Source organism: Streptomyces sp. NPDC001222 (genome assembly GCF_042896945.1).
Lineage (GTDB): Bacteria > Actinomycetota > Actinomycetes > Streptomycetales > Streptomycetaceae > Streptomyces > Streptomyces gibsoniae.
On the sequence record NZ_JBIAXT010000022.1, the window covers coordinates 1 to 57,671 of the forward strand.

Consider the following 57,671-nt stretch of genomic DNA (forward strand, 5'->3'; position numbering starts at 1 on the left):
GCCTAAGCCCCGGCCCCGCCTGACCCCCGGCCCCGCCCGGGCCCCGGCCCCGCCTAAGCCCCGGCCCCGCCCGGGCCCCGCCTCGCCTAAGCCCCGCCTCGCCTAAGCCCCGGCCCCGCCTGACCCCCGGCCCCGCCCGGGCCCCGGCCCCGCCTAAGTCCCGGCCCCGCCCGGGCCCCGCCTCGCCTAAGCCCCGCCTCGCCTAAGCCCCGGCCCCGCCTGACCCCCGGCCCCGCCCGGGCCCCGGCCCCGCCTAAGTCCCGGCCCCGCCCGGGCCCCGCCTCGCCTAAGCCCCCGCCCCCTCGCGCCGCCTGCGTCCTAGGAGCTCCGCCAGGCCGCGGCGCGTAGCGGCCAGGACCACCCGGTCCTCCGGCCGCAGGACATAGGTGGGCGGCAGGTCCCAGACCAGCCCGGAGGGGCGGCCCGGACCGCCGGTCTCGGGGTCCGGCGCCAGGGCCCGTTCGCCGGGTGTCGCGGTGTCCAGGGCGAGCACGCGCCAGGCCCCCGCCCGGAAGGCCTGCGCGACCGTCCGCCCCTCCAGCTGCGGATGCCCGGCCACGTCCACGGCGGCGAACAGCAGCACCCGCCGCTCGACGGGGATCGCCCCCAGGATCTGCCGCCCCAGCATGGCCCCCGCGAACGCGGGCGCGGCCAGGTGCGACACGCTGCGGCTGCGGGTCAGGGCGTGCGGGTGGGCGGCGCGCAGGGTGCGGTAGACGGCGGTCGCGAAGTCGTCGTCGTACAGACGCAGGACGACCCGCAGGTCGGGCCGCACGGAGCGGGCGTAGAGGACGGCTTCCAGGTTGGTGGTGTCGGCGCTGGTGAGCGCGAGCAGCGCATGCGCCCGGTGAATCTTGGCGGCCTCCAGGACGCCTTCCTGTGTCACGTCGCCGAGCACGACCGGCACCCGCAGCCGCCGGGCCGTGGCGAGGCCACGAGCCTCCGGATCGCCCTCGACGCACACCACGGGGATCTTCAGCTCCCGCAGCCGGGTGAGCACCCGCGTGCCGATCTTGCCGACGCCGAGCAGCACCACATGGCCGGACAGTCCGCGCGGTGGCCTGCGCAGCGCGGTCCCGCTGCGGAAGGTGCCGAGCGCCTCCAGGACGGCCGCCACCAGCACGGGCAGCAGCAACAGCCCCACGAGACCGGCCAGCAGTTGCAGGATCTGACGTCCCGCGGGTTCCCCGATGGCCGGATTGTTGATCGCGAACAGATCGAGCAGCGTCAAGTACGTGGCGCGTAGCGGGCGTTCCCCGGTGACCGCCATCGACGCGATGGCCAGCGCCACGACACAGCCGACGAGTCCCGCGAACGACCAGCGCAGCCGTCGTGAGACCAGCGAGCCCAGGGGGACGACACTGCGTCCGGCGGGCAGTGCGGGACCCGCGTAGGAGACGGTCTCCAGGACGACCGTGCCGCGTCCGGTGGCCGCGGCGATCGCCCGTTCGTCGGGCAGGAGTTGCGGCCCCTGCTCGCCGCTGCCCTCGGAGCCGTCGGCGCCGGCAGGGTCGCTCGCCGTCGCCGACAGCAGCGCCAGGGTGCACAGTCCGGGATCGGCGACCTCGCCGGGGCGCGGCGGCGGGCGTTCCACGGCCCGCAGCATCAGCCCGTCGGTCTGCACCACCTTGGTGGTGCCGGCCACGGCCGTCGCCGCCAGGGCGGGCGCCGCGGTGTCGGCGTCGGACAGGACGGTGGTGGACGCGTCGAACGGCTCGGCCTCCCCGTCGGTCCCGCCGGAGGCCAGCGTCGCCGCCTGGTCGAGGAGCGCCTCGATGTGCTGCCCGAGCCGCCGGTTGTAGAGCCGCAGCACGAGCCGGAGGCGCGGGTTGAGACGGCGGGCGGTGAGCGCGGCACGGATGTTGGTCTCGTCGTCGTCATAGACGAGCGCGAGGGCCGTGGCCCGCTCCACCCCGGCCTCGGCGAGCACGGCCTCGGAGGCCTCCGAGGCCTCCAACAGGCGTACGGCGCCGGGCGGCTGGGAGGTACGGACGCCCCCGGCGCCGGCGCCGGCGGCGCGACCGCCCGTGCCGTCGCCGTTGCCGTTGCCCGCCGCACGCGTCACGGCGGCGGAGACCCGGTCGAGCAGCGCGGAGGCGCGGGCACGGCCCACCACCGGCTGCCGGGCGACCCGTGTGGCGGGTGGCACGACGAGGATCACCTGCTCGTCGTACACCCCGCGCAACTCGGCGGCCAGCCGGTGCGCGAGTCCGTCGTCCCCGCACACCACCATGTGCGCGACCGCGTCGCTCGACCCGTTCTGTTGCGGAACGCCTGCCACGAGGAGAAAGACTGCCTTATGAACAGGCCGGTTCCACAGGGGCGGGAGGGCTTCCGAGCAGGATCTCCCCGTGCGACCTGCCGTGGGGAGGCTTTCGGGGAGGGGCGCTCCGAAAGGCTTCGCCGCCTTTCGTGAAAAGGCGGCGGCAGCCCTCGCGATCCGGTGTCATCCGAACGGGTAATCGTGCTGGAAAAGGCAGCGATCCGTGCGTCTTCTGGGTCATACTCGTGGTGTTCCCGCTCTGTGTCGTGCTGTGTTCCGTGCGAGGAATGCGGAGGTCGTCACATCCGAATACGCAGGCCCGGATGGGTGGCATCGGCTCCACGGGCCGGACCGTTCCCTGAGGGGGCTCGTCATGGCCGTGGAAATTCCGCCCCTGGTAAAACCCTCACGGCTCAGGAGCCGAGGGGGCCTTTTCGGTGAATGCCTCGCGGAATTCCTGGGGACATGTGTCCTTGTCTCGTTCGGGTGCGGTGTGGTGGCCATGGCGGTCGCCGCGCTGCCGGGTTCGGGCCGTACGGCGGGGCCCACCACCTTTTTCCTGGGCGCCGGCGACTGGCTCCTCATCTCCTGGGGCTGGGCGCTCGCCGTGACCTTCGGGGTGTACGTCGCCGGCGGCGTCAGCGGCGCGCACCTCAACCCGGCGGTGACGCTGGCCTTCGCGGTGCGCCGCGGGTTCTCCTGGCTCAAGGTGGTGCCGTACATGGCGTCGCAGCTGGCCGGCGCGTTCGTCGGGGCCGCGCTGGTGTACGCCGTCTACCACGACGCGATCAACACCTTCGACCGCACCATGACGGGCCCGAAGACCAATGGGCACACCCTCGCCACCTTCTCCATCTTCGGCACGTTTCCCGCGGCCTACTACCAGGGCGGAATCTGGGGCCCGCTCGTGGACCAGATCGTCGGTACGGCCTTTCTCGTCATGTTCATCGTGGCGGTCGTCGACCGGCGCAACACGGCGGTGCAGGCCAATCTCGGCCCCCTGGTGATCGGCTTCGCGGTCGCCGCCATCGGCATGTCCTACGGTGCGAACGCCGGCTACGCCGTCAACCCGGCCCGGGATTTCGGCCCCCGTCTGTTCACCTGGCTCGCGGGCTGGAGGGACCTCGCTTTGCCCGGCACCCTCGCGGGGTCGTTCAGCGACTACTTCTGGGTCCCCCTCGTCGGACCCCTCGTCGGCGGAGTGACCGGGGTGCTCGTCTACGACCTGTTCATCGGCGACATCCTGCACGCCCGGTCGCAACTGGGCGAACTCCCGGAGGCCGGCCGGACCCGCCCCGAGACGGACTCCGGGGAGAAGTGACCGGGCCCGCCCGTGCCCCCGCCCCTTGCCGCCACCGTAGGTGCCGTCTACCTTGAATCTGACGCTCCGTCAGATTCTGAGGGGGAGAGGCAGTGGGAACGGAAGGCAGCACAAGGGACCTGCCCAAGGTCATCAGCGTGGACGACCATGTGATCGAGCCCGCGCATCTCTTCGAGACCTGGCTCCCGGCCAAGTACCGGGACCGGGGGCCGAAGCCCCTCACCGCCGGCATCGGTGACCTCCGGTACGTCGGCGGCAAGTACCGGTTCACCACCGACCCGGAAGGCCAGATCACCGACTGGTGGCAGTACGAGGGCGAGCTGTTCCCGTACAAGCGGATCATCGCGGCCGTCGGCTTCTCCCGGGACGAGATGACCCTCGACGGCATCACCCGTGAGCAGATGCGGCGCGGCTGCTGGGACCCCAAGGCCCGGCTGGAGGACATGGACCTCAACCATGTCGAGGCATCGCTCTGCTTCCCGACCTTCCCGCGCTTTTGCGGACAGACCTTCGCGGAGGCCGGCGACAAGGAGGTCGCGCTCGCCTGTGTCCGCGCCTACAACGACTGGATGGTCGAGGAGTGGTGCGGCGACAGCGGAGGGCGGCTGGTCCCGCTGTGCCTGATACCGCTCTGGGACATCGACCTGGCCGTCGCGGAGATCCGGCGCAACGCCGCACGCGGCGTCCGGGCCGTGACCTTCAGCGAGATCCCGACCTACCTGGGCCTTCCGTCGATCCACTCCGGCTACTGGGACCCGTTCTTCGCGGCCTGCGAGGAGACCGGGACCGTCGTCAACATGCACATCGGGTCGTCGTCGCAGATGCCCGCCGCGTCCCCCGACGCCCCGCCCGCCGTCCAGGCGTCGCTCAGCTTCAACAACGCGATGGCGTCCATGATGGACTTCCTCTTCTCCGGGGTCCTCGTGAAGTTCCCCCGGCTCAAACTCGCCTACAGCGAGGGGCAGATGGGCTGGATCCCGTACGCCCTGGAGCGCGCCGACGACGTGTGGGAGGAGCACCGGGCCTGGGGTGGGGTCAGGGACCTGATCCCGGAGCCGCCGTCGTCGTACTACTACCGGCAGATCTTCTGCTGTTTCTTCCGCGACAGGCACGGCATCGAGGCGATCGAGACCGTCGGTGTGGACAACGCGACTTTCGAGACCGACTACCCGCACGTCGACTCGACCTGGCCACACACCCGGCAGGTGGCGGCGGAGCATGTGGCCGGACTGCCCGACGACGTGACGTACAAGCTGCTGCGCGGCAACGCCATCAGGATGCTGGACCTGCCCTTCGACCGATGAGCCGGCCACCCGGCTCACCACCTCTCCAGGGGCGTGGTGAAGACCAGCTCCGTGCGGTCGCCGGGCAGCGTGACATCACAGACGTCCACCACGCGGCCGTCGATGTCGTACGACGTCTTCCGGAGGAGGATCACCGGCGTGCCCGGCGGCAGCTCCAGCTCCTCGGCCTCCTGCGGAGTGGGCGGGCGCGCGGTGATCCGTTCCTCGACGCGGTCCACCTCGATGCCCACCGTGAACAGCTGGTTCTGGGTGCTGCCGGGCCAGGGCTCGTTGCGCTCGTCCAGGAGATCCGGGTTCGCGGCGACCAGTTCGCGGACCAGATACGACGTCACCAGGCCGAACGGGGCGGACCCCGCCACAGACCGCGTCCGGTAGGTCCGTTCGACGAGCGCGGTGCCCTCGGGCACCCCGAACGCCTCCGCCAGCTCCCGGGGCGCCTCGATCTCGCGGTATCGGGCCCGGATCGTGAGGTCCTGGCGCCTCAGGCCGGTGTCGTGTTCCGTGGCGCCGGTCCGGGCGCGCTCGGCCAGGGGCTCGCGCGCACGGTTCTTCTCCCACTGATGGCGCCCGTTGTCGCGAACGACCGCGATGCGCGGGCGGCGCCGGAGATCGTCCGCGATCCCCTCGTTCGGCTTGGGCACGGGTGCTCCCCGATCCGGGGTCTGGGGCCTGGCGCGGCGGCGGGCGGGGCCGGCCGACGGCCGGAGATCAGCGTACGACTGCTCAAGGAACCCGCCGGTGGAGCGCGCCGGTCGCCGGGAACCACGTCCCGAACCGCGTCCGAACCGCGTCCCGGAAAGCGCCCGCACCCGGACATGGCAGCGCCCGCGCCCAGGCATGGAAAGGCCCGACCGCTGGCGACGGGGGATGCACCAGCGATCGGGCTGTGCTCCAGCGTAACAACGCCGCTCGGGCGGCGGGAGCCGACTGCTCGGCCGTAGCGGTGAGTTGTGAGCGGGATCACGTGGAAACCGCCCGTGGGCCGCCCGGCTCCCTCACCCGCCGCAGGGCGGTTTGTACGAGAGCCGGGGCAGATACTCGTGCCACCGCTGCGGGGTCAGCACGCCTCGGGTGACCGAGCAGATGTGCTGGATCGCCTCGTCGGAGTCCAGGCGCCACAGACGGATCGTGTCCGAGCCGCTCGACACCCCGAGCACATGGCTGTTGGGGCTGAAGGACAGGAAGTTGCCCGTCTTGGCGTTGGGACTCATCGACTGGCCGATGGGGGTGGCCGACTGCGGCCGGTCGACGTCCCAGAGCCGTACGGTGTTGTCGTTGCCGCCGCTGGCCAGGGTCTGGCCGGACCTGCTGAACGTCAGCGACGTGACCGCCTCGGTGTGGCCGGTGAGCGGGGGACCCAGCTCGCTCGCCGCGGGCGGGTCGGTGACGTTCCAGAGCCGTACGGTGTCGTCGTCGCTGCCGCTGGCGAGCGTATGGCCGTCGGGGCTGTAGGCGAGCGCGTTGATCGGCCCGGAGTGCTCGGTGAGCGGCCCGCCGAGCGGTGCCACGTGAGCGGGGTCGGTCACGTCCCACAGCCGTACGGTGCTGTCCGCGCTGCCGCTGGCGAGCGTATGCCCGTCCGGGCTGAAGGCGAGGGCGTTGATGAAGCCCCGGTGCCCGGTGAGCGGCTTGCCGAGCGCGACGGCGCGGGAGAGGTCGCTGACGTCCCACAGCTGGATGGTGCGTTGGTCGTAGGCGGTGGCCAGGATCCGTCCGTCAGGGCTGTACGCCAGTGCGTACGACCCCATGAACCGGGTCCGCAGGGGCAGGCGCGGCCCGGTGGCGACCGGGTGGGTCGGATCGGTGACGTTCCACAGGTACACCGACTCCTTGTCGGTCAGCACCACGAGCGTACGGCCGTCGGGGGAGAACACCAGCGACCGCTGGCCGCCGTCGGCGGGCATGAAGGGCTTGCTCATGAGCTGGGGGCGGCCGGGGACCGCCACGTTCCACAGCCGGATCCTGCCGTCGTTCGCGACGGTGGCGAGCAGTTCGCCGTCCGGGCGGAACACCCCGTTGCGGCCGGCCATGTCCGAGGTCGGGGTCGACCACAGACGGACCTTGCTGTCACCACTGCCGGTGGCGAGCGTCCGGCCGTCCGGACTGAACCCCAGGGCGTACATCTCGCCGCTGCCGCCCGCGAGCGGCTCCCCGACCTGCGAGGGCCAGTTCGGATCACTGACGTTCCACAGACTCGCCGTGCTGTCCGCGCTCGCTGCGGCGAGCCGCCCCCCGTCGGGGCTGAAGGCCACGGACCAGATGGCCCCCGTGTGGCCGGTGAGCGGCGAGCCGATCGATTCCGCGTGCTTGGGGTCGGAGACGTTCCACAGCCGGATGGTGTCGTCGGCGCTGCCGCTGGCGAGCGTCTGCCCGTCGGGGCTGAAGGCCACCGAGTGCACCAGGTCCGTGTGGCCGGTGAGCGTCCGCAGCCGCCCGGGCCGGCGTGGATCGGCCATGTTCCACAGCTGGATGGTGTCGTCGTCGCCCCCCGCCGCGAGTGTGCGCCCGTCGGGGCTGAACGCCACGCAGCGCACGGCGGCCGTGTGACCGCCCAGTGAGGCGAGCGGCTTCGGTTTGCGCGGGTCGGCCACGTTCCACAGGCGTACGCTGCGGTCCTCGCCGGCGGAGGCCAGCGTGTGCCCGTCCGGACTGAAGGCGATCAGATAGATCGTGCCCTGATGGCCCGGCAGGGGGTCGCCGAGCGACGCGGGACGGGCGGGATCGGTCACGTCCCACAGCCGGATCGTTCCGTCGTCCCCGGCGCTGGCCAGGGTGTGCCCGTCCGGGCTGAAGACGGCACTGCTCACCCAGCTCGTGTGACCCGTGAGGGGCTTGCCCAGCGGCTCGGGGCGGCTGCGGTCGGCCACGTTCCACAGGCGGACGGTCCGGTCGTAGCTGGCCGTGGCCAGGAGCTTGCCGTCGGGGCTGAACGAGGTGAGGTACACCGCGCCGTGGTGACCGGGTAGGGGAGTGGCCAGGGGCGCGTTCACGATCGAGATCAGTCTGCTGTACGTGCCCTTGTCGTCCGGCCGCAGGTCGTGTGCGACCAGGTCGAGCTGGGCGGCCAGCGACGGATCCGTGTGCTGGACCCGGTCCGCCTCCGCGAGCACCTGTTCGAACACGGCGTCGTCCCGCTGCCGCCACGCGACCACTGCGGAACCGGCCGCGAGCACCGCGAGCACGACCAGCGCGGCCACGGCGGCACGGCTGATCAGGACCGTACGCCGACGCAGCCTGACCGAGGCGGCCAGGAACTGCACGGCGCTGCGGGTCAGATAGGTGTCCCCGGCGGACTCCGCCCAGCCGCGGGCCTGTTCGAGCCGGGAGCCGCGGTAGAGCAGCGAGTTGTCCCGGTCCGAGACCTCCCAGGCCCTGCCGTCCTCCTCCAGCCGCTGCCGCAGCAGATTGCCGTTCCGGTCCTCGTCGATCCAGTCCCGCAGCCGGGGCCAGGCGTGGAGCAGCGCCTCATGGGTGATCTCCACGGTGTCCGCGTCGAGGGTCACCAGCCGGGCCTGCACCAGCGCTTCGAGGGACTCCTCCGTCTTGCCGGGGTCCGTCGACTCCTGTGACAACTGGCGCCGGGTGCCCCGGCGACGGGTGGCCTGGGTGTCCTCCCCGAGCCGCACCAGCCTGAGCAGGAGCAGCCGTGCGGCCGTGCGCGCCGCCGGGTCCAGACTGGACCAGGCCCGCTCGGCGGTCGCCGCCACCGCGCCCTGGATCCCGCCCGCCGCGCGGTAACCGGCCAGCGTCAGCCGTACCCCCTTGCGGCGCTGCCAGGTGGCGAGCAGAGCATGGGACAGCAGTGGCAGAACCCCCGCGTTGTGGGTGCCGCGCGGGCCGTCCGCACCCACCTCACGGAGGATCAGCTCGGCCAGTCCCGGCTCCAGTTCGAGTCCCACGGCCTTGGCCGGACCCGTCACCGCATCGCGCAGCTCCGCGGTGGTCAGCGGGCCGAGCAGCATATGGCGGTGCTGCAGAGCGTCGGCCAGTTCGGGGTGGCTGAGGCACTGCTCGTAGAAGTCGGCACGGATGCCGAGGAGTATCTGCACCGGGGCCCGCTCGCCGGGCCCGGCCGGTGAGCAGGCGGCATGGAGCAGCTGGATGAAGATGCCCCTGTCCACCTCGTCGGCGCAGAGGGTGAACGTCTCCTCGAACTGGTCCACGATGAGCACCGGGCGGGCGGACGGGGACGCCTCACGCCCCGCCCAGGCCGCGACGGCCTCCCGCACGGCGTGCGGGAAGTGCGGAGCGCCGGCGTCCTTGAGGGCGGGGCCCGTGGCCGCGGGGTCCCTGGCCACGGGTTCCCTGGAGGCCGCGTCTCGCGCCGGCGTTTCCCGCGCGCCCTCTCGCGGCGTCTCTCGTAGTGCTTCTCGCAGCGCTTCTCGTGGCGCTTCGCGCGGCGTGGAATCCCGCGCGGCGGCGTCCCGTGTGACGACGGACGACGCGACGGTCGCCTTCGCGGCGGCGACCACGGGCGCAAGTCCCGGAATCTGCCGAACCAGTTCCCCGAGGGGGTCGCTTCCCGGTACGAGCTGCAGGACCTCCCGCGCCCGGCTGCCCTCGTCGCTCAGCACGCGGTTCTGCAACGCGGGCACCAGACCGGCGTTCAGCAGGGACGATTTTCCGGCTCCCGAGGCGCCCACGAGCATGACCAGCCCGCCGGACTCCTCCGCCGCGCCGAGCTGGGCGACGAGCGCCTGAGTGCACCGCTCCCGGCCGAAGAACCACCCGGCGTCCTGCCGCCGGTACGCGGCCAGACCTCGGTACGGGCACACTCCGGTGACGTCCGGGGCCTCGACCGGAGGCCGTTCCTCCTCTTCGGCGTCCGTATCGGGCCGTTCGCCCGCCGGATCGGCCACCGCCCGCTCCCACAGACGCTGCCACTGGGCCACGTCGTACAGGCCCTTGGACACCGCAGCGGGCCGTGCGCGCCGCGCCTGGGGTATCAGGATGTGCAGCACCGCGGCGAGCGCGGCGAACTGGGCCGGCACGTTCTTGGCCCGCCGCCAGTCGCTGATGCGCTGCGCCGAGACACGTACGGGTCGCCCCCGTTCGTCGACCCGCTGCAGTCGGTCGACCGCTTCGGCCACGCGCTTGAGAGGAGGGTTGCCGGCCTCCTTGTACAACAACGCGAGACGTTCCGCGAAGGCTGTGCGTGCCCCTGAGTCGGAGCTCAAGGCCTTCTCTCCTTACTTCCCCCGCAGTTGGACATCCGGACCGGAAAACTCACTTTATATGGCTGACCTGCGATGAAGCCGCCGGTTTGACATCGAAGCCTCCTCGGGGGGACCTGCCAACTGGCAGGATCATGACCCAGAGCGCACCAAAGCGCATCGTCAGGAACAAGCCAGTGGCCCGGCGTTCGAGAGTCATCTCACGACGCACGTTCTCGGTCGTTTCCGCCGCAGTGACGGGGTGGAGGCGACGGTCTGGCCGCGGGAGCCGAGGCGATCCGTGGAGCCGGGACCGGGACGCATCCCGGACACCGCTGTCGCGTCGGTCACGGATCCGGCCTCCCGCCGATCCGCGCCGTTCGGTACCGGTCCCCACGAGGGGAGGGACCGGTACCGAGCGCCGCGGTGCACATGGCCCCCGCTTCAACTCACCGCTCACCCCGGCAGCCACCCCACTTCTCCGTCTCCGGAGCGGCCGCGCCGCGGCCGGTCCCTGCGACCGGGCGCCGACCGGAGTCGGCCGCCCACTGAGTGGGGCGCCGACGGGAGCCAGCGGTTGATCGGGCCGGGGGCCTGTCGTCAAACTCGCGTCGCCGCCAGGAGGGCGGCCCTGCGGCGTCAGATGCGTGCATGGCGTCGAGGGGCAGGCGGGAGTTCGCCGACAGGCCCTAGAGGTCGAGCACGACTTCGGTGGTCGGCTCGCTGCAGCAGACGAGGACGGTGCCGGCTTCCGGGAGTTCGAGCGGCGGGGTGGTGTAGGTGATGTCGCCCGACACAAGGTGGGTGATGCAGGTGTGGCAGACGCCCGTACGGCAGGACCAGCGGGTCGGGATGTCACAGGCCTCGGCGAGATCGAGCAGCGAGCCGTGAGCGGGTGCCCAGGGGGTGGTGACGCCGCTGCGGGCGAAGGTGACGAGAGGGCCGGTGCCCGGCGGCCCGGCTGGCAGATGGGGCCGGACCGCGGCAGTGGGCGCCACGCCGGGATTGATGGCGGGGAGCGCGCTGAACCGTTCCGTGTGGATCCGTTCGGGGCGCAGACCGTGATCCCGTAGATGACCGCCGAAGTCGTCCATGAAGGCGGTCGGTCCACAGAGGTAGGCGTCGGCGTCGGTGGGGATGCCCATGGCCGCGAGTGACGAAGGGGCCGGGCGGCCCTGGGTGACGTCGGGCTCGCCGGGACGGAGGGCGGCCTCCGCGGTGTAGTAGATGTGCCGGTGGGCGTGGGGGAGTTGGGCCAGGAGCGCCCGGACCTCGTCCGCGAAGGCGTGATGGGCGCGGTCGTGGGCGATGTGGATCCACCAGAGGGGGCGTGTGTCCCGTGCCGCGGCGAGCTGGTGGAGCATGGCGAGTACGGGAGTGGCGCCGATCCCCGCGGAGACGAGGACGACCGGGCGGGTGCCCCCTTCGAGCACGAACGTCCCGCGTGGGCTGGCGACGTCCACGAGATCCCCGGGGCGCAGCGTGCTGTGGATGAAGCCGCTGACCTTCCCGTGGGGCTCGTGCTTGACGCTGATGCGATAGGTGCCCGCGGTGGGGGTGGAGGACAGGGAGTAGCTGCGCACGGCGGGGGCCGCTTCGCCGACGGCGAGACGGAGGGAGAGGTACTGTCCGGCGCAGGCCTCGGGCAGGGGTGTGCCGTCGGTGGTGTCGAGATAGACCGACGAGACGGCCGGGGTCTCGGGGACGATACGGGCGACGCGCATGGTCTTGAAGCCCGGCCATCCCGGTTCTTCCCTGGGCTGCCGGCAGGCGGTGAGTTCGCCAGGCCAGCCCGGTTCCTGCTGGGGCTGCCGCGTGGCGGCGAGTTCGCGGAAGGACTGCTGCCATCCGGGGCTGAGGGCGGGGATGTTCAGCGCTTTGCGCAGCTTCGCGGGGTCGCGGTCGGGGAGGTAGAGCAGCGCGTCGGTGTCGGCGACGCTGAGTTCTTCGGGACCCTTGCGGATCAGGGCGATCTCGTCACCGGCCTGGACGCGCCCCTCGCTGAGAACACGCAGATAGAAGCCGGGACGGTGGTGGGCGACCAGCAGGGCGGCCATGGTGGGTTCGCCCAGGCGCATCCCGACGCGATAACAGGTGACGCGCGGCTGGGTGACCTCGAACTCGGCCTCGCCGATGCGGTAACGATCACCGATGCACACCTCGTCGTCGGGCAGGCCGTCGACGGTGAAGTTCTCCCCGAAGGCGCCGAACGCCAGGTCGTCCCGGCCGAGTTGCTTCTGCCAGTACTGATAGGACTGCAACTGGTAGACGAGAACGGCACGAATCTCACCGCCGTGCCCGGCCAGATCGCCTTGCCCGTCACCCTCGACATTCAGCCGCCGCACCATCCGCGAGCCGTGCACAGGGGACTTCCAGGCCCCGGTGCGAACGGTCCTGCCCTGCCAGGGGACGTCCTTGGGCATCCCCACGTTGACGGACAACAGCGTCGCCATCGCGGACCTCCTGCGCCGAGCCCCCACTTTCCTGAGGGAACCCGCTGACCGCGCACGACGCAAGGCGACGGATCGTGTCGCGCCGCACCCGGACGATCGCACAGAGTACCCGCCGGAGGTCATTCCCGAAGGTGTCGCTCGCCTGCGGTGTCGCGGGTTCGCTGGTAGTGGCGCCTTGCCTTCATACGGTTGCCGCAGACGGCCATCGAGCACCAGCGGCCCTTGTTGGTCTTGCTGCGGTCGATGAGGAACAGCCGGCACTCCGGGTTGGCGCACGCTCGCAGCCGGCCGGGCATCGCCTCCTGGAGCCCGCTCCACGCCATGACCGCCTCCACCGCCATCCGGCGCTCCGCAGGGGCGTCCAGCTCCCACGACACCCCTGCGGCCAGGAGGTGCGGACGGGACGTGACGTCCTTCAGGAGCGGGGCCAGCGACGCTGCGGGCCGGGCGCCGCGCACCACGTCCTGCAGGGCGTCACGCGCCTGAAGAAGATGCCGGCGCTCCTCGGCCGTACCGCTGCCGCCGTGGGCCTGCTGCCAGGACCTGGCCACTGCCGGATCTGCCAGCTGGTCCTGCACCACACCGTCGACCACCGGCGTGCTGTTGAGGAGCTCCAGCAGAACGTCCTGCCGCGCCCGCTCCTGTTCCCGGTCGCCCGTCACCACGCCTCCTAACCGCATAAGCCTCCTAGACAGGTTACCCGGCCGCGCGGGGGACTGTGCGGCTGCGCTGGCTGCCGACCATCCACGGGCGGAGGCTGGGGTGGGGGTGGCACCCCTCGATCTAACCTTAAAAACAACCTTGACAGGTTAGGTGAGGCGTGCTCGACTGGATGAATAACCAGTAAAGGCATCCAGAGAGGTTAGGGATATGGCCCCCGAAGTCCACCACCGCACCGCCCCCGTCAACGGTCTCGACGTCTTCTACCGGGAGGCCGGCGACCCTGCGGCACCCGCCGTCGTACTCCTCCACGGCTTCCCGACCAGCTCGCACATGTTCCGCCACCTGATCCCGGCGCTCGCCGACCGCTACCACGTGATCGCCCCGGACCACATCGGCTTCGGCCAGTCCGCGATGCCCGCCCCGCAGGACTTCCCGTACACCTTCGAGGCCCTCACCGAGGTCACCGCGGGCCTGCTCCACCACCTGGGCATCGACCGGTTCGCGCTGTACGTGCAGGACTACGGCGCCCCCATCGGCTGGCGGCTCGCCCTCCAGGACCCGGACCGCGTCACGGCGATCATCACCCAGAACGGCAACGCCTACGAGGAGGGCTTCGTGAAGCCCTTCTGGGACGGCGTCTTCGCCTACGCCGAGGACCCCGCACCGGACAACGAGGCCGCCATGCGGGGCGCCCTGACCCCCGAGACCACCCGCTGGCAGTACCTGAACGGCGTCGCCGACCCGAGCCTGGTCAGCCCCGACAACTGGGTCCACGACCAGGCACTGCTGGACCGCCCCGGCAACGACGAGATCCAGCTCGGGCTCTTCCGCGACTATCCCACCAACGTGGACCTCTACCCGCAGGTCCACCAGTACTTCCGTGACTCCCGGGTCCCGCTGCTGGCGGTCTGGGGCGCAAACGACGAGATCTTCCGCCCCGACGGCGCCACGGCGTTCGCCCAGGACCTGCCCGATGCCGAGATCCATCTGCTGGACTCCGGGCACTTCGCCCTGGAGAGCCACCTCGACACCATCACCGAGCACATCCGCGGCTTCCTCGCCCGCGTCCTCCCCTGACCCCCGACGACACCCACCGTCCCGCCCCCGGAAGGAACCGCCATGGGACTGTCCTGGCAGCAAGGCCCCCTCTCCGCCGGCGCGATCGGACACTTCCTCACCCCTGAGCCCCTGCCCGAACGCCTCCTGTTCGCCGAGCCGCTGCGCCGCCGTATGCGCGTGAGGTTCAACGCCACCTGGATCGCGGACAGCGAGCACGTCCTCCTGCTGCACGAACCGGGCCGCTACCCCGTCGCCTACTTCCCCCGCGAGGACGTCGACGAACAGGCCCTGGTCGCGTCCGGGAAGGTCACCCACCACAAGGACCTCGGCGACACCGCCTGGTACGCGGCGCGCGCGGGCGACCGCACCACCGAACGCGCCGCCTGGGAGTTCACTGCTCTGCCCGGGCACGCCGCCGAACTCCAGGGCCGTATCGCCTTCGCCTGGCGCGCGATGGACGCGTTCTACGAAGAGGACGAACGTATCCTCGGCCACGCCGCGGACCCCTACCACCGCATCGACATCCGCGAGACCTCCCGCAGCCTCGAAGTCCGCCTGGACGACACCGTCATCGCCCGCTCCGAGCACCCCGTCGTCCTCTACGAGTCCGGATTCGCCCCACGCTGGTACGTCCCCCGCGCCGACATCGACGAGACCCGGCTACGCCCCGTGGAAGGCCAGACCTTCTGCCCCTACAAGGGCCTGTGCGACTACTACGACATCGGCGACGCCCACCGCGCCGCCCGGGCGTACCCCGACGCCTACCGGCAGGTCGACCGGATCACCGACCTGGTCTCCTTCGAACCGGACAAGACCGAGGTCCACCTCGACGGCAAACGCCTCGACCTGGAGCCGGGCCAGTACGTCGTCCCCCACGGCGCCGACCGCGGCCTGGGCGTCGACGAACTCGAGCCCCACTGACGGAAGGACCGTCGGACCGCGTCAGTCGACGAGCAAGACCTCCCCGGCGGACGCGGCCCTTGACCGACACCGCCTCCTCGGGGCGATCGGGGTTGGTCGCGGGGGCGTCGTCTTCGGCTGGTTCGTCCTCAGCCGTCAGGCCGGTCACCCACAGCGGCATCAGCCAGTGCACTGCGAGGACGGCGATGAGTGCCGGTACGGGATACGCCGTCGGGGCATGACCGACTGTCGCGCCCGCGATCAACAGGCCGATGGCGGTTGCGGCAAGGAGCAGGGCCGTCATCCGGTGGGCGCGGGCCTGCACCCGGGCTCGTTCGGCCAACTGCCGTTCGGGAGCCGCCTGTGAAGCCCTGGTGGAGGGTCACCCGGTGGTCATCACACCCACCGGGCGTCGTGGTGAGCCGAGTTGTCGCCCGTCAACGAATGTTGCTGTCCCTACCGCACAACCAATCTCGCGCATCGACTGTCACACCCATGACATACGCTGCCGCTGGCAACCGCGCCCCGATCACCACCGCACAGTTTCGGTCACGTTTGGGCGATGCGCGACGCCATCGGCTCCCGGCCTCAGGCCGGGACTCCTCGTGGGGGTTACACAACTATGCGTAGGCGCAGCATCTCAACCGCGACGGCGCTTGCGGTTCTCTTCAGCTCGGCAGCGCTGAGCGTCGTGGCGGCCGGTACGGCCTCGGCGGCTCCCGCCTCCGTGTACGCGGTCGGCGGCTTCGTCGTCGACGGCGCGATCGGCCGGGTCTTCGTCGGTGACGCCGAGACCGGCAAGGTCTACGCCGCCGACTACAACGGCAACCAGGTCGGCGAGGCGGACGGCATCACCGACGTCACCGACCTCGCCCTGTCCGACGACGGCAGCACGCTGTACGCGGCCGCCTCGGGCAACCACCAGATCGTGGCGCTGGACGCGGCCACCCTGAACGTCAAGACCCGCTACACCGTGCCCACCACCACCGGTCCGACCCATGTGGCCGTGTCCGCCGGCAAGGTGTGGTTCACCTACGGCGACCAGTGGGACGGCAACCTCGGTTCGGTCGACCCGGCCGGCGCCGGCACGGTGACGACGGACCAGTACACCAACAAGCTCTGGGGTCAGGCGCTGCTCGACACGGACCCCGGCCAGCCCGGCGTCCTCGCCGTCGGTGAGACCGGCCTGTCCACCGACTCGATGGCCGTCCTCGACGTCTCCTCCGGCGCGCCGCAGCAGGTCGCGTTCCACCAGGGCAACTACTCGCTCAACAGCGGCATCCGGGACATCGACCTGGTGCCCGGCGGCACCCACGTGCTGGTCAACGGCACCGAGCGGCAGGCGTACGCGAACGGCACGTTCACGGCCGACGGCGCCTATCCGGCCGGGACCGACGCCGACATCGCCGCGAACGGGCTGGTCGCGCAGGCGAACGGCGGCACGGTGTCGGTGTACCGGCCGGATGACACCGTGCCGATCCGTACCTACAACACCGGCTCCAACGGGGCGAAGACCCCGCTGGCCTGGTCCCCGGACTCCACCGAGCTGTTCGCCCTCGTCGGCACCAACAGCGGCTGGGTCGTCACCCCGCTCGGCAACCCGACGCTGGAGCAGCCCACCCTGACGGTGCACGCCCCGTCCACCGCGACCGGCGGCAAGCAGCTCACCGTCTCCGGCACGCTGTCGACATCGACGCAGCTGCCCGCCGACACCAGGCTGACAGTCGTCCGCACCGACGCGGAGAACCCCAAGGGCACGGCGCTGCCGGCTGTCACCGTGCAGGCCGACGGCTCGTACTCCTTCACCGACACCCCGCACGCCGGCGGCACCGCCACCTACAAGGTCTCCTACGCGGGCGACGGCACCCACGCGGCGGCCACCGCCACCGCTCAGGTCAAGGTCTCCTTCGCGACGCCGAGCGTAACCCTGAACAACAACGGCAAGGTGTACGACTACAACAAGGCCGTCACCTTCACCGCGCACCTCGGCTCGACGTACAAGAACCGCACGGTCGAGATCTGGGCCAACCCCTACGGCGCCGACAAGCCCAACAAGCTGGTGAAGAGCGGGACCGTCGACTCGGGCGGCAACCTCTCCGTGACCATCAACATGGTCCGGGACACGGACGTCACCGCCGTCTTCAAAGGCGACACCCGCACCGCGGCCAAGACGGTGAGGTCCACGGCGTACGCGCACGTGGCCGACTCCCTCGCGGTCTCCCGGCAGTACAAGACGGCGAAGATCGGCACGACCCTTTACTACTGGTTCCACAAGAACGTCGGGCCCCAGTTCACCACGACCATGACCTACTACCCGGGTCGCAAGCAGCGCCTCGAACTGCAGGTCTACGTCAACGGCAAGTGGCAGTCGGGCGGTTCCGATTACTTCAGCCTGGGCAAGGACGGCAAGTCCGTCGTCCGCATCCCGGCCCCCGGCAACTCCGGCGTCAAGGCGCGGATGCGGTCCTCGTACATCGACGGCGCGTCCGGCGACACCGTGAACACGACGACGTACGGCTCCTGGAAGTACCTGTACTTCACCAACTAGCCGTACACAGCGCCACATGTGGTCCGCCGTCCTTCGTGCGCGAGGGACGGCGGACCTGGTCCTGCCGCAACCTGCGCGGGATCGGCACCGGGCCCCGTCCCTTTCCCGGCGCAGGACCATCCCGTGCCCTGGTGCCGGACAAGCCGCTTGCCGTCAGGCGCGCGTGACTGGGTCGCTGATGCCGCCGGCAGCACCTTCCGGCCGGGTGTGACCTTGGATGTCCGCGTGGGCATCGGCTCCACCGCAGGGCGCAACACCGACACCTCCGGGCTCTTCGGCTGGGCGTCGCGCACTCCGTTCACCCGGATGCGGACCGGATGAAGGCGGAGCTCCTCGTGGCGCGTGGCCGAGGGCCGCAATGGCGAAGGGCGCACCGGAGGTTGCCGGTGCGCCCTTCGCGGTGGTCGTCGGAAAAGGCCGCTCAGCGCACGTCCACGTAGTCGTGGTAGCTCTCGGCGTCCACGTAGGAGCCGGACGCGAGGTAGACCCCGACCCAGGTGCCGTCCTGCTTCGCGGTGAAGCGGGCGGTGAAGTGGCCGTGCGAGTCGCTCTTGACGGAGCCCAACTGCGTCCAGGACTTCTTGCCCTTGGCCTGGAAGAGGATGTAGACACGCTGCTTGCCGAACGCCACCCATTTCGTGCCGCTCAGCCGCTGCAAGGTGCCGGTGGCGGTCACGGTGTGGCCCTTGCGCACCGGCTCGGGACCGGCGTTGAAGCCGGTGATCCTGGTGGCGGTGCGGTTGAAGTGCACGGAGTTGGAGTAGCCGGACTGGTAGTCCGACGACCCCGCCGAGTACAGCCGCCAGTAGCCCTTCGGCACCGACACGTACCCGGCGAGGTCGAAGGTGCCGTCGGACTTCGTGTTGAACCAGCCGAGCGACTTCCAGCCGGTCTTGCCGTCGGCCGACTGCTGGAGATACAGCTTCCGGTTCGGCGGCACCTTTCCGTTGCTGCCGTTCATGCTGCCCTGGATGTGCAGGTCGGAGTACTCGTCGATCCAGCTCGAACAGAAGCAGATGTTCGTCCGGTTGATGACGTCGACCTTGAACTGCGTGTGCGAGGCGGTCAGATACGGGTCGGCCAGGTAGCTGTCCCGGCTCGTCTCCACCGTGTACGTGCTGTCGTCGTACGGCATGTACGGGTCGGTGAGCGTGAAGCGGCCGCCGGCACCGCTGGTCGCCGTGGCGTAGTAGCCCATGTCGAGCGCGACGCCCTTGGCCGGGCGCCAGGTGCCGTCGTACAGGTACTCCACGACACCGGACGAGGACGCCTTGGCGCCGAACTTGATCTGCACGCTGGAGTGGTCCAGCCGAATCCGGCTCGGGCTGACCACGACCGGCAGGTTCTTGCTGTCGACGAGCACATAGGTGCTCGTGCCGTCGGGGTTGGCGATCCAGAAGGAGAGCGAGACCGGCACGGACGTGGCGTTCTCGCCGTTCAGCCGCGGCGCCACGTCGATCGCGTAGCTGCCGTCGGCGGCGGTGACGGTGCTGTAGGCGTTCTCGGCCGTCACACTCAGCGCCTTGCCGGCCAGCGGCGAGGTGTCGCCGGTGATCGGGTCGAAGAGCGAGATGCGGCCGCTGAGCATGACGTGCGTGTGCTCAACGTCCAGCACGGCGGGGCTGATGCTGCGGTCGGCGAAGACCGGCTTCGGCTCGACGTCCACGGTGGTGGCGTCCGCCGCCGATGTGCTGTCACCGTCGCTGTCCTGGGCGCTGACCGTCACGTGGTAGCTGCCGTACGAAGGCAGTTGCGACATGCGCGGCGAGCGCCAGACACCGTCCTGCGGCGTGCCGGAGACGAGCGTGAAGCCGGTGACTGCGACGGTCGCCGGGTTCGCGCCGTGCAGCTCGGTGAGGTCGGCGGACACCTTGGTGATCGCCGAGTCGGAGGAGACGGCGACCGTCAGGAAGCCGGCGTCGGAAGGGTCGGAGCCGACGCTGCCGAACACCGGGGCGCTGGTGCCGTCGGCGGGCGCGCTGCCGCTCGGGTCGGGCGTCGGGTCGCCGGAGGGCGGGTCGGACGGGGTCGGATCGGCGGGGGCCGGAGTGTCCGACGGTTCGCCGATGGGCGGGTTGGACGGGGTCGGGGTGTCCGAAGGAGTGTCGGACGGGGAGCTGGTGGGCGTGTCCGCCGGCGTCGAATCGGCCGTCGGGTTTGTGGTCGCGGTGGCCGCCGGGTCCTGCCCGGGCGTGTCGCCGTCCGCCGCGTACGCCAGCGCGGGCGCGGCGAGGAGTGCGGCGCCCAGTGCGGCGGACACGGCCGCCGACACCAAAGAGCGTGTTCTCACTGCTGGATTCCCCCCAGGGAATGGCGTGGCCTCGCTGCCCCGGATATCCGGAGGCCGGCCCCGCTCTTTGTACGGTTGCTGTGAACATCACGCAACACATCGAACTCTAGTGCCTGCCTCCGACACGGGAGCAAGGGGTTTGTGGAACCGGCGGAGGACCTCACCTGCCCCTGCCTGCCCGGTTGTTGAGAGGACCCTGCCCAGAGCGGTCCGCCGGTGTCAGGGCGACCCGCTGACGACCGCTCATGCCCAGTCGGGCGGTGCGTCCGGTACGTAGTCGGGATCTGCACCATGGACTTCACGACGTGGCAGGGGGCAGGGGGCTCGAACGGCGTTGCGCGGGCCGGTCATCACCGCCGAGAACGCGGCGTACGACGAGGCCCGCGAGGCCTGCAACACGGTGATCGACCGGCGGCACCGGGCCACCGACCTGCCCCACCCGGGCTTCTTCGCGAACGGCCTTGATCTCACCGCCGCGGTGCGGATGGGCTCCTGGCCAGAAGATGGCCACAGGGCCCACGGCGATGTGTTGTTCCGTCGCCGCGCTAGGCTCCCCCACCGCGCCGACGAGAGGAGCCCGCAAGTGGAGGCGTACCAACTCAGTGTTGAGTTGGGAAACTGGACAGTCTGGATCGGCTTGGGCCTCGCGGCGGTCTGGGTGGGGACAGGCCGATGGCGGGACTGTCCGCGCCCTGAAGGCAGGAGCGCCGAAGAGGTCGCCGCCGTGGCGCGGCGACGGTCCCGGCTGGTCAACGGTTCGATGCTTGCCGTCGCCGCGCTGTGGATCCTGGCGAATGTCGCCATCGTCGTCTGGGCTCCGTGAAAGCCGGCGCCCTCCGAGTCCTGGCGGCAGGTGGGCCGATCACACAGGTCGTGGGACACCGGGGTGGGCCGCCGATGTGCGCTGCTGTTGACGTACGGGTTGGCGTACGCCAACGGCTGGCGCGGCAGGCGCGTGTCCTCGTGCCCGCTACGTGTCCCCAGAGAGAATGGGACGGGCACCGCACGATGGGACCCTTGATCACCCGCGTTGTGGTGGTCCTGCCGACGGCAGGGGTGTACGGCGAGATCACCGGCCCACGTCCCCAAGCTTGTCAGCACCCGAGGTCGCAACGGCGTAGCCATGAACGGCCAGTTCCCTACAGCGAATTTCACAGGTATCAAGTCGCGACCGGTCATCGCGTTGTCAGCAATGCCAGCGATTCGCGCCAGCCTCATAGTCGCAGGTGATCTCACGTCCTGCTGCGTCCGTGGTCGTCTCCCCCACGTCGAGCTTCCGACAGAACTGGCCGGCGTGGTAGCAGTTACCGGCGTTGGATCGGATGCTGCACAACTCCGTCGTAGTGGAGCTGCCCGATGAGGACGAGCCAGCAGCCGGCGACTTGTTTCCGCCCAAGCTGGAGCCGGAGCTGCCGTTCGAGGACGAGTCGTCATCGGAATCGGGCCTCCTCTTCCCCGGAGCCCGCCCAGGCTGTCCAGATCAAGCGCCGGCGCACCGAACGCAAGACCGGCAAGACCACCGTCAAGACGGTCTACGCCGTCACCAGTCCGACCGCCGAGCAGACCACCGCGGCCCAGCTCGCCGAACTCGTCCGCGGCCATTGGACGATCGAGGCCCTGCATCACGTGCGCGACACCACCTTCGCCGAGGACGCCTCCCAGCTGCGGACCGGCAACGCGCCCCGTGCGATGGCCACCTGGCGCAACCTTGCCATCGCAGCTCTCCGCACGGCCGACGTGAAGAACATCGCGGTCGGCCTCCGCCGCAACGCCAGCGACCCTCGCCGCCCCCTCGCACTCCTCGGCCTCGGATGATCACGAACCGGACGTCATGCGACTACGCCGAAGCCCTGTTGCTCTCAGTAGGACAGAAGTGCCACCGGCATGACACATCACCCACCAAATCGCGGGTTGGGCTGATACCCAGAACTGCGTCATAGTTGCCCGATAAATTTCTTTTGAAGTCGCCATCGCGGCCAGTCAGCTGCCACTTGGCCCATACCGGCAGCCATGCCGACTACGCCCATGCCCTGACTGTAAATCTGCGGTGTAGGTTGCGTGGGTTGTGTATGAATCTTATTACGTTGGTTTAGTTCTGACGCCGTTTTAGGATCACAGTCGACCACTTATTTTTGCTTTACGTCTGTGTGCACCGGGGGGCTGCAGATGTTATTCCGTCATGCCGTCACCCGTGCCTGGAAAGGAATCCGGGTGACTCCTCACATCCGCAGGATGCTCCCGCTCGCGGGGTTTGCTGCCGTCCTGGCGCTGGCGAGCACGCCGGTGCTCGCTTCTGCTGACCCGCAGCCGCCGTCGGGAAACGACACACCGCCGTCCGCGGTGGAGGACTTCGCCTACCCGAACGCCGATCAGATCCAGCATGACAAGGGCATCAGGCTGATCAAGGGGGACGGGCACATCACCCTTGCCGCGTGTGATGAATCGGCCCAGCAGATCAGGGTCCTCACCGTGCAGGGCCAGGGCGGGAACCCGCAGGGCGCCTACTGCTTCAAGGCCGTCGCCAAGACCGGTTACCTCACATTGGAGCTCCCGCACGTCATCGCGCTGGAAACCGCTGATCATCCGATCAGCGCGGATCTGAAGCCGCAGGGGGACCCGTCGGCGCCGGCCAAGACGGTGAGCGTGGCGAAGAACGGCTATCAGAGCGTCGGTGAGGGGACCGCCGGAGGTGCGTCCACTGTTCTGGTGGAACTGCGCGTCACGGGCTGACCGACCGACCTGCCCTTCTTCTCACCACTCTCACATGAAACGGGGAACGTTCATGTCTGGCTTTCGTCCGCGCACGGCGCGGACTTCCGGTCTGATCGCCGCTACGTCGCTGGCTGTCGCCGCCTTGTCGGGCACGCCCGCGGCTGCTGTATCGGGCCCGCAGGCTCCTGACGCGGTGTCCACCGCCACCGCACGGCTTGACATCGGCGGCCAGCGTGGCTGTTCGGCCACGCTGGTGGCTCCGCGGTGGCTGCTGACGGCCGCGAGCTGCTTCACCGACACCCCGGGCGGCCCCCTTGCCCCCGGCGCTCCGAAGCTGAAGACGACGGCGACCATCGGCGGCATCGCTCAGCAGGTGGTGAACCTCGCGCCCCGTACGGACCGGGACGTGGTGATGGCTCAACTGGCCAAGCCGGTCAGCGGTATCACCCCGGACCCGGTGGCGGGCACGGCGCCCGGTGTGGGCGACGAGGTCCAGGCCGCGGGCTACGGCCGCACGTACGACGAGTGGGTGCCCGACCAGGTACACGCCGCCGCCTTCACCACCCCAGAATGTCGGTGGCACCACGGTCGATCTGGCCGGGAAGCCGGACGGAGCGGCGATCTGCAAGGGCGACACCGGCGGTCCGGTGCTGAGCACCGCCGCCGGTCATACGGCCATCGTCGGTGTCAGCAGCCGGTCCTGGCAGGGCGGTTGTCTGGGCACTGACCCGTCTGAGACCCGTACCGGGGCGGTGGCGGCCCGTGTCGACGACCTGGCGGGCTGGGTCCAGCCGGTCACCTACAGCACCACTTTCGCCAGCGCGCCGTGGAAGCACGCCGTGCAGATGACCGCGGGCTATTACACCGGCGGCTCCGCGGGCGGCAGCCGGCACATGGACCTGATCGTCCTGTGGGACGACGGCGAGGTCACCCTCTACCAGGGCGGCGACAGCGACGATCCCGCTCACCCCTTCTCCGCCGAGTACCAACTGGCGCCCCGTAAGAGCATCTGGACTCATGCCGTCTCGATCACCGGTGTCAATGCCACCGGTGGCGGCACCGACGGGCTCGTCGTGCGGTGGAACGACGGCGAGATGACCCAGTACACGACCGTGGATGCCAAGGGTTTCCACGGCGAGAAGCAGCTCGCCCCGCCGAAGACCCCCGCCTGGCAGAACGACGCGCGTGTGCTGACCGGCGGCCGCTTCACCCCGATCGGCCACCGCGACGACCTGCTGGTGGATTGGAAGGACGGCCACGTCTCCGTCTTCAGTGACCTGGTGGCCAACGGGCTGAAGAAACAGACCCAGATCGTCGCCAAGAACACCACCTGGCCCTACGCCGAGAACCTCACCACCGGATCCTTCACCGGAAACGCCACCGACGACCTGCTGGTGGGCTGGGTCGACGGCGAGACCACCCTCTACCCGGGCCTGACCGGCAAGGCCCTGCCCGGCGAGGACAGGATCCGCCCGGCGAAGTCGGAGTGGAAGGACGCCGCCGTGATCACTGCGGGCGCCTTCACCGCCAACACGGCCGCGAACGACGTCATCGTCCGCTGGAGCGACGGGCACGTCAGCCTCTTCACCGGCGTCGACATCAAGGGCCTGCACGACGAAGTCCGCCTCGCACCGGCCAACTGACGCTCCACTCACCGTTCGAGGGACGGATCCGCGGAACACCGACGGGCCGCCCCTCGAGCCCGGCCCGCGCACGGGCCTGTGATCAGTCGGGTCCCTGTGCGAGCCGGTGCACACAACCCCCCATAAAATATGAGACGAATCGAGTCCGCAGTGAGACATCCACGACGCCCGCAGTGCGTGGCGGTAGGGGCACAGCAGGCGGTCCGCGTGCTGTGTCTGGGTCTGCTGCCCAGCGTGCTGGTACTGGGCCTGCTGGGACCCGCACCTGCCAGAGCCGACGGGACCCCACCGACAACCGCAGCCGGCGGTGCGCTTCCGGACACCGACCGCGCCAAGGTGGTGCGGCTGTGGGAGACCGGCGGGCCCGGCGTGCGCGCCGCCGCCGAAGCCGCCCTCACCGGTAGTGACGACGACATCAAGAACTTCCTGGCTCAAGCCTCCGACATACAGTTCCAGGACGAACGCGTCGCTACCGCGCAGGTCGCCAGTGTCGGCGGGACCTACCTCCAGCAGGCCGCCCGCACTGCCCTGGACAGCGACTCGCCCGACCAGTTGCAGGCGTTCTTGAAGGACGGCTGGAAGGCGCCGCTCGAGCAGGACCAGCGTATCCGGGTCGCGCAGATCATCGATGTCAGCGGCCCGCTGGTGAGAAAGGCCGGCCAGGCCGCACTGAACGGCACGCCCGAGGACATCAAGAAGTTCCTGGACAACGATCAGTACACCGAGCGGGAACAGGACGAGCGCGTCCAGACCGCGCAGATCATCGATGCCGGCGGGCCGAACGTTAAGGCGGCCGGCCGTATCGCGATCAACGGCAGCCCGGACGACATCCACGAGTTCCTCCAGGTCGGGCAGTACGTGGCCCGCGCGCACGACCAGGAACACGCCACGATCGCGCAGCTGGCCGATCAGGCGGCGAAGGCGGGCAAGCTGGCCGGGCAGCAGACCCAGGCCGCCAAGGACGCCTCCGCCCGTGCGGTGACCGCGGCGAAACTGGCCAAGGAAGCCGCCCAGAAGGCCGCCGCGGAGACCCAGGCGGCCCAGAAGGACACCCAGCACGCGGCAGCATCCGCCGCCCGCGCGGCGAGCGCCGCCCAGCAGGCCGCCACCGCCGCACAGACCGCGATCGACGCCGCGAACGCGGCCACCGATTCCGCCCGCGTCGCGGCCAACGCCGCCTCGGCCGCCGCCGCGGCCGCGGACGGCGCCGCCGAGGCAGCCTCCCAGGCCCGTGACGCCGCCGCGAACGCGGCCCTCGACGCCGGCCAGGCAGGCGCCGCACGCAAGGCAGCCCAGAACGCCCGGGACGCCGCCGCAGGCGCGCACGCCGCCGCCCAGGCCGCGGACTCGGCGCGGACCGCCGCTGCGTCGGCTGCGGATGCGGCCAAGGCGGCCAGCGGCGCCGGCAGCGACGCCGACGACGCGGCGGACGCGGCCGACGAGGCCAACAGCCTGGCCGACCAGGCCGGTGCCCACTCCGCCGAAGCGCAGAACGCCGCAGCCGCCGCGCACCGCCACGCCCGCGAGGCGGCCCGCGCCGCCGACGCCGCCCAGGCGCTGGCCCAGGAGGCCGCCTCCGCTGCCGGGGAGGCCCGGGATGCCGCCAACGACGCGGCCACGCACGCGGAGAACGCGGCCAAGGACGCCGACGACGCGGCCAAGCACGCGGGTGAGGCGGCGACCGCCGCAAAGCAGTCCGCCGCGCACGCCAAGGAGGCCAAGAAGGACGCCGACGCGGCCAGCGGGGCCGTCGCCAAGGCCCAGAAGGTCCACGACCTTGCGATCCGTATCGACACCGAGCAGCTGACCGCCCGCACCAACGAGGGCATCGCCCGCGCGGAGGACCTCAAAGCGCAAGAGGAGCAGCGCACCGCGGCACAGCAAGCAGCCCAACAGCAGGCCAAGGACCTGCAAGTCGAAGCGGCCAAGCTGGCCGACCAGGCAGCCCAGCCCGGCGCCGACCCCGCGCAGATCGCGCCCGCAGCCCGCAAGGTAGCCCTGGGCACCGCCAAAAACGGCCGCCCGTGGAGCCAGAGCGCAGCCCTTGTGGCGCTCGCCGGCTCCGATGCGGACATTACCGCCTACATCCGCACCGGCCGCCAGGAAGCCAGTGCCCAGGACAACCGCGAGGACGTCGGGCGCCTCGCGGCTACCGCCGGTTCCTCCGACGTGCGCGCCGCCGCCGCCAAGGCCCTCGACGGCGACGACTCGGCGGTGAGCGCGTTCCTGACCACCGGCCAGTACGAGGCGATGAAGCAGGACATGCGCCTCGTCGTCGCCCGGACCATCGCCAACGCCGGCCCGATCGAACAACAGGCCGGACGCACCGCACTCAACACTGATACACCAGACGCCCTGCGCCAGTTCATTACCTCCGACGATTCCCAGGCACGCACACAGGACGAACGCGTCCGCGCCGCCCAACTCGCCGATACCAATAACAAGAGCAACGGCGCCCAGTTGAAGGCCGCCGCCCGCATCGCTCTGGAAGGCCCCTCCGACCTGCTGCACGCCTTCATCACGGTCGGCCAGTACAAGGCCCAGCGGCAAGACCAGCTCGCCGCCACCCACGAGGGGCAGATCCAGCAGCTGATCGCACAGGCTGCGGGCATCGCCGCCACCGCCCAGAAGAATGCGGCCGAAGCGGGCAGGGCAGCAGCCAACGCAGCCAAAGCCGCGTCCGAAGCCGAGGGCTACCGCAGACAAGCCGAAGCAGCGGCCAACGACGCCCAGAAGTACGCCGCCCAGGCCAACGGCTATGCCACCCAGGCTGAACAGTCCGCCAAGGACGCCGCCGCATCGGCCAAGACCGCCCGCAACGCCCAGCAGACCGCCGAGAACGCCGCAACCGCAGCCATCACCTCGGCCACCTCCGCCCAGTACTCGGCCACCTCAGCCCGCGACTCCGCCTGGACAGCAGCCCAGCAAGCACGCGCCTCCGCCACAGCCGCCGGCAAGGACGCCACTGCAGCTAACCAAGCGGCAACGGAGGCCTACCGCACCGCAGTCACCAAACAGCAGCAAGAGGACCAGCAGTGGCGACAGTGGTACGAGGAACAGCAGAAGCAAAAGCAGCGGGATGACGACGGCAGCTGGGTACCCGGCTGGTTGAAGGACGCAGCCAACACCGTCGCCACCTACGGATCAGCGATACTCGACCACGCCACCCCGATCTTCGGCGGACTCGCCGAAACCTTCATCAGCCTCGGGGGGGTCGGCTTCGGGGCGTCCGGCGACTTCGCCGGTGGCGTGCTTTGCCTCACGGGAGTCGGCTGCCTGGTCGGCGTGCCAGCCATCGCTGCAAGCACCACACTGATAGTCGGCGGCGCCTACGGCATCGCAGACGGAATCAACCGCTTCAGTGACGGACTCGGACAGGCACTTCGCGAGGCCAGCGAAGCTGACAGTGCAGCGGGCGGCGGTGGAGTTCAGGCAGGTGCTCTGGGGGACCGCCGGGAAGAATATGTGGCAGACCTGATTGGCGGTAAGGTCGCCAAGGGTCCAAATGGGCAAGACATCAAGATTGTCATGCCTAACGTTGGATCCAGCGGAATTGACGTAATAGGGCCAAACGGAGAATACGTCTACGTGGGCGGAGGAGCGAAAGCGGCCAATCCTGCCAAATTCGGAAAGGCGCTCAAGATAAACAAGTATGCCGCTGATGAGGCGGGCGTGCCGGCCATCTACTACCTGGACGCGTCCAACACCCCCGAATCGGCAATTAACCAAGCGCGCAAGGTGTTCGGCGTGGAAAACGTCCACACTTTCAACCTGCCTAAGGGGTGAAAAAATGGCAGATGGATTCATTCGCTGGTACCGCGAGGCGGGCGCGGAATCCATTTTTCGCGACCAGGTGGCTGTCTTTGAACAGCACGGCATAACTCTCGCCCATCCTGGAACCGGTGTCATTACCGTAATTAACGTGGATGGCGACGATATCCCCATCGATTTCGAGGCGCTCAACCTGATCATCGACCTCAGGCTTCCATCCGTCAGCATCAATTGGTGGATCTCGGCAGACACCAACGTCGTAAGCTCGTATACACACGAACCACTCGGCTGTGAAATTCAGACTTTCTGGGTGGACGGACTGACAGCAGAAGAAGCACGAGCCTTCAATTCTGCCGTCATGTCGACCATGTCTCGAGTGCCAACGCCGACGCGCGCTCTCGTGTGCGATCACCAGGGAACCACTGACGCCGACGACTGGGATTCTGCAATCCTGTACGGTGGCGCAAAAATTCCAGGGGTTGTTGACCCCCTGCTCCTGAGTCCAGAAATTTCGAGACGGATCCTTTCGAATTCAACACGACTCTGCGGCACTGTGACAGAGGACTCTTTGATGAGAGTGACGGCACTGTCGACTTGAGTTGTTGATGCTCGACGGCACAGTGTGACCCGAGACGCTCGAGCCACACTGTGCCGTCGCCACGCCGGGACGACACATGGGTGGCTATTTTGCCGCGCCGGTTCCGCGAGGTCTGCGCATCACCTGTGATCCACTCCCCGTTCACTCCCCGGGTCGTGGCCTCTGCGGAACAGCCCGAGTAGAGCAGCCCGCCGGGCATCATCTGTACCTACCGCTGCCTGAGATGGGGCCGGCTGGGCCGGGGGCACCCAGAGGATCCGATGGATCACACTGCCACAGTGGAGGGAGCGGCGTCGGCGTACGGGCGCCGCATCGGCTAGTGAGCAGCGGAATGCGGCGGCAGGAGACCTTCCGCGACGAGCCTCTCCATCCTTGAGAGAGTGAGGCGGCCGGCGAACTCATGGCGGAGATTCATCCACCTTCGCTCGTGGCTGATGATGCCGACGTAATCGGCGAGTTCCCGGGAAAGGGCGGAGGACTGGCCTGCGGACAGCGCACGGGTGCCCTGGCTTCGCAGGACAGTGAGCTTGGCGTCAGCGTTCGTCGTGCTCACGAGGACACGGGTCTCCCACACACAGGCGACGCCCTGGATTTGGAGGCTGTCCCTCACGAGGGCGGGCGCGCTCAGGACCCACCGGACCGTGGCTGTGCACCAGACGTGGTCCCCGATGCGGTAGGCGGTCAGATCGGTTGCCTGATCGAAAGCGGCGAACGGGGGGACGGCCCAGCCCAGCACCCGCACGGTGTCGGTATCGACCAGCGTGCCCTCGCCCTGGACAAAGAGACCCATCGTGGCCTCGAAGTCCGGCCCCACTAGATCCGGCGGCACGAGCATCAGACGAACGGCCTCCTCCTCGATCACGCTGAGGCTTTCCCGGCTGGAGAGGATCGAGCGCACCGCGTCCTCGTCGACATCGTCCGTCCGCTGGGCGAACTTCTCCACGACCTCGTACCAGGTGGTGAGGAGCACGAACCGATCCTCAATGCCGGCGAGGTCCTCGTTCATCGGGTACGGGGAGGCGGCCCCGTCGCCGAAGTCCTTGGTGTTCTTGCTGACGAAGTAGACCGTCTCGTCAGGATGCTCCCGCGCGTACTCGACGGCCGTGAGCCAGATCGCAGCGTCCCGCCCGCCTATCTTCCCGGTGTCGCCGCCCGCGTTGATGGTGACCTGCTTGCACGGCGGCAGAAGGTTCGCCTCCCGGATCAAGGCCTGCTTCAGCGCCTCCTCGCTCGTCGGGGCGACGTCGACCACGTCAAGCCACTTCTGGCGCCACTCGTCTTGGAACCGCTGTAGATCCATCCGCGGCAGCGTCACGCGGATCGGCCACGGCGTTCCGTCCTTGAGGCTGCGTAGGGCCGCCTGGCGCCGCTGCTGCTGATCGTCACGGCGGAAACCTCGCCGGCCTACCGGCGGGCGATCGCTGCGGCGGTGGCGCGGCTGGAAGAGCAGCGGCGTGCCGAGCGTGAGGCGGCCGAGCAGGCGGCCCGCGAGCGTGAGGAAGCCGCCCGCCGGCAGGCCCGCGAGGAGCGCGAGCACGCCGCCCAGATGGAGCGTGAACGGCGTGAGCACGAGGCTGCTTTGGCCCGTGAGCAGGCCGAGCGGGAAGAGCGGCTCTGGCGCGAGGAGCAGGAGCGCCGGGCCGCGCTGGAGATGGCTGAGCGGGCCGAGCGTGAACGCCGTGAACGCGAGCGTGAACAGCGCGAGCCGGAGCGTGAACGGGCCGAGCGTGAGGCCGCCGAACGCCGCGCCCGTGAGGCTGCGGAGCGGGCGGAGCGTGAACGCCGTGAACGGCAGGAGCGGGAGGAGCGGGCCGCGCGTGAACGCGCCGCTCTGCTTCAGCGCGGCCCGGCCACGAGCAAGCTTCCGGAGGACGAAGCGCGCGCCATCGTGGCTGCTGCTTTCGCGGCGGAGCTGTCGGTGCGGTCTGCGGCGGAGTTGTGCGGCTGGTCGGTGGGCTGGGTTTCCGCCCGCTACGCCGAACACCGCGACCCGGGCGCGGGCGGCGCTGAGCTGGCCATCGCGGGCCACTGATGGCCGCCGTTCCAATTGGAGTTCACGCGAGTTCGGGGAGGCCTTCCGCGTGGGGAACAGTGCAAGTGAGCAGGTAAGGGCCTTCTCGATGCTTGTCACCCGTGCGTGTCAACGTCTCGGAGTTGCCGGCAGATTCTGCAAGTTTGGCCAGTAACTTGTGACGCTATGCGGGATTCAGGAAGCCGCCGCCGTCTGCCGTTGGCCAACCGCACTTCCCTTGCTTCCACTCGCCCACTGTCAACCCCCGGTAGTCCGGCTCCACTGTCGCCAACCAGCGTGCGTGGCCGCGCAGTCGTGGGGGAGGGCGCATGGCATGCCGCATCCGGGCCCCACGCGTACGCGGTCAGTACATCCGGCGCGTCTCTTCGATGTGCACGCTTTCCAAGTGTGCTCGTCCTCGTCGGGGAACCGTACGGCGTCATTCACCTGCATCCATGTGCGCCCGTTGCCGTGGAGTTCGATCTGCCCTGGTACTCATCCGGACGGGGCGGTACGCCTGCGAATGAGACCAGAAGTGAGACCAGGTATTTGGCGCGCACCTCGTCGTCTGGCACGACGTCGCGCCGATGGAACGTCGCAGCCTGCCGTTGGATGCCGCACCACACGGCGTCAGGCGGTCGGCGCTGCGGAAGCCGCCCGGGGCGCAGCCACGGTCACCGATCACGCGCTGACCACACGACTGTGCCGCCATGCGTCCGTCATGCCATGGGCATTGCCGGGCCTGGTTCGTGCTCGCCGGGTGGAGTTCCAGGCTTGAGGATGACGGAGGTGTAGTGGTTGGCGAAGAAGTACGAATAGGACAGGCCTTCGTCGATCCTGCCGAACTCGTTGCTCATCATGGTCATCAGCGCTGTCGTGCGGGTGCCGTCACTGGCATAGGCGGTGAACATCTGGTTGGGTGGCAATCCAGTGGCTCCGATGGTGACTTCGTTGATGCCCGGGAGTGCCCGGATCAGGGCCGTGCCCTCGCCGGAGCTACCGGAGACGCGCAGGGGGAGGTTCTCTGTGCGCATGCCCAGACCCTGCCGGCCCAGGTTGTTAGTGCTGGTGGCCGGAGTGTCGCGGGCCACGTACACCAGCGCCATGGGCGACTGGCCGATGGGGAGCGTCTTGATCACCGAGTTCGTTTTCGTGTCGATGACGTCGACCGCGTCGGAGTTCTGTAGGGCGACGTAGATCCTGGTGTTGTCGGGGCTCGGCCAGATGCCGTGGGGGCCGTGGCCGTGGTTGTGGATGGTCTTCACCAGCTTGGGCGGCGCCCCGGTCTTCGATCGGCGGTACACCAAGGTCTGGTCCAGTCCGCCGACGGTCATGTAGGCGTAGTCGACACCGTCGACGGTGACGAAGTTGGGGTGGTTGGTGCGCGGCCCCGTGTTCATCACCGACTCCACACGGAAGGTTTGTGCATTGACCACAGCGGTGGTCACGCCGTTGACGGGCATGCCGAGCCAGATGTCCCGGCCGTCGGGTGAGATGGCCTCGTCGGAGGATCCACCCGCTTGTTCGGGGATCGGCAGGCTCTTGATGACCCGGCGGGAGGCCACATCGATCTTGTCTAGCCTCGAGGCGCGCAGGTGGTTGACGTAGGCGAATTTGCCGTCGGTGCTAAAGACCACCTTCGATGGCCCGTCTTCGCTGTAGATTCGGTCGACCTCCTTGCCGGCCCGCCAGTCGAGCACCGAGATGTAGTCCTGGCCGCGCACCGCCACCCACAGTCGCGTGCCGTCCGGCGAGAAGAATCCTTCGTGCGGCGCCCGGCCGACGTACATGGTGCGCACAACCTTGTTGGTTGAAGTGTCGATGACATGGATGGCGTTGGTGGTCACGTCGATCACGTCGAGCCACTTCCCGTCCCGGGAGAAGCCCAGGCCGTGCACGTCGATCTCCCCGTCGTACATGGCCCCCAGCACGTCCGCGCTGGGGTCCAACCGGGGCTTGCCCAGAGCAATCGTGCCCAGCACCGTGTTCGTCGCCGGATTGATGACACTGACCGTGTTGGAGGCCTGGTCGGCGGTGTACACCCGGTCGTTCGCCGAGATCTGTTGCGCCCCGGGCAGCGCCGGAGCTTGGACCGGCGTGCCCGACGCTGGGCCGGCCTTCGACCCCGTACCTGGGTGGGAGGCCGCAGATTCGTGCGTCCCGGTCGTCGTGCACGCTGCGATTGACACGTACACGGCCGCCGCCGCGAACGCGCGAGCCAAGCTGGGTTTTGTGGCCAAGTTCGCTCCTTGTGGTCACGTCGCCGGCGGATAGCCCGCGCCGCAAGGTGCCGGCGGCGCTTGGCATGTGGGGGCTGTGCCGCGTGGCGTGAGAGGTTGCGGCAAGAACTGGTCGCTGCGCTCATCAATGGCCGCTGCGAGAGCAGCGCCTGTCATCGTGGCGCCGAGGTCACCTCTTTCGAATGCGGTCACGCATTTCCGAGCACGTGATTGATGGCGCCTGACGTTGGTCGGCTGAATCATCGTCGAGCCAGAAAGGAGTCTAAAGGAAAATTTCCGACATATTCACCTCGGTCGGAGGTTTTCACTCTGACGGCCCGTCTGATGGCGAACGGCTGGCGAATGCACGGCCGTTCAGACTTCGTGCGGTGTACGCCGCCGGGTTCACGATGGTTCACGACGGGTCGACCACAACTGCGATCGCAGCCTCGCGGGGCAGTAGCCCGCGCGGTCGGCGGAGTTGCAATGGCACGGTCAAGCGCCGCCGCGCTCGGATCCTGGAGCACTAGTTTGGAAGACCACGTATGCGGGTGGCGGCTGACTTGGGGACTCCCTGCCCTGATCCGGAGCGAGGTTGGCGCCGCCGTTCCCCGTGAGTCCCCGCTGCGTCCTCTGCGAACGGGCACGCAGCGGGCACGACGAGCTCCTCGATGCGAACTACGGGCGGGACGGTCGCTGAAGTCTGCCCGGCTGATCAGACATTCGCTCGCGGTCGCGGCGGGTCGGCTGCGGTCGCGGCGGTTGCTGTACTTCGCTGCTGTACGCCACGCCCCAGTGGCAGGGCCGGCCATCGACCGCCGGGCGCGGGACGCCCTTCACGTCCGTCACACGCGGGTGGTGTGCTGGTCCAGGATGGCCCGAAGCCGGTCGAGGTCCTCGGCCTCATGCACACCCCGCTTGGGCAGGACTTCCAGCCACATGATGTTGGGGTCTCGGCTAAGCAGGACGAAGTGGTGGGCCGTCTCCCGGTAACCGTGGTAAACGGACCACTTCTGGACCAGCGTGCTGTAGTCGCTGTGGCAGGTGATCCCGGCCGCGGACACGGTGGCGCGGTACTCACCTTGCCATCCGATGATGCGCTGTATGTAGGCGACGTGCAGCCGTGGGTACGCCCACATCCACAGGACAACGAGCAAGAGCAGCCCGGTCGAGACCACGTCGATAGTGATCAGCCAGAACCCCACCCCCAGCACGAGGAGGACGCCCCGCAGCACCAGCTTGGTCCGCTTGACCCGGTCGCGGACCCGCAGGCCGACCCGTGTGTCGGCAGGCTGCGGCCGGTATACCAGTTGGACCGCGGACGGTTCGTTCACGAGATCGCCAGAGGTTTCCGCGCTTTTGTTGGTACCTTCGGTCCAGCCCTCCTTGGTCATGATCCCTCCCCGGTTACAAAGACCGCGGGACCCTATCATCGGCGGTCCTCGCACGCCTGGTGGGGGTGACAGGCCTTGAACCTGCGGCCTCATCCTTATCAGGTCGATCACAGGGTGTCGGTGACGCCGGTCAACTCGCGCTAAGCCTCGGCTGATCGTCCGCTCGGGTTCGGCGCCGACCGCCGCCGTACGCGCCTGTTGGTGTCAGCTGCTGGTGTCATCCACTACATGCAGCCTTGACAGATACACCCAGCCGGTCACGCCTCAGATGCTTGCCACCAGTTCAGCGGCTCTCCGTCCGGACGGAACACGTTACTAAAGCCCCACTCGACCAGCACGCTCACGCCTGCCATCCACGTTTCCATCACGGCCTCGACCGCGGGGAATCCAGCAGCGGCCGGCACCGTCACCACGATGAACCGCCGGTCGGCAGGCGCCTCCACCAGGCCGCCCAGGGGAACGAAGAGGCTGGTCAGGGATTCCAGCGACTCAGCATCGAAGGGCGGCTCCCCGAATGCTTGGATGCAAAGGTTCGGGCCTCGTCGCTCAATCTGGAACAGACCATCGGCGTCGATCTTCAGCAAGTCCCCGGCCGCGCAGCCCTCGACCATGCCAGGGCTACCCGTCAGTTCATAGCTGCCGGGACCGACAGTTCAAGGGCGCCGAGGGAACCTCGATGTACGCGTACATCGTCGTCGCTCTGCTGACCGGGGCCCGCACCGAAGAACTCCGGGCCCTCACCTGGGACCACTTCTTTCTGAGAGGCCGGCCGGACCTCGACCCGCCTCAGCCTCCGCATATCGCCGTCTGGCGGTCGGTCCGGCGAAGCGGGGACACGAAGACCCGGAAGTCCCGGCGCACGCTCGCTCTCCCGGTGCGCTGTGTCGATGCCCTCTGGCAGCAATTCGAAGATCAGGGGTGGGATCGGCTCGCCGCTGGGGACGACTGGGAGGAACACGGCCTCGTCTTCTCCTCGGCCGTGGGTAAGCCGCTCGACGCTGCCAACGTCCGCCGTGCCTTCCGCCAGGCGCTCAAGGGCATCGACGGGATCGACGCCGACGAGTGGACGCCGAGGGAGCTGCGGCACAGCTTCGTGCCTCTGCTGTCCGACCGTGGTGTCCCGCTGGAAGAGATCTCCCGGCTCGTTGGACACTCTGGGACCGCCGTGACCGAGGAGGTCTACAGGAAGCAGATCCGGCCCGTGATCCAGACCGGCGCCGTGGTCATGGACGGGATCTTCGGAGCGCAGGAGCGACGCCCGTAGAGACGCGGAAAGCGGTAGTCACGCAGTTAGACACGCAGACCAAACAGGTGAGGCACCTACTAGCGACTAGTAGGTGCCTCACCTGCTGTTTTGGCTGTCGGGGTGGCGGGATTTGAACCCACGACCTCTTCGTCCCGAACGAAGCGCGCTGCCAAGCTGCGCTACACCCCGATGTCGCTGCTTGCCGCGGCGACGACGTTTACTTTAGCCCACCGGCGGCTAGAGACGAAATCCGGTTTTCCAGCGGGGACGGGTGGGGTCCGGGCGGATGTGGTCGAGGGCGACCATGAGGAGGGCCAGGACGAAGAACCCCAGGCCGATCAGGAGCGCGTTGGCGAGGACGCTCCGGTAGCCCAGGCGGCCGGCGTCCAGGAACGGGTAGAGGTAGCGCTCCGGCGCGCCGGTCGGCAGCCGTTCCCCGCGGATCAGACAGAAGGCCAGGTAGGCCATGGGGTACAGCAGCCACTTCCGCGCGTCCCGCACGCTCAGCGGGGCCGGGCTCGTCAGGAAGAGCCAGTCGAACAGTGCCGCGACCGGGATCAGTGTGTGCAGGGTCTGGTTGGTGAGTGCCTGCCAGAGGGGGTGGATGCCGGGGCGGCCGGTCAGGGAGAAGGGGCCTGGTTCGTTCACCAGGAGTACGTGGTAGACGAGGCCCGCGATCAGGGCGTAGAACACCGCGCCGCCGGTCACCAGCGCGGGCAGGGGGCGCTCGGCCGTCCGCGCTCGCCAGGCCGACAGGGTGAAGACGATCGCGAGCAGCAGGTCGACCTGGATCGTGAAGTAGCTCAGCACCCGCGTCGGGCTGCCGAGGCGCAGGTCCACGGCCACCGCGGCGGCCGCGGTCAGGGCCACCAGCAGGCGGTAGACGCCCACCTTCGGGCGGTGTGCGGGGATCACCACGGCGGTGGCGGGGACGGCGGACGGCATCACCGTCTGCACGCCCGGCACCGCCGGGAGGTCCGGGATGTCCTTGGGGATCGGCCCGATCATGTCCTCACGCTAAGCAGACCGGGCAGAACGGGCGATGTGGGTGGTCCGGGCGGGTTACGGAGGGGGCCCGACCGTCGGCGTTCCTACCTCAGCCCCTGGCCACCAGCGTCAGCAGCGTCGCCTCCGGGGGGCATGCGAACCGTACCGGCGTGTAGCGGTTCGTTCCGCAGCCCGCTGACACGTGCATATATGAGGTGAGGCCCTTCGCCGTGTGCCGGGACAGGCCCTTCACCCGGTCCGTGTCCAGGTCGCAGTTGGTGACCAGGGCGCCGTAGAAGGGGATGCACAGCTGCCCGCCGTGGGTGTGGCCCGCGAGGATCAGCGGGTAGCCGTCGGCCGTGAACGCGTCCAGGGCGCGCAGGTACGGCGCGTGCACCACGCCCATCGAGAAGTCGGCCGACGCGGAGGGGCCGCCCGCCACCCGTGCGTAGCGGTCGCGCTTGATGTGCGGGTCGTCCAGGCCCGTCAGTTCGATCTCCAGGCCGTCCACCTTCAGCGTCCCCCGCGTGTTCGTCAGGTTCAGCCAGCCTGCCGCGTCGAAGCCGTCCCGCAGGTCCTCCCAGGGGTTGTGGATGGCTCCGACCACGGGCCGATTGCCGTTCAGACCGTGGCTTCCCCTGGACTTCTCCACCAAGTAGCGGGCGGGGTTGCGCAGTCTGGGGCCGTAGTAGTCGTTCGACCCGAAGACGTACGCCCCCGGGAACTCCATCAGCGGGCCCAGCGCGTCCAGCACCTCCGGCACGCCCTCGGGGTCGGAGAGGTTGTCCCCGGTGTTGATCACGAAGTCGGGGCGCAGTCCGGCCAGCGAGCGCAGCCAGCGCTGCTTCTTCCGCTGTCCGCTCACCATGTGGATGTCGGAGACCTGGAGCACACGCAGCGGACGGGTCCTCGGCGGCAGCACGGGGACCGTCACCCGGCGCAGCCGGAAGGAACGGACCTCGAACCCGGCCGAGTACAGCAGTCCGGCGGCGGCCACCGCCGTGATTCCCAGGGGCACTCCGTATCGCGCGCGCATACGACCATCGTGTCAGAAGCTCGGCGCGCCACGCGCCCGCCTGTGGACGACCACGGAACACCGCGGAGCACCGCAGAACAGTGCAGAACACCCTCGCGCCACCGGAAATCATGGGGCGGGCGCCCGGTCGCACCTGCGACAATCGGAGCCATGACCACGCTCAAGTCGAAGCTGCAGGAAGACCTCAACGCCGCGATCAAGGAGCGCAACGAGCTCCGCTCCTCGACGCTCCGGCTGACGCTCGCCGCGATCACCAAGGAAGAGGTCGCGGGCAAGGAGAAGCGCGAGCTCTCCGACGACGAGGTCACCAAGGTGATCACCCGCGAGGCGAAGAAGCGCCGTGAGGCCGCCGACGCCTTCGCGCAGGGTGGGCGCCCCGAGCAGGCCGAGCGGGAGCAGGCGGAGGGCGAGGTGCTTGCCGCGTACCTGCCCAAGCAGCTGTCCGACGACGAACTGCGGCAGATCGTCGCCCAGGCCGTGGAGGAGGCGAAGGCGGCGGGCGCCGAGGGTCCGCGTGCCATGGGCCAGATCATGAAGATCGTGAACCCGAAGGTCGCCGGCCAGGCGGAGGGCGGACGCGTCGCCGCCGTGGTCAAGCAGCTCCTCGCAGGGAGCTGACCGGCCCACCCCTCGCCCCGGCGCGGGTACGACAGCGGGGGCGCCCCTCAGCCGAGGGGCGCCCCCTTCGTCGTGCGTAGGGGGGCGGGGCTAGCCTCGCCCGCCGTTGCTGTGCCCGTTCCTGCCGTTTCCGGTGCCCTGGATGAAGCCCTGCGGGATGGAGAAGGAGGGCGTCGGGAAGGAGCCGCCGCCGTTGGTGGCCCCATTGGTGGCCCCGTTGGTTCCTCCGCCGGTCCCTCCGTCCACGCCGCCGATCAGCCCACCGATCAGGCCGCCCGTGTCCTGTCCGCCGTTGGCGTTCCCATCACCGTTGCCGTTGCCGTTGCCGTCGCCGCCCTGGTCATGGTTGCTGTCGGGGATGTCGACGAGGTTGAAGTCCTCGACCGGCTTGCCCACCAGCGCGCCCGTCATCATGTCGCGCCAGATCGGGCCCGGGACCTGGCCGCCGTAGACCTTGTCGTAGGGGACGCCGCCGATGGTGATGTGGGTCATCTGCCGCTTGTGCGCCGGGTCGCCGACCCAGACCGCGCCCGCCATGTTCGGCGTGTAGCCGACGAACCAGGCCGCGTAGCGGAAGTCCGTCGTACCGGTCTTGCCGGCGCTGGGGCGGCTGCCGAGGCCGGCCTGCGTACCCGTACCGTCCTCGACGACGCCCTTGAGGATCGTGTTGATCGTGTCCGCGGTGGTCTGCGACATCGCGCGCGAGCAGGTCGACGTCGGTACGGCCAGCGACTTCTTCTCGTTGCCGACGGTCTGCGTGATCGACGCGATGGCGACCGGCGTGCAGTACGTGCCGCGGTCGGCGAAGGTCGCGTACGCGCTCGCCATCGTCAGCGGCGACATCTCCTGGGTGCCCAGGGCGATCGACGGGGCCTGGTCGATCTTCAGCCCGTCAGCCCGGTTCACGCCCATCTTCTTGGCCATGTCTGTCACCGGGCAGATGCCGATGTCGCTGATCAGCTGCACGTAGTAGGTGTTGACCGACTTGGCGGTCGCCTCCTTCATGCCGTACGGGCCGTGCTCCGACTCGTTCTCGTTCGTGAGCGTGGCGTTCTCGTTGTTCGTCCACTGCTTGCCGTCGCAGGCCGCCACGGGGCTCGGATAGTCCATCTCGTACGGCGACGGGTACTCCTGGGTCGCCGGTGTGCCGCCCTCGATGGCGGCCGCGGCGACGATCGGCTTGAACGTCGAGCCGGGCTGGTAGCCCGCGCCGCCGCCCATGGCCTTGTCCACCGAGAGGTTGATCTGCGTCTCGTTCTTGCCGAAGCCGTACGGACGGGACTGGCCCATCGCGAGGATCTTGCCGGTGCCGGGCTCGACGACGGTCGCGGCCGTGGCCACCTCGTCACTCTTGTTGACGTGGTCCTTGACCGACTTCTGTAGCGACTCCTGGGCCTGCGGGTCCAGTGTCGTACGGATCGTCAGACCGCCGCGGTTCCAGATCTTCGCCCGGTCGGTCTTGGTCCTGCCGAACACCGGGTTGTTGAGGAACACCTCGCGGACGTAGTCGCAGAAGAAGCCCGCGCCCTTGACCGCCGTGATGCAGCCGTTCTTCGGCTCGCTCACGTTCAGCCCGAGGGGGGTCTTCTTGGCCTTGTCGGCCTCGGCCTGGGAGATGTCGTGCACGTCGGCCATGCGCTGCAGCACCACGTTGCGCCGCTTCTTGGCCTCCGCCTCGTCGTTCACCGGGTCGTACCGGGTGGGGGACTGGACGAGGCCCGCGAGGAGCGCGGCCTCCGGGAGGCTGAGGTCCTTGGCGTGCTTGGAGAAGTAGCGCTCGGAGGCCGCCTCCACGCCGTAGGCCTGCTGGCCGAAGAACGTGATGTTCAGGTAGTTCTCGAGGATCTTCTTCTTGCCGAGCTTCTCCTCGATCTGGATCGCGTACTTCAGCTCGCGGACCTTGCGGCCGAGGGTCTGCTGGGTGGCCTGGGCGACCTTCGTCGGGTCGTCGCCGGCCTCCTCCACGAAGTAGTTCTTCACCAGCTGCTGCGTGAGCGTGGAGGCGCCCTGGGCCACCCCTCCGCTCTGCGCGTTCTGGTTCAGCGCGCGCAGGACGCCTTTCAGGTCGATCGCGCCGTGCTGGTAGAACCGCGAGTCCTCGATCGCGACGATCGCCTTCTGCATGTACGGCGAGATGTCCTTCAGCTCCACCACCGTGCGGTCACGGGAGTAGACCGTGGCGATCTGGCCGCCCTGACTGTCCAGAATCGTGGTGCGCTGACTCAGCTGCGGGCTCTTCAGGTTGGAGGGGATGTCGTCGAATCCCTGGACCGACCCCTTGGCCGCGAGGCCCAGCGCACCCGCCGCGGGCAGTGCGATGCCGGCCATCACCGCCCCCGCGAGCACACTCACTCCGAGGAACTTGGCGGCCTGCTGCACGGGGGACACTCCCCCGCCCGAGCGCTTCTTTGGCATGAGGGCAGCCTACGTTCTGATTCGCCGGACACGCGTCTAGGCCTTGGCCTAAGCTGCTCTCAACTGTCACAGCAGCAGGGCCACGTATCAAGTACGGCCGGCGACCCCGAATCGTTCCGGTGTTCCCCCAACTTTTTTGCTGGGTGCGTGTCCGAATTCGCCTTGTGTGTCATCAGGCGCCCCTTGTGGCGCAACTGAACTGTGCCGGTTTGCCCTGGAAGTCACGTATGTCACCAGCTCACTCCCCCGGGTGATCTGCCGCTTACCCATAGTCCGTTCGGACCATTCAAGATTGGGCCCGCTGGGGGTGTTGCGCTGTGCCCACCTTCCGTAACGTCCTCAACTGGCGGCGGTGAATATGCCGCTGCCGCCGTGGGGGAGCCTCGATTCGGGAGAGGACGGCGCCGGTATGGGCTGGGTAACCGACTGGAGTGCGCAGGCGGCCTGCCGCACTACCGATCCGGATGAACTGTTCGTTCAAGGAGCAGCGCAGAACAGGGCCAAGGCGGTGTGCACCGGGTGCCCGGTACGCACGGAGTGCCTGGCCGACGCGCTGGACAATCGCGTCGAATTCGGCGTGTGGGGTGGGATGACGGAGCGGGAGCGCCGCGCACTGCTGCGCAGGCGGCCGACCGTCACCTCGTGGCGTCGCCTGTTGGAGACCGCTCGTACGGAGTACGAGCGTGGAGCGGGCCTGTTGCCTCTCGATGAGGAAGAGGTGTACGAGAACTACGCGGCCGTGGGCTGAGGACGGCCCGCCGAAGGGCGTGACTGCCGGCCGACGACTGCCTGAGGGGTTGTCGGCGGGCGGGTGGTCGGTCCTGGCAGGTCCTTCCTTGGCCGGTCGGTTCTTGGTCGACCGGTTCTTCGGCGGCCCGTTTGGGGCCGGGCGGGGTCCTTCGGGGTCTCGCCGGACGAGGCTGACGGTGCGGTGAGCTGTCGGCCGTCGGGTGTGGGTGGCCGACGGACCCTCCGGCGTGCCCTCACCGGATGTGACGTGCCTTTGAGCGGCCAGGGCACGGGCGCGTCCCGCCGTCCGTCCCACAGGGGCCGTCACGGCTTCATGTGTGTGCCATGTCACGGACGGAGGGCGCGCGCCGTAGCAGGCGGCCCGGGAGCAGGGCAGGCACCCGGGAGCCCCTACGCGCGCGCCTCGCGCTCCTCGGGGTACTCCGGCCGGTTGGCCGCGAGGCGTTCCCCGATGTCGCGCAGCCCCACGAGGTCGTGGACGTCGCCGGGCAGTGCGGCCACCTCCGCCACGGCCACCTCGGGGTGACGGGCGGTGAAACGGTCACGCGTGCGCTGTTCGCGGGAGAGCAGCTGCATACGTTCGGCATGCAGCCGGAGCAGGCCCGCGGTCAGTTGCTCGATGCTCCGGTCCTGGTCCGTGGAGGCGGGGGAGCCTGAGTCGGGAACCGGTGCTTCCGATGAGGGGGATTCTGAACCGCCGTACGTGTCGGAAGAGTTACGAAGTCTTGCTTTCCCGCCCTGCTGATCCACAATGCGGGGGTCTTCAAGATTTTCGGCGGCGGCGAGCGCCCGCTCGGCCGACAGCTGGGCGGCGCCGCTGCCGTGCACCCGGTTGAGGACCAGCCCGGCCAGCGGCATGTCCTCGGCGGCCAGGCGCTCCACGAAGTACGCGGCCTCGCGCAGGGCGTCCCGCTCCGGAGCCGCCACCACCAGGAACGCCGTGCCCGGTGCCTGCAGCAGTTTGTAGGTGGCGTCCGCGCGTGTGCGGAACCCGCCGAACATGGTGTCCATGGCGGCCACGAACGTCTGGACGTCCTTCAGCAGCTGACCCCCGAGCAGCTTCCCCAGCACGCCGGTCATCATCGACATCCCGACGTTCAGGAACTTCATCCCCGCGCGGCCGCCCACCTTCGCCGGGGCCATCAGGACCCGGATCAGCTTGCCGTCCAGGAAGGACCCCAGCCGTTTGGGGGCGTCCAGGAAGTCCAGGGCCGAGCGCGAGGGCGGTGTGTCGACGACGATGAGGTCCCACTCGTCCCGCGCGCGAAGCTGCCCCAGCTTCTCCATCGCCATGTACTCCTGCGTGCCCGCGAAGCCCGCCGAGAGCGACTGGTAGAAGGGGTTGCCCAGAATGGCGGCCGCCCGGTCCGGGTCCGCGTGCGCCTCGACGATCTCGTCGAAGGTGCGCTTCATGTCGAGCATCATGGCGTGCAGTTCGCCGCCCGCGGTGTCCTCGAGGCCCTTCACCCGACGCGGGCTGTTGTCCAACACGTCGATGCCCATCGACTGGGCGAGCCGACGGGCCGGGTCGATGGTCAGCACGACCACCTTGCGTCCGCGCTCGGCCGCGCGCAGCCCCAGGGCCGCCGCCGTGGTCGTCTTGCCGACGCCGCCGGAGCCGCAGCACACGACGATGCGGATGTCGGGATCGTCGAGGAGCGGGTCGATCTCCAGGACGGGCACATGCTGCAACGCGCGCGAGGAGGCCGGGTCATGGAGCGTCGCCGGGTCCGCGGAGGACGAATGGGCGCCGGGGGGCCTCTCGGCCGCTGCGGCCTCGGAGGCCTTGTCGTCGTGCGTGGGGGCCGGCTCGTCCTGACTCATGAGATCCCTTGCTGACGCAGTTCCGTGGCAAGTTCGTACAGGCCCGCCAGGTCCATGCCCTCGGCGAGCAGCGGCAGTTCGTGCAGCGGCAGGCCGAGGTCCGTGAGCACGGCACGCTGCTCGCGCTCCAGGGCGAACCGCTCCGCGTGCTCGTCGGCCTGCTGGAGCAGCGGGTCCACCAGCCTCTCCGCGAGCCCGCCCCGACGCGCACCGCCGAGGCCGGCACCCGACAGGGCCTTGGCGAGGGCCGCCCGCGGCGCGGCGTGCGCGAGGTCCAGTTCCGACTCGTCCAGGACGGCGGCCCGCACCATGTTCACGATGACCCGGCCCACCGGCAGGTTCGCGCCGCGCAGCTCGGTGATTCCGTCCGCGGTCTCCTGGACCGGCATCTCCTCCAGAAGCGTCACCATGTGCACGGACGTCTCCGGGGACTTCAGCACCCGCATCACGGCCTGGGCCTGATTGTGTATCGGGCCGATCTTGGCGAGGCCCGCCACCTCGTCGTTCACGTTCAGGAAGCGGGTGATGCGTCCCGTGGGGGGCGCGTCCATCACCACGTAGTCGTACGCGAACCGGCCGCTTCTGTCCTTTCTGCGGACGGCCTCGCACGCCTTGCCCGTGAGGAGCACGTCCCTCAGGCCGGGCGCGATGGTGGTGGCGAAGTCGATGGCGCCGAGCTTCTTCAGCGCCCGCCCCGCGCTGCCCAGCTTGTAGAACATCTGGAGATAGTCCAGAAGGGCCAGTTCGGGGTCGATGGCCAGTGCGTAGACCTCGCCGCCGCCCGGCGCCACGGCGATCTTGCGCTCCTCGTACGGAAGCGCCTCCGTCTCGAAGAGCTGTGCGATGCCTTGTCTGCCCTCGACCTCGACGAGGAGAGTGCGCTTGCCCTCCGTCGCGAGGGCGAGCGCGAGTGCCGCGGCGACCGTCGTCTTTCCGGTCCCGCCCTTGCCGCTGACGACCTGGAGCCTGCTCACGTCTTCGAGCCTAACCAGTCCGCGCGCGGGCTACGCGGGAGGCTGTGGACAACGCCGGTCACAGTCGGCCGCAAGCCGGGCCGTGGCGGGGCCCGGTCGGCCGCATGACCCGGTCGCCGCAGCGGCTACAGTCGGCCCATGACCAAGTGGGAATACGCAACCGTGCCGCTGCTCGTCCACGCCACGAAGCAGATTCTGGACACCTGGGGCGAGGACGGCTGGGAGCTCGTCCAGGTCGTGCCCGGGCCGAACAACCCCGAGCAGCTGGTGGCCTACCTGAAGCGGGAGAAGCAGGCATGAGCGCGGTCGAGTCCCGGATCGCGGAGCTCGGGCTGACCCTCCCGGACGTCGTGCCGCCGCTGGCCGCCTACCAGCCCGCCGTGCGGTCCGGGGTGTACGTGTACACCTCCGGCCAGCTTCCGATGGTGGACGGCAAGCTCCCGGTGACCGGCAAGGTCGGCGCCGAGGTCACCGCCGAGGAGGCCAAGGACCTGGCCCGTACGTGCGCGCTGAACGCGCTCGCCGCCGTCAAGTCCGTCGCGGGTGACCTGGACCGCATCGCGCGCGTGGTGAAGGTCGTCGGCTTCGTGGCGTCGGCCGCGGACTTCACGGGCCAGCCGGGTGTCGTCAACGGCGCCAGCGAGCTGCTGGGCGAGGTGCTCGGCGACAAGGGCGTGCACGCCCGCAGCGCCGTCGGTGTGGCGGTCCTCCCGCTGGACGCACCGGTCGAGGTGGAGATCCAGGTGGAGCTGACGCAGGCGTGATCGCCCGCTGACGTCATGCCCGGCGAGGACGCCGTCCGGCCATGACTCCCCGGGGTGCCGCTGTGACTCCCCGGGGTGCGGCCGACGGCCCGCCGGAAGGGGTGGCGATCAGTGCCCCTCGAACATCCGCGCACTTAGGGATAGCCTCCGCCCATGGCGAATGGGCAGTGGTTTCCACCGGAGTGGCCGTCCCGGATCCGCGCGCTCGCGGAGGGAACACTCACCCCGGTCACCCCGAAGCGCGCGGCCACCGTGATGCTCCTGAGGGACACCGACGGCGCCCCCGCCGTGCACATGCTGCGCAGGCGCGCCTCCATGGCCTTCGCCGGAGGCGCGTACGCCTACCCGGGCGGCGGTGTCGACCCGCGCGACCACGACCGCCGGATCGGCTGGGCGGGCCCCACGCGCGCGTGGTGGGCGGACCGCCTGGGCGTCGGTGAGACGGATGCCCAGGCCATCGTCTGCGCGGCCGTCCGGGAGACGTACGAGGAGGCCGGCGTGCTGCTCGCCGGCCCCACCCCGGAGACGATCGTGGGGGACACCACGGGCCCGGACTGGGAAGCGGACCGGGGGTCCCTGGTCGCCCGGGACCTGTCGTTCGCCGAGTTCCTCGACCGCCGGGGACTGGTGCTGCGCTCCGACCTGCTCGGCGCGTGGACCCGCTGGATCACCCCCGAGTTCGAGCCCCGCCGCTACGACACCTGGTTCTTCGTGGCCGCCCTCCCCGAGGGCCAGCGCACCCGCAACGCCTCCACGGAGGCCGACCGCACCGTGTGGATCCGCCCCACCGACGCGGCCGCCTCGTACGACAAGGGCGAGCTGGTGATGATGCCGCCCACCATCGCGACCCTGCGCCAGCTGGCGCAGTACGCCACGGCCGCCGACGCGCTTCGGGCCGCGCCCGGCCGCGATCTGTCCCCCGTGGTGGCCAGGGCCCACCTGGAGGACGGCCAGGTCGTGCTGGTCTGGCCCGGCCACGACGAGTTCACCAAGTACATCCCGACGGGTGGGACACCCGCATGACGCACGCGACGGAAGGTTCCCCCGCATGACGGACGCCGCAGCACTCCCCGGTCAGCCGAGGGGCGGGGTCCTCTCGGGGCCCGCGACCGCCCGCGCCGTGAACGTCCTCGCTCCCAACGCGTCGGCGATGACCCTGGACGGCACCAACACCTGGATAGTCGCCGAGCCCGACTCCGAGCTGGCGGTGGTGATCGACCCCGGCCCGCTGGACGACGGCCATCTGCGTCAGGTGATCGAGACGGCGGAGAAGGCGGGCAGACGGGTCGCTCTGACGCTGCTCACGCACGGTCATCCGGATCATGCGGAGGGTGCGGCACGGTTCGCCGAGCTGACGCGCACCAAGGTGCGTGCCCTGGACCCGGCGCTCCGGCTCGGCGACGAGGGGCTCGGGCACGGGGACGTGGTCACCGTGGGCGGCCTGGAGCTGCACGTCGTGCCGACGCCGGGCCACACCGCCGACTCCCTGTGCTTCCACCTCCCGGCCGACCGGGCCGTCCTGACCGGTGACACCGTCCTGGGCCGCGGTACGACGGTCGTGGCGCACCCTGACGGCCGTCTGGGGGACTATCTGGACTCCCTGCGCCGACTGCGGTCGCTCACGGTCGACGACGGCGTCCACACGGTGCTCCCCGGCCACGGGCCCGTCCTGGAGGACGCCCAGGGCGTCGTCGAGTACTACCTCGCCCATCGGGCCCACCGGCTCGCCCAGGTCGAGACGGCGGTCGAGGACGGCCACCGCACGGCGGCCGAGGTCGTGGCCCATGTGTACGCGGACGTGGACCGCTCCCTGTGGCCGGCGGCCGAGCTGTCGGTACGGGCACAGCTGGAGTACCTCAGGGAACACGGTCTGATCTGATTCCTCGAGGAGCGGCTAGAGCCGGGGCGCCTTGATGCCGTGCACGCGCGCGTACTCCCCGGCGAGCCAGGGCCCGAGGTCGTCGACGTAGGACCGCAGGACGGTCGGATCGTCGTTCGGCTCGTAGCCGCGAACGGCGGCGACGCGCATCTGCGCGGCCCGCTCCGGGTAGTACGCGGCGAACGCCTCGGCCATCTCCCCGAGGTCGCTGGTCCAGCCGTTCCAGCGGGGCATGACGAGGGTGAAGCCGGTGCGCACCAGATGGCGGGAGACGCCCCGTACGAGGCTGCGGCGGGCGTCCTCGGTGGTGGCCTCCGCGACCCGTGTGCGCCACCGCGGCAGGATCAGCGCCAGGTCGCCGTTCGTCTCGCGGGCGAGGCGGGAGTCGGGCCGGTAGCGGGGCAGGCGTGGGGTGAGGTCCTCGCCCAGCAGCGGCGTACACAGACAGGCGACGAACCACCCCAGGTCGTACGTCTCCAGGTCGCTCAGCAGCCGCGTACGGCTGTACAGCAGCGTGCCGACACCGTCGATCTGCGGGAACTCTCCGTCGAGCCGCTCCCCGAGCTCCCGGGCGCCCTCGCGATCCGCCTCGGTGGGTTCCCCGTCCAGTGCGAGCAGCAGATCGAGGTCGCTGCGCCCCACGCGCGCGGTGCCGCGCGGAATCGACCCGTAGAGGTACGCGCCCGTCATCCTCGCCCCGAAGACGACGGGAAGCCGGTGACGGACGGCGGCGACCACGGGCCGGAAGGCGTCCGGGATCAACGTGAGGGAGCCCTCCCGCCGGAGGTGTCCCTCGGAGTCGAGGCCTTTGCCCTGGGCATGGCGGTGCGGTGTGACGGCCATCCGGCAACTGTGCCAGCGCCTTGAGACCGGTGACGGGGAATTTCGGCCCCTGCGGCCGTCGGGGGCCTCGGAGACGACGACGGGCCCCGTCTCCTCGGAGAACGGGGCCCGAGTCGTACGGCCGGGACCGGGCGTCAGCGGGACCGCTTGGCCAGTCGCTCCACGTCCAGCAGGATCACCGCGCGCGCCTCCAGCCGGAGCCAGCCGCGCTGGGCGAAGTCCGCGAGGGCCTTGTTCACGGTCTCACGCGAGGCGCCGACCAGCTGGGCCAGCTCCTCCTGGGTGAGGTCGTGCACCACGTGGATGCCCTCTTCGGACTGCACGCCGAACCGGCGCGAGAGGTCCAGCAGCGCGCGGGCCACACGGCCGGGCACGTCGGAGAAGACCAGGTCGGACATCTGGTCGTTGGTCTTGCGCAGTCGGCGGGCCACCGCGCGCAGCAGCGCCGCGGCCACCTCGGGCCGCGCGTTCAGCCACGGCTGGAGGTCGCCGTGGCCCAGGCCCAGCAGCTTGACCTCGGTCAGCGCGGTGGCCGTCGCCGTGCGCGGGCCGGGGTCGAACAGCGACAGCTCGCCGATCAGCTCACCGGGGCCGAGCACCGCCAGCATGTTCTCGCGGCCATCGGGGGAGGTGCGGTGAAGCTTGACCTTGCCGTCCATGACCACGTACAGGCGGTCACCGGGGTCGCCCTCGTGGAACAGCGAGTCGCCGCGGGCGAGGGTCACCTCACTCATGGAGGCGCGGAGCTCCGCGGCCTGCTCGTCATCGAGCGCCGCGAAGAGCGGGGCGCGCCGCAGAACGTCGTCCACGAGTTCTCTCCTTGTCGACCTGCTCAGGGGATCTTGCTCCCCCGGTTACCAGGGGACCGTGTTCCCCATTTTGCCGGACGGTCCAAACAGTGTGATCTGTCACAAGGATGCCGCACTGATGTCCCGGGGTATGCGGCAGGGGTCCAATCGGGGCGTGATCCGTTGGCTCCGGGGCGGATGTCGGCGCCGGGCCTTAGGCTGGCCGGGTGTCCAAATCGCCGGTGAGAGCACAGGCCAAGGGGGCTGGGCGGGTGGTTGTACGTCGCGATTCCGCTGTGGGCGAACAGGACCCCTCGAGTGGGAAGAAAACGGCAAAACGGCAGAAATCGTCGCCTTCGGAGCAGGCGCCGATGACGGCGTCCGGGAGGAAGTCCGCCAGGAAGGCCGCCGCGGAGGAAGCCGCCCCCGCGAAGACCGCCGCCAAGAAGGCACCGGCCAAGAAGGCTGCTGCCAAGAAGGCCGCTTCCGGCGAGGCGGCCGGCCCCGGCAGGACGGCCGCCGGCAGGACGGCTCCCGCGAAGGCCGCCGCCGGGAAGACCTCACGCGCGGCGAAGGCGGCCCCCGCGCAGAAGCCGGCCAGGAAGGCGGCCCACCCCGAGGCCGTCTCCAAGAAGGCCACCGTCGCCGTCGATCACGTGGCCCCCGCCGCGACCCTCGCCCCGAGGCCACCCGGGAACGAGACCCGGACGGCCCTCGTCCGCCGGGCCCGCCGGATCGACCGGGAGCTCGCCGAGGTGTACCCGTACGCCCATCCGGAACTGGACTTCGAGAACCCCTTCCAGCTGATCGTCGCGACGGTCCTGTCCGCGCAGACCACCGACCTGCGGGTGAACCAGACCACCCCGGCGCTCTTCGCCAGGTACCCCACCCCCGAGGACCTCGCGGCGGCCAACCCCGAGGAGGTCGAGGAGATCCTGCGTCCGACAGGGTTCTTCCGGGCGAAGACGAAATCGGTGATAGGGCTCTCCAAGGCGCTGGTGGAGGAGTTCGGCGGCGAGGTCCCCGGCCGTCTGGAGGATCTCGTCAAACTGCCCGGCGTCGGCCGCAAGACCGCCTTCGTGGTGCTGGGCAACGCCTTCGGCCGCCCCGGCATCACCGTCGACACGCACTTCCAGCGGCTCGTCCGCCGTTGGCAGTGGACCGATGAGACGGACCCGGACAAGATCGAGGCGGCGGTCGGCTCGCTCTTCCCGAAGAGCGAGTGGACGATGCTCTCGCATCACGTGATCTTCCACGGCCGTCGCATCTGCCACGCGCGCAAGCCCGCCTGCGGCGCCTGTCCGATCGCCCCGCTCTGCCCGGCCTACGGCGAGGGTGAGACCGACCCGGAGAAGGCGAAGAAGCTCCTGAAGTACGAGAAGGGCGGCTTCCCGGGGCAGCGGCTGAAGCCGCCGCAGGCGTACCTGGACGCGGGCGGCATCCCGGCGCCGCCCCTGGGCGCCGGGTGAGGGGCTCAGGCGGTCCGGTGCGGCGCACCGGGCGCGGTGTGTCGTCCTGCGGATCGGGTGACGGGACACCCACACGAGGGACGTACGGAACGAACGATGGTCCCGCGGGCGTTGGGATCGGCAGAACGGGGGTGGCGATGACGCACGCGAGTGATACGGACCACATGAGCGACACCGACAGTGGGCGGCTGCGGCCGAGCACGGAGGGCCTGCCCGGCTGGCTCGACCCGGTCGTACGGGTCACCCGGACCGTCGAGCCGCTCCAGCTCAGCCGTTTCCTGCCGCCGGAGGACGGTGCGGGACGCCAGTCGGCCGTGCTGATCCTCTTCGGCGAGGGTGACCGCGGACCGGAGCTGCTGCTGATGGAGCGTGCCAGCTCGCTGCGCTCGCACGCCGGGCAGCCGTCGTTCCCCGGTGGCGCCCTCGACCCCGAGGACGGCGACCCGAAGACCGAGGGACCGCTGCGGGCCGCTCTCCGCGAGGCCGAGGAGGAGACCGGGCTCGACCCGCTCGGCGTCCAGCTCTTCGGCGTCCTTCCCAGGCTCTACATCCCGGTGAGCGGATTCGTCGTCACGCCCGTCCTCGGCTGGTGGCGCGAGAGAAGCCCGGTGGGAGTCGTCGATCCGAACGAGACGGCGCGGGTCTTCACCGTTCCCGTGGCGGATCTCACGGACCCGGCGAACAGAGCGACCACGGTGCACCCCAGCGGCCACCGGGGTCCGGCATTTCTGGTCGAATCCGCCCTTGTCTGGGGTTTCACCGCCGGAGTCATCGACCGTCTGCTGCACTTCGCGGGCTGGGAACGCCCCTGGGACCGTGAGAAGCAGGTCCCGCTCGACTGGCGCTCATGACAAGGTGGCCTCCGTGCTGTGGTCTTTCGGGGGACGCCGTGCCCCGCTGCCGCTGCGCGACGGGCCGGCCATCCGGCCGGATGACGGCGACCGGAAAGCGATGAGGCGAGGCTACAAGCAGTGAACGTGCTGGACATCCTGTTGCTGGTCGCCGCCGTGTGGTTCGCGATCGTGGGCTATCGCCAGGGCTTCGTCGTCGGCATCCTCTCGGTGATCGGCTTCCTGGGCGGCGGTCTGGTCGCGGTCTATCTGCTCCCGGTCATCTGGGACAGCGCCACCGACGGCGCCAAGGTGAGCACGACCGCGGCGGTGGTCGCCGTCGTGGTGGTGATCGTCTGCGCCTCCGTCGGCCAGGCCCTGACCACCCACCTGGGCAACAAGCTGCGCCGGTACATCACCTGGTCCCCGGCCCGTGCCCTGGACGCCACGGGCGGTGCGCTGGTCAACGTGGTGGCGATGCTCCTGGTCGCCTGGCTGATCGGCTCCGCCCTCGCCGGTACGACGCTGCCGACGCTCGGCAAGGAGGTGCGCGGCTCCAAGGTGCTCCTCGGGGTCTCCCGAGCCCTGCCCGCACAGGCGGACACCTGGTTCGCGGACTTCTCCTCGGTGCTCGCGCAGAACGGCTTCCCGCAGGTCTTCAGCCCGTTCGTGAACGAACCGATCACCGAGGTCCGGCCTCCGGACCCGGCCCTCGCGAGCAGCATGGTCGCCACGCGCGCGCAGCGCTCCATCGTCAAGGTCATGGGCACCGCGCAGAGCTGCGGCAAGGTCCTCGAAGGCACCGGCTTCGTCTTCGGTCAGCGCCGTGTCATGACCAACGCGCACGTGGTCGGCGGCGTCGACGAGCCCACCGTCCAGATAGGCGGGGAGGGCCGCAAGTACAACGCCAAGGTCGTGCTCTACGACTGGCGGCGCGACATCGCCGTACTCGACGTCCCGGACCTGCAGGCGCCGGTGCTGCGGTTCACCGCCACGGACGCGTCCGGCGGCAGCAGCGCGATCGTGGCCGGCTTCCCGGAGAACGGGTCGTACAACGTCCAGCCCGCCCGGGTCCGGGGCCGTATCACGGCCAACGGCCCGGACATCTACCACCGGGGCACGGTCCGCCGCGATGTGTACTCGCTGTACGCGACCGTGCGCCAGGGGAACTCCGGCGGCCCGCTGCTGACACCCGACGGCAGGGTCTACGGGGTGGTGTTCGCCAAGTCCCTCGACGACGCCGAGACGGGGTACGCGCTCACCGCGGACGAGATCCGGGCGGACGTCACCAAGGGGCGTACGGCGAACCAGCAGGTGGACAGCGACAGCTGCGCGCTGTGATGCCGGAGGGGGCTGGCCGCTTCCGGAGCCGCGCGGTCAGCCGCGTGGGTGGCGCAGCCGCACCGAGACCCAGCGGGCCCGGCGGCGCAGAATGTGCGGGATCCCCACGCGGGGGTCCGTGCCCTGCAGCTGCGGAGCGCCCCTTTGGTGGGAGCCCGGCGCGGTGGCCGAGCGACGGTCGCGTGCTGCGTCACTGTAGTCGTGCGTCCAGCCCATACCCCGACGTCTGCCCCTGCCCCAAGGTCGATAACCGCCTCGCGGGCCCCCAATTGGCCTATGCGGCAGGCATGTGGCCGGTCTTGGAACTGCCGTTCCCGTCCGGGTACCGCGCGCATTCGTACGGTCACCGAACGGGTTCGAGGGTGCGTTCGAGAACGTGGTCAGCGGTCGGGTTCGGGGTCCTTGAGCCAGTTGATCAGCTCGGCGGAGAACGTCACCGGGTCCTCCTCGTGCGGGAAGTGGCCCAGCCCGTCGAACAGCCGCCAGCGGTACGGCGCCTCGACGTACTGGCCTGATCCGGCCGCACTCCTGGTGCGCATGACGGGGTCCAGCGAGCCGTGCAGATGCAGGGTCGGGACCCGGACGGGCCGCTTCATACGGCGGTTGAACTGAATACCGTCGGGCCGGGCCATGGAGCGCACCATCCAGCGGTACGGCTCGACGGAGCAGTGCGCCGTCGAGGGGATGCACATGGCGCGCTGGTAGGCCTCCACGGCCTCGTCGTCCGGCAGTCGCGGTCCCGACCAGTCCCGGATGAGCCGGCCGACCAGGGCACCGTCGTCGGCGGTGAGCCGGCGCTCGGGGATCCAGGGCCGCTGGAAGCCCCAGACATAGGAACTCGCGGCCGTCTGCCGGGCGTCGCCGAGCATTGCCGAGCGCCAGCGCCGTGGGTGCGGCATCGAGGAGACGACGAGTCGGCGTACGAGCTTGGGTCGCATGGCAGCCGCCGTCCAGGCCAGATATCCGCCCAGGTCGTGGCCGACGAGCGCGGCGTCGGGCTCACCCAGGGAGCGGACGACCCCGGTGATGTCGAGCGCCAGGTTCGCGGGGTCGTAACCGCGCGGTGTGCGGTCGCTGCCGCCGACCCCGCGCAGGTCCATCGCCACGGCGCGGAAGCCCGCGTCGGCGAGCGCCACCAGCTGGTGCCGCCAGGCCCACCAGAACTGCGGGAAGCCGTGCAGGAGCAGGACCAGGGGCCCGTCGCCCAACTCGGCGATGTGAAAGCGCGCGCCGTTGGCCGCGACGTCACGGTGGGTCACCTCTTTGCCGCCGGGTACGTCGAGCCGTACGGCCGAGGTGGATTGCGCCGAATGGGTGGCAGGGTCCGTCATGAGGACGAGCGTGCCACAGCTTCGGCCTCCGTGCCGGTCGGCTGCGCCTGGCGCGGGTGCGGCTTGGCGTGCTGCAGCACGCCGGCGGACTCCTTCATCGACGCGGCGACCTTCTGCGGGCCCTTGGCCTTCTTGGCCTTCTTCGCGAACACGAGGCCGATGAGGGCGAGCAGCAGCGCGACCACCACGTTGGCGGCGAAGGAGAGCAGGAAGCAGACGGCCAGGTTCCAGCCGCTCCAGGTCCGGATCCCGTAGGCCAGCGCGAAGTTCAGCATGGGCAGGGAGAACAGCAGCACGGCGCCCGCGGCCGAGAACGCGCCTCCGCTCGTCGCGCCACGCTTGACGTCTCGTTTGAGCTGAGCCTTCGCCAGTGCGATCTCGTCGTGCACCAGTGCGGACAATTCGGTCGTCGCCGAGGCGAACAGCTGGCCGATGCTGCGTTCGGCACCGACCGGGCTGCCGTCGGGTGCGCTCATCGCGGTCTCCCTGTTCTCTGCGGGGCTACTCCGCCGACACTGCGGAGTTTTGCGGATGTGTCAGATCATGCCGGACGGCCGTTCTGTCCGCTTGCCCCGCCCGTCAGTTCGCACGCGTTCCGGGCCGGTCTCAACTCGGCCGGTCGTCGCGGGTGTCGGGCCGGTGGCCGGTTCCCGGCCCGTCCGGAGTCCGGCTCGCGGCGGTGCCGAGGGCGGCGAGCCTGCGGTGCTCGGCGGCCCTGCGCTCATGGATCTCGGCCATGCGCACGTGATAGGCCGGGTCGTCCTGCGCGTAGACGTCGGGAACGCCGTCCATGTCGTCGTCGCGTTCCTCCTCCGCGCACAGGGCACGGTACTTGGCGTTGCGGACCTTCAGGAGCGTCGTCGCGCACACGGCCGCGATCAGCGACCCGGCGAGGACGGCGGCCTTGACCTCGTCCGTGAGCGCCGGGTCCCCGTCGAAGGCGAGTTCGCCGATGAGCAGGGAGACGGTGAAGCCGATACCGGCCAGGGAGGCGACGGCGAACACATCGGCCCAGGCGAGGCCCTCGCTGAGCGAGGCCCGGGTGAAGCGGGCCGTGAGCCAGGTCCCGCCGAAGATGCCGACGGTCTTGCCGATGACCAGACCCAGTACGACGCCGAGCGTCTCCGGCCTGGTGAACACCTCCCGGAGCGCTCCGCCGGAGACCGCGACACCGGCGCTCAGCAGGGCGAACAGCGGGACCGCGAGACCGGCCGACAGGGGGCGTACGAGATGTTCCATGTGCTCGCCGGGGGAGTGCTCCTCGTCCTCGTGGCGGTGGCAGCGCAGCATGAGCCCCATGGCGACGCCGGCGATGGTCGCGTGGACGCCGCTGTTGTACATCAGCCCCCAGACGACCAGCGCGAGCGGGACGTAGATGTACCAGCCGCGGACGCCCTTGCGCAGCAGCAGCCAGAACACGGCGAGGCCGGCGAAGGCGCCGCCGAGGGCCGGGAGGTTCAGCCGGTCCGTGAAGAAGACCGCGATGATCAGGATGGCGAGCAGGTCGTCGACGACGGCGAGCGTGAGCAGGAAGGCGCGCAGGGCGGACGGCAGCGAGGTGCCGATGACCGCGAGGACGGCGAGGGCGAACGCGATGTCGGTGGCCGTGGGGACCGCCCAGCCCGCGAAGGATCCGCCGCCCGCGACGTTGGTGAGGGCGTAGACGGCCGCGGGTGTGGCCATTCCGCAGAGCGCGGCGACGACGGGGAGCGCGGCCGCCCGTCGATCCCGTAGATCACCGGCGACCAGTTCACGCTTGAGTTCGACCCCGGCGACGAAGAAGAAGATCGCGAGGAGCCCGTCGGCGGCCCAGTGCTGGAGGGACAGGTCGAGGCCGAGGGCGGTGACTCCGAAGCGCCAGTGGGTGACACTCTCGTAGCTGCTGTGCAGCGCGGGTATGTTCGCCCAGACCAGTGCGGCGACCGCGGCGAGGAGGAGCAGCACACCGCCGACCGTCTCGGTGCGCAGCGCGTCCGCGACGAAGGTCCGCTCGGGCAGGGAGAGCCGCCCGAGGAACTGGCGGGTGCGGGTGCGGGGCGCGGCCACGGTGGAGACCTCCGGTCGGGTACGGCTGACTGACCGCCGCCGCGAGGAACGCGCGAGCGGCTGGCCGACCAGACTTCCCGGCACACCCTGAGCTGATTATTTTACCGGATCCTTAACGGTTGAGTATTCACCTTCCGGGCCGACGGGGCAGGGCGGGGCTTTTCCGGTGGGGCGGCTGGGCTCCCGGGCAACAAGACAAGGGCGCCCGGCATGGTGCCGGGCGCCCTTGTCAGGACGCGGAGGTCCTAGTCCTCGCTCGGTGCCGCCGGGAGCTTGGCCTGGATCAGATGCATCACCGTCGAGTCGGTCAGCGTCGTGACGTCCCCGAGCTCACGGTTCTCCGCCACGTCGCGCAGCAGTCGCCGCATGATCTTCCCGGAGCGGGTCTTCGGGAGCTCCCCCACCGGCAGGATCCGCTTCGGCTTGGCGATCGGGCCGAGCGTCGCGCCCACGTGGTTGCGCAGCTCGGCGGTGAGGTTGTCGTCCTCGGACGCCGTACCGCGCAGGATCACGAAGGCGACGATCGCCTGGCCGGTCGTCTCGTCCGCCGCGCCGACCACGGCCGCCTCGGCGACAGCGGGGTGGGAGACGAGCGCGGACTCCACCTCGGTGGTGGAGATGTTGTGCCCGGACACGAGCATCACGTCGTCGACGCGCCCGAGAAGCCAGATGTCCCCGTCGTCGTCCTTCTTCGCACCGTCCCCGGCGAAGTACTTGCCCTCGAACCGTGACCAGTACGTGTCGATGAACCGCTGGTCGTCGCCCCAGATGGTGCGCAGCATCGACGGCCACGGCTCGGTGAGCACCAGATAGCCGCCGCCCCCGTTCGGCACCTCGTTCGCCTCGTCGTCGACCACGGTCGCGGCGATGCCCGGCAGGGGCCGCTGCGCCGAACCCGGCTTGGCCTCGGTCACGCCCGGCAGCGGCGAGATCATCATCGCGCCGGTCTCGGTCTGCCACCAGGTGTCCACGACCGGTGTGCGATCGGCGCCGATGTGCTTGCGGTACCAGATCCACGCCTCGGGGTTGATCGGCTCGCCGACGGACCCGAGCACCCGGAGGCTGCCGAGGTCGAACTTGGCGGGGATGTCGTCGCCCCACTTCATGAACGTACGGATCGCCGTGGGCGCCGTGTACAGGATCGTGACCCCGTACTTCTGCACGATCTCCCAGAAGCGGCCCTGGTGCGGCGTGTCGGGCGTGCCCTCGTACATGACCTGGGTCGCGCCGTTGGCCAGCGGCCCGTAGACGATGTACGAGTGCCCGGTGACCCAGCCGACGTCCGCGGTGCACCAGTACACGTCGGTCTCGGGCTTGAGGTCGAAGACCGCCCAGTGCGTGTACGCGGCCTGGGTGAGGTAGCCGCCGGAGGTGTGCAGGATGCCCTTGGGCCTGCCCGTCGTACCGGACGTGTACAGGATGAACAGCGGGTGCTCCGCCTCGAACGCCTCCGGCGTGTGCTCGGCGGACTGGCGCTCGACGATCTCGTGCCACCACACGTCCCGGCCCTCGGTCCAGGCGACCTCCTGGCCGGTACGGCGGACGACGAGCACATGCTCGACGTTGTCCACGCGCTCGATCGCGTCGTCGACGGCCGGCTTGAGGGCGGACGGCTTGCCGCGCCGCCAGCCGCCGTCGGAGGTGATGACGACCCGCGCGTCGGCGTCCTGGATACGGGTGGCGAGCGCGTCCGCCGAGAAGCCGCCGAAGACGACGGAGTGCGCGGCGCCGATACGGGCGCACGCCAGCATCGCGATCGCGGTCTCCGGGATCATCGGCATGTAGACGGCGACCCGGTCGCCCTTCCGGACGCCCAGCTCCAGCAGCGCGTTCGCGGCCCTGGACACCTCGTCCTTGAGCTCGGCGTAGGTGATGGCGCGGCTGTCGCCCGGCTCGCCCTCGAAGTGGATCGCGACGCGGTCGCCGTGGCCGGCCTCCACGTGCCGGTCGACGCAGTTGTACGCGACGTTGAGCCTGCCGTCCTTGAACCACTTGGCGAACGGCGGGTTCGACCAGTCGAGCGTCTCGGTCGGCTCCACCGCCCAGGTCAGCCGCCGGGCCTGCTCGGCCCAGAAGCCGAGCCTGTCAGCCTTGGCCTGTTCGTACGCCTCTGCCGTGACGTTGGCGCCCGCGGCCAGCTCGGCGGGGGGCGCGAACCTGCGGTCTTCCTTGAGCAGGTTGGCCAGGCTTTCGTTGCTCACGACATCTCCCTTTCCCGGGGTGTCCGT

Annotated in this window: 43 protein-coding genes, 1 tRNA gene and 3 pseudogenes; 24 read left to right on the forward strand and 23 right to left on the reverse strand. The window is 69.8% G+C overall.

Going from position 1 to position 57,671, the window contains the following annotated elements; genetic code table 11:
* Positions 1–286 precede the first annotated feature (286 nt).
* Positions 287–2,233, reverse strand: a complete 1,947-nt coding sequence (locus tag ACFY2Z_RS26255; protein ID WP_390746663.1) for an NAD-binding protein — start codon at positions 2,231–2,233, stop codon at positions 287–289.
* Positions 2,234–2,636: 403 nt separating this feature from the next.
* Here ACFY2Z_RS26255 and ACFY2Z_RS26260 point away from each other — a divergent pair, with 403 nt between their 5' ends.
* Both ACFY2Z_RS26260 and ACFY2Z_RS26265 read left to right on the forward strand, forming a co-directional pair.
* A complete protein-coding gene (locus ACFY2Z_RS26260; RefSeq protein WP_390746556.1) occupies positions 2,637–3,584 on the forward strand; it encodes an MIP/aquaporin family protein in 948 nt (315 codons plus the stop codon).
* A 92-nt stretch (positions 3,585–3,676) separates the two neighbouring features.
* Entirely contained in the window at positions 3,677–4,888 is a 1,212-nt protein-coding gene (locus tag ACFY2Z_RS26265; protein WP_390746557.1) for an amidohydrolase family protein, read from the forward strand.
* Between the two features lie 14 nt (positions 4,889–4,902).
* On the opposite strand, the gene ACFY2Z_RS26270 is transcribed toward ACFY2Z_RS26265, so the two are convergent.
* The 4 genes from ACFY2Z_RS26270 to ACFY2Z_RS26285 all read right to left on the reverse strand — a co-directional run bounded on the left by ACFY2Z_RS26270 (position 4,903) and on the right by ACFY2Z_RS26285 (position 13,156).
* Positions 4,903–5,529 carry a GntR family transcriptional regulator gene (locus ACFY2Z_RS26270; RefSeq protein WP_390746558.1) on the reverse strand — a complete coding sequence of 209 codons (627 nt, stop codon included), beginning with the start codon at positions 5,527–5,529 and terminating at the stop codon, positions 4,903–4,905.
* Positions 5,530–5,883: 354 nt separating this feature from the next.
* Entirely contained in the window at positions 5,884–10,065 is a 4,182-nt protein-coding gene (locus ACFY2Z_RS26275) for an AAA family ATPase (RefSeq protein ID WP_390746559.1), read from the reverse strand.
* Positions 10,066–10,730: 665 nt separating this feature from the next.
* Positions 10,731–12,494: an MOSC domain-containing protein gene (locus tag ACFY2Z_RS26280; RefSeq protein WP_390746560.1), complete on the reverse strand. Its 1,764-nt coding sequence runs from the start codon at positions 12,492–12,494 to the stop codon at positions 10,731–10,733.
* A 119-nt stretch (positions 12,495–12,613) separates the two neighbouring features.
* Entirely contained in the window at positions 12,614–13,156 is a 543-nt protein-coding gene (locus ACFY2Z_RS26285) for a CGNR zinc finger domain-containing protein (RefSeq protein ID WP_390746561.1), read from the reverse strand.
* A 208-nt stretch (positions 13,157–13,364) separates the two neighbouring features.
* Between ACFY2Z_RS26285 and ACFY2Z_RS26290 the strand changes: the two genes are divergently transcribed.
* From ACFY2Z_RS26290 to ACFY2Z_RS26305, 4 genes are all read left to right on the forward strand, one after another.
* Positions 13,365–14,234, forward strand: a complete 870-nt coding sequence (locus ACFY2Z_RS26290; protein WP_390746562.1) for an alpha/beta fold hydrolase — start codon at positions 13,365–13,367, stop codon at positions 14,232–14,234.
* 42 nt (positions 14,235–14,276) lie between these two features.
* Positions 14,277–15,137 (forward strand): DUF427 domain-containing protein, encoded by an 861-nt coding sequence (locus tag ACFY2Z_RS26295; protein ID WP_390746563.1) that lies wholly within the window; start codon positions 14,277–14,279, stop codon positions 15,135–15,137.
* Positions 15,138–15,354: 217 nt separating this feature from the next.
* On the forward strand, positions 15,355–15,483 hold the full coding sequence (locus ACFY2Z_RS26300; RefSeq protein ID WP_390746564.1) for a hypothetical protein: 129 nt from the start codon (positions 15,355–15,357) through the stop codon (positions 15,481–15,483).
* A 255-nt stretch (positions 15,484–15,738) separates the two neighbouring features.
* Complete coding sequence (locus ACFY2Z_RS26305; RefSeq protein WP_390746565.1) at positions 15,739–17,664, forward strand: YncE family protein; 1,926 nt, start codon at positions 15,739–15,741, stop codon at positions 17,662–17,664.
* A gap of 421 nt (positions 17,665–18,085) precedes the next feature.
* On the opposite strand, the gene ACFY2Z_RS26310 is transcribed toward ACFY2Z_RS26305, so the two are convergent.
* A complete protein-coding gene (locus ACFY2Z_RS26310; protein ID WP_390746566.1) occupies positions 18,086–19,924 on the reverse strand; it encodes a hypothetical protein in 1,839 nt (612 codons plus the stop codon).
* Positions 19,925–20,288: 364 nt separating this feature from the next.
* On the opposite strand from ACFY2Z_RS26310, the gene ACFY2Z_RS26315 reads away from it, so the two are divergent.
* From ACFY2Z_RS26315 to ACFY2Z_RS26345, 7 genes and pseudogenes are all read left to right on the forward strand, one after another.
* A complete protein-coding gene (locus tag ACFY2Z_RS26315; protein ID WP_390746567.1) occupies positions 20,289–20,777 on the forward strand; it encodes a hypothetical protein in 489 nt (162 codons plus the stop codon).
* A gap of 533 nt (positions 20,778–21,310) precedes the next feature.
* Positions 21,311–21,610 (forward strand): annotated as a pseudogene (locus ACFY2Z_RS26320) (hypothetical protein); the annotation flags it as partial.
* Positions 21,611–22,186: 576 nt separating this feature from the next.
* The gene (locus ACFY2Z_RS26325) at positions 22,187–22,684 is read left to right on the forward strand and encodes a hypothetical protein (RefSeq protein WP_390746568.1); all 498 of its coding nucleotides are present in this window, start codon (positions 22,187–22,189) and stop codon (positions 22,682–22,684) included.
* Between the two features lie 175 nt (positions 22,685–22,859).
* A complete protein-coding gene (locus ACFY2Z_RS26330; RefSeq protein WP_390746569.1) occupies positions 22,860–23,393 on the forward strand; it encodes a trypsin-like serine protease in 534 nt (177 codons plus the stop codon).
* Between the two features lie 25 nt (positions 23,394–23,418).
* Positions 23,419–24,309, forward strand: a complete 891-nt coding sequence (locus ACFY2Z_RS26335) for a hypothetical protein (RefSeq protein ID WP_390746570.1) — start codon at positions 23,419–23,421, stop codon at positions 24,307–24,309.
* A gap of 234 nt (positions 24,310–24,543) precedes the next feature.
* On the forward strand, positions 24,544–28,095 hold the full coding sequence (locus ACFY2Z_RS26340; protein WP_390746571.1) for an ALF repeat-containing protein: 3,552 nt from the start codon (positions 24,544–24,546) through the stop codon (positions 28,093–28,095).
* A 4-nt stretch (positions 28,096–28,099) separates the two neighbouring features.
* Positions 28,100–28,678, forward strand: coding sequence for a hypothetical protein (locus ACFY2Z_RS26345; RefSeq protein ID WP_390746572.1), 579 nt, complete (start codon positions 28,100–28,102; stop codon positions 28,676–28,678).
* Between the two features lie 316 nt (positions 28,679–28,994).
* Here ACFY2Z_RS26345 and ACFY2Z_RS26350 read toward each other — a convergent pair whose 3' ends face one another.
* Positions 28,995–29,978, reverse strand: a complete 984-nt coding sequence (locus ACFY2Z_RS26350) for a PIN domain-containing protein (RefSeq protein ID WP_390746573.1) — start codon at positions 29,976–29,978, stop codon at positions 28,995–28,997.
* Positions 29,979–30,038: 60 nt separating this feature from the next.
* On the opposite strand from ACFY2Z_RS26350, the pseudogene ACFY2Z_RS26355 reads away from it, so the two are divergent.
* A pseudogene (locus ACFY2Z_RS26355) lies at positions 30,039–30,710 on the forward strand (DUF2637 domain-containing protein); the annotation flags it as partial.
* A gap of 698 nt (positions 30,711–31,408) precedes the next feature.
* On the opposite strand, the gene ACFY2Z_RS26360 reads toward ACFY2Z_RS26355, so the two are convergent.
* The 3 genes from ACFY2Z_RS26360 to ACFY2Z_RS26370 all read right to left on the reverse strand — a co-directional run bounded on the left by ACFY2Z_RS26360 (position 31,409) and on the right by ACFY2Z_RS26370 (position 34,913).
* The gene (locus tag ACFY2Z_RS26360) at positions 31,409–32,731 is read right to left on the reverse strand and encodes a beta-propeller fold lactonase family protein (protein ID WP_390746574.1); all 1,323 of its coding nucleotides are present in this window, start codon (positions 32,729–32,731) and stop codon (positions 31,409–31,411) included.
* A 1,022-nt stretch (positions 32,732–33,753) separates the two neighbouring features.
* Positions 33,754–34,302 (reverse strand): YcxB family protein, encoded by a 549-nt coding sequence (locus tag ACFY2Z_RS26365; protein ID WP_390746575.1) that lies wholly within the window; start codon positions 34,300–34,302, stop codon positions 33,754–33,756.
* 257 nt (positions 34,303–34,559) lie between these two features.
* Positions 34,560–34,913, reverse strand: a complete 354-nt coding sequence (locus ACFY2Z_RS26370; RefSeq protein ID WP_390746576.1) for a hypothetical protein — start codon at positions 34,911–34,913, stop codon at positions 34,560–34,562.
* A 41-nt stretch (positions 34,914–34,954) separates the two neighbouring features.
* Between ACFY2Z_RS26370 and ACFY2Z_RS26375 the strand changes: the two are divergent.
* Positions 34,955–35,566 (forward strand): annotated as a pseudogene (locus ACFY2Z_RS26375) (site-specific integrase); the annotation flags it as partial.
* A 97-nt stretch (positions 35,567–35,663) separates the two neighbouring features.
* On the opposite strand, the gene ACFY2Z_RS26380 reads toward ACFY2Z_RS26375, so the two are convergent.
* The 3 genes from ACFY2Z_RS26380 to ACFY2Z_RS26390 form a co-directional block, all read right to left on the reverse strand.
* A tRNA-Pro gene (locus ACFY2Z_RS26380) sits at positions 35,664–35,737 on the reverse strand.
* A 48-nt stretch (positions 35,738–35,785) separates the two neighbouring features.
* A complete protein-coding gene (locus ACFY2Z_RS26385; protein WP_390746577.1) occupies positions 35,786–36,556 on the reverse strand; it encodes a Pr6Pr family membrane protein in 771 nt (256 codons plus the stop codon).
* 88 nt (positions 36,557–36,644) lie between these two features.
* The gene (locus tag ACFY2Z_RS26390) at positions 36,645–37,571 is read right to left on the reverse strand and encodes a metallophosphoesterase (protein ID WP_390746578.1); all 927 of its coding nucleotides are present in this window, start codon (positions 37,569–37,571) and stop codon (positions 36,645–36,647) included.
* A 150-nt stretch (positions 37,572–37,721) separates the two neighbouring features.
* On the opposite strand from ACFY2Z_RS26390, the gene ACFY2Z_RS26395 reads away from it, so the two are divergent.
* Positions 37,722–38,189, forward strand: coding sequence for a GatB/YqeY domain-containing protein (locus tag ACFY2Z_RS26395; protein WP_390746579.1), 468 nt, complete (start codon positions 37,722–37,724; stop codon positions 38,187–38,189).
* A gap of 90 nt (positions 38,190–38,279) precedes the next feature.
* Here ACFY2Z_RS26395 and ACFY2Z_RS26400 read toward each other — a convergent pair whose 3' ends face one another.
* Entirely contained in the window at positions 38,280–40,604 is a 2,325-nt protein-coding gene (locus tag ACFY2Z_RS26400) for a transglycosylase domain-containing protein (protein WP_390746580.1), read from the reverse strand.
* A 409-nt stretch (positions 40,605–41,013) separates the two neighbouring features.
* Here ACFY2Z_RS26400 and wblA point away from each other — a divergent pair, with 409 nt between their 5' ends.
* Positions 41,014–41,352, forward strand: a complete 339-nt coding sequence (wblA, locus tag ACFY2Z_RS26405) for a transcriptional regulator WblA (RefSeq protein WP_059133594.1) — start codon at positions 41,014–41,016, stop codon at positions 41,350–41,352.
* 392 nt (positions 41,353–41,744) lie between these two features.
* Here wblA and ACFY2Z_RS26410 read toward each other — a convergent pair whose 3' ends face one another.
* A complete protein-coding gene (locus tag ACFY2Z_RS26410; protein ID WP_390746581.1) occupies positions 41,745–43,178 on the reverse strand; it encodes an ArsA family ATPase in 1,434 nt (477 codons plus the stop codon).
* A complete protein-coding gene (locus ACFY2Z_RS26415; protein WP_390746582.1) occupies positions 43,175–44,152 on the reverse strand; it encodes an ArsA family ATPase in 978 nt (325 codons plus the stop codon). The genes ACFY2Z_RS26410 and ACFY2Z_RS26415 overlap by 4 nt, the downstream gene beginning before the upstream one ends.
* Before the next feature lie 138 nt (positions 44,153–44,290).
* Here ACFY2Z_RS26415 and ACFY2Z_RS26420 point away from each other — a divergent pair, with 138 nt between their 5' ends.
* From ACFY2Z_RS26420 to ACFY2Z_RS26435, 4 genes are all read left to right on the forward strand, one after another.
* Complete coding sequence (locus tag ACFY2Z_RS26420; protein ID WP_003975360.1) at positions 44,291–44,452, forward strand: DUF4177 domain-containing protein; 162 nt, start codon at positions 44,291–44,293, stop codon at positions 44,450–44,452.
* On the forward strand, positions 44,449–44,916 hold the full coding sequence (locus ACFY2Z_RS26425; RefSeq protein WP_390746583.1) for a RidA family protein: 468 nt from the start codon (positions 44,449–44,451) through the stop codon (positions 44,914–44,916). Before ACFY2Z_RS26420 ends, ACFY2Z_RS26425 begins: the two co-directional genes overlap by 4 nt.
* A 153-nt stretch (positions 44,917–45,069) precedes the next feature.
* Positions 45,070–45,939: an NUDIX hydrolase gene (locus ACFY2Z_RS26430; RefSeq protein ID WP_390746584.1), complete on the forward strand. Its 870-nt coding sequence runs from the start codon at positions 45,070–45,072 to the stop codon at positions 45,937–45,939.
* Between the two features lie 25 nt (positions 45,940–45,964).
* Positions 45,965–46,795 (forward strand): MBL fold metallo-hydrolase, encoded by an 831-nt coding sequence (locus ACFY2Z_RS26435; RefSeq protein ID WP_390746585.1) that lies wholly within the window; start codon positions 45,965–45,967, stop codon positions 46,793–46,795.
* 15 nt (positions 46,796–46,810) lie between these two features.
* Here ACFY2Z_RS26435 and ACFY2Z_RS26440 read toward each other — a convergent pair whose 3' ends face one another.
* Together ACFY2Z_RS26440 and ACFY2Z_RS26445 are read right to left on the reverse strand one after the other, a co-directional pair.
* A complete protein-coding gene (locus ACFY2Z_RS26440; RefSeq protein WP_390746586.1) occupies positions 46,811–47,638 on the reverse strand; it encodes a nucleotidyltransferase in 828 nt (275 codons plus the stop codon).
* 134 nt (positions 47,639–47,772) lie between these two features.
* The gene (locus ACFY2Z_RS26445) at positions 47,773–48,447 is read right to left on the reverse strand and encodes a Crp/Fnr family transcriptional regulator (protein ID WP_311694886.1); all 675 of its coding nucleotides are present in this window, start codon (positions 48,445–48,447) and stop codon (positions 47,773–47,775) included.
* Between the two features lie 350 nt (positions 48,448–48,797).
* Between ACFY2Z_RS26445 and nth the strand changes: the two genes are divergently transcribed.
* From nth to ACFY2Z_RS26460, 3 genes are all read left to right on the forward strand, one after another.
* Entirely contained in the window at positions 48,798–49,895 is a 1,098-nt protein-coding gene (gene nth, locus ACFY2Z_RS26450; RefSeq protein WP_390746587.1) for an endonuclease III, read from the forward strand.
* 164 nt (positions 49,896–50,059) lie between these two features.
* Entirely contained in the window at positions 50,060–50,746 is a 687-nt protein-coding gene (locus tag ACFY2Z_RS26455) for an NUDIX hydrolase (protein WP_390746588.1), read from the forward strand.
* Positions 50,747–50,866: 120 nt separating this feature from the next.
* A complete protein-coding gene (locus ACFY2Z_RS26460) occupies positions 50,867–52,066 on the forward strand; it encodes a MarP family serine protease (RefSeq protein ID WP_390746589.1) in 1,200 nt (399 codons plus the stop codon).
* A gap of 36 nt (positions 52,067–52,102) precedes the next feature.
* Here the strand turns inward: ACFY2Z_RS26460 and ACFY2Z_RS26465 are convergent, their stop codons facing one another.
* The 5 genes from ACFY2Z_RS26465 to acs all read right to left on the reverse strand — a co-directional run bounded on the left by ACFY2Z_RS26465 (position 52,103) and on the right by acs (position 57,644).
* Positions 52,103–52,282: a hypothetical protein gene (locus tag ACFY2Z_RS26465; RefSeq protein WP_311694881.1), complete on the reverse strand. Its 180-nt coding sequence runs from the start codon at positions 52,280–52,282 to the stop codon at positions 52,103–52,105.
* 164 nt (positions 52,283–52,446) lie between these two features.
* Positions 52,447–53,397, reverse strand: coding sequence for an alpha/beta fold hydrolase (locus ACFY2Z_RS26470; protein ID WP_390746590.1), 951 nt, complete (start codon positions 53,395–53,397; stop codon positions 52,447–52,449).
* Positions 53,394–53,873 carry a phage holin family protein gene (locus tag ACFY2Z_RS26475; RefSeq protein ID WP_311694879.1) on the reverse strand — a complete coding sequence of 160 codons (480 nt, stop codon included), beginning with the start codon at positions 53,871–53,873 and terminating at the stop codon, positions 53,394–53,396. Before ACFY2Z_RS26475 ends, ACFY2Z_RS26470 begins: the two co-directional genes overlap by 4 nt.
* Positions 53,874–54,003: 130 nt before the next feature.
* Entirely contained in the window at positions 54,004–55,443 is a 1,440-nt protein-coding gene (gene nhaA / locus ACFY2Z_RS26480) for a Na+/H+ antiporter NhaA (RefSeq protein ID WP_390746591.1), read from the reverse strand.
* Between the two features lie 245 nt (positions 55,444–55,688).
* A complete protein-coding gene (gene acs / locus ACFY2Z_RS26485; protein WP_390746592.1) occupies positions 55,689–57,644 on the reverse strand; it encodes an acetate--CoA ligase in 1,956 nt (651 codons plus the stop codon).
* Between the last annotated feature and the right edge of the window lie 27 nt (positions 57,645–57,671).

Bases quoted from the DNA above. Each gene is read 5' to 3' on its own strand.
- ACFY2Z_RS26255 (WP_390746663.1), bottom strand. From the start codon at position 2,233: ATGGTGGTGTGCGGGGACGACGGACTCGCGCACCGGCTGGCCGCCGAG.
- ACFY2Z_RS26260 (WP_390746556.1), top strand. From the start codon at position 2,637: ATGGCCGTGGAAATTCCGCCCCTGGTAAAACCCTCACGGCTCAGGAGC.
- ACFY2Z_RS26280 (WP_390746560.1), bottom strand. From the start codon at position 12,494: ATGGCGACGCTGTTGTCCGTCAACGTGGGGATGCCCAAGGACGTCCCC.
- ACFY2Z_RS26290 (WP_390746562.1), top strand. From the start codon at position 13,365: ATGGCCCCCGAAGTCCACCACCGCACCGCCCCCGTCAACGGTCTCGAC.
- ACFY2Z_RS26295 (WP_390746563.1), top strand. From the start codon at position 14,277: ATGGGACTGTCCTGGCAGCAAGGCCCCCTCTCCGCCGGCGCGATCGGA.
- ACFY2Z_RS26300 (WP_390746564.1), top strand. From the start codon at position 15,355: ATGACCGACTGTCGCGCCCGCGATCAACAGGCCGATGGCGGTTGCGGC.
- ACFY2Z_RS26305 (WP_390746565.1), top strand. From the start codon at position 15,739: ATGCGTAGGCGCAGCATCTCAACCGCGACGGCGCTTGCGGTTCTCTTC.
- ACFY2Z_RS26325 (WP_390746568.1), top strand. From the start codon at position 22,187: ATGCTCCCGCTCGCGGGGTTTGCTGCCGTCCTGGCGCTGGCGAGCACG.
- ACFY2Z_RS26345 (WP_390746572.1), top strand. From the start codon at position 28,100: ATGGCAGATGGATTCATTCGCTGGTACCGCGAGGCGGGCGCGGAATCC.
- ACFY2Z_RS26350 (WP_390746573.1), bottom strand. From the start codon at position 29,978: ATGGATCTACAGCGGTTCCAAGACGAGTGGCGCCAGAAGTGGCTTGAC.
- ACFY2Z_RS26365 (WP_390746575.1), bottom strand. From the start codon at position 34,302: ATGACCAAGGAGGGCTGGACCGAAGGTACCAACAAAAGCGCGGAAACC.
- ACFY2Z_RS26370 (WP_390746576.1), bottom strand. From the start codon at position 34,913: ATGGTCGAGGGCTGCGCGGCCGGGGACTTGCTGAAGATCGACGCCGAT.
- ACFY2Z_RS26385 (WP_390746577.1), bottom strand. From the start codon at position 36,556: ATGATCGGGCCGATCCCCAAGGACATCCCGGACCTCCCGGCGGTGCCG.
- ACFY2Z_RS26390 (WP_390746578.1), bottom strand. From the start codon at position 37,571: ATGCGCGCGCGATACGGAGTGCCCCTGGGAATCACGGCGGTGGCCGCC.
- ACFY2Z_RS26395 (WP_390746579.1), top strand. From the start codon at position 37,722: ATGACCACGCTCAAGTCGAAGCTGCAGGAAGACCTCAACGCCGCGATC.
- ACFY2Z_RS26400 (WP_390746580.1), bottom strand. From the start codon at position 40,604: ATGCCAAAGAAGCGCTCGGGCGGGGGAGTGTCCCCCGTGCAGCAGGCC.
- wblA (WP_059133594.1), top strand. From the start codon at position 41,014: ATGGGCTGGGTAACCGACTGGAGTGCGCAGGCGGCCTGCCGCACTACC.
- ACFY2Z_RS26410 (WP_390746581.1), bottom strand. From the start codon at position 43,178: ATGAGTCAGGACGAGCCGGCCCCCACGCACGACGACAAGGCCTCCGAG.
- ACFY2Z_RS26420 (WP_003975360.1), top strand. From the start codon at position 44,291: ATGACCAAGTGGGAATACGCAACCGTGCCGCTGCTCGTCCACGCCACG.
- ACFY2Z_RS26425 (WP_390746583.1), top strand. From the start codon at position 44,449: ATGAGCGCGGTCGAGTCCCGGATCGCGGAGCTCGGGCTGACCCTCCCG.
- ACFY2Z_RS26430 (WP_390746584.1), top strand. From the start codon at position 45,070: ATGGCGAATGGGCAGTGGTTTCCACCGGAGTGGCCGTCCCGGATCCGC.
- ACFY2Z_RS26435 (WP_390746585.1), top strand. From the start codon at position 45,965: ATGACGGACGCCGCAGCACTCCCCGGTCAGCCGAGGGGCGGGGTCCTC.
- ACFY2Z_RS26440 (WP_390746586.1), bottom strand. From the start codon at position 47,638: ATGGCCGTCACACCGCACCGCCATGCCCAGGGCAAAGGCCTCGACTCC.
- nth (WP_390746587.1), top strand. From the start codon at position 48,798: ATGACGGCGTCCGGGAGGAAGTCCGCCAGGAAGGCCGCCGCGGAGGAA.
- ACFY2Z_RS26455 (WP_390746588.1), top strand. From the start codon at position 50,060: ATGAGCGACACCGACAGTGGGCGGCTGCGGCCGAGCACGGAGGGCCTG.
- ACFY2Z_RS26465 (WP_311694881.1), bottom strand. From the start codon at position 52,282: ATGGGCTGGACGCACGACTACAGTGACGCAGCACGCGACCGTCGCTCG.
- ACFY2Z_RS26470 (WP_390746590.1), bottom strand. From the start codon at position 53,397: ATGACGGACCCTGCCACCCATTCGGCGCAATCCACCTCGGCCGTACGG.
- ACFY2Z_RS26475 (WP_311694879.1), bottom strand. From the start codon at position 53,873: ATGAGCGCACCCGACGGCAGCCCGGTCGGTGCCGAACGCAGCATCGGC.